This window comes from Roseateles noduli, assembly GCF_050626985.1.
GTDB lineage: Bacteria > Pseudomonadota > Gammaproteobacteria > Burkholderiales > Burkholderiaceae_C > Roseateles > Roseateles noduli_A.
Genome location: NZ_CP192463.1, coordinates 6,332,363 through 6,389,736, shown reverse-complemented (window position 1 = coordinate 6,389,736; position 57,374 = coordinate 6,332,363). Strand labels below are relative to the sequence as shown.

At 68.5% G+C, this 57,374-nt stretch carries 48 protein-coding genes and 1 other RNA gene (2 of these 49 running past the window's edge); 11 read left to right on the top strand and 38 right to left on the bottom strand.

All coding sequences use genetic code 11. The features are described 5' to 3' along the window. From ACQ4L4_RS27865 to ACQ4L4_RS27855, 3 genes are all read left to right on the top strand, one after another. Positions 1-636, top strand: partial view of an ABC transporter ATP-binding protein gene (locus tag ACQ4L4_RS27865; RefSeq protein ID WP_431102012.1) — the end only. Its footprint begins 1,122 nt before the window's first position; only the last 636 of its 1,758 coding nucleotides appear in the window; its start codon lies beyond the left edge, outside the window; the stop codon is at positions 634-636. Continuing rightward, positions 623-2,473, top strand: a complete 1,851-nt coding sequence (locus ACQ4L4_RS27860; RefSeq protein ID WP_431102011.1) for an ABC transporter ATP-binding protein — start codon at positions 623-625, stop codon at positions 2,471-2,473. Before ACQ4L4_RS27865 ends, ACQ4L4_RS27860 begins: the two co-directional genes overlap by 14 nt. Positions 2,474-2,765: 292 nt before the next feature. Then, positions 2,766-3,191, top strand: coding sequence for a hypothetical protein (locus ACQ4L4_RS27855; protein ID WP_431102010.1), 426 nt, complete (start codon positions 2,766-2,768; stop codon positions 3,189-3,191). 205 nt (positions 3,192-3,396) lie between these two features. On the opposite strand, the gene ACQ4L4_RS27850 is transcribed toward ACQ4L4_RS27855, so the two are convergent. The 19 genes from ACQ4L4_RS27850 to ACQ4L4_RS27760 all read right to left on the bottom strand — a co-directional run bounded on the left by ACQ4L4_RS27850 (position 3,397) and on the right by ACQ4L4_RS27760 (position 26,671). Then, positions 3,397-3,582 carry a hypothetical protein gene (locus ACQ4L4_RS27850; protein WP_431102009.1) on the bottom strand — a complete coding sequence of 62 codons (186 nt, stop codon included), beginning with the start codon at positions 3,580-3,582 and terminating at the stop codon, positions 3,397-3,399. A 19-nt stretch (positions 3,583-3,601) separates the two neighbouring features. Continuing rightward, positions 3,602-4,537, bottom strand: a complete 936-nt coding sequence (gene lpxC, locus ACQ4L4_RS27845; RefSeq protein WP_377157118.1) for a UDP-3-O-acyl-N-acetylglucosamine deacetylase — start codon at positions 4,535-4,537, stop codon at positions 3,602-3,604. Between the two features lie 23 nt (positions 4,538-4,560). Next, positions 4,561-6,726, bottom strand: a complete 2,166-nt coding sequence (locus ACQ4L4_RS27840; RefSeq protein WP_431102008.1) for a sensor histidine kinase — start codon at positions 6,724-6,726, stop codon at positions 4,561-4,563. A 307-nt stretch (positions 6,727-7,033) separates the two neighbouring features. Then, a complete protein-coding gene (gene ftsZ, locus ACQ4L4_RS27835; RefSeq protein ID WP_377157122.1) occupies positions 7,034-8,269 on the bottom strand; it encodes a cell division protein FtsZ in 1,236 nt (411 codons plus the stop codon). Between the two features lie 123 nt (positions 8,270-8,392). Continuing rightward, complete coding sequence (ftsA, locus tag ACQ4L4_RS27830) at positions 8,393-9,622, bottom strand: cell division protein FtsA (protein WP_067276931.1); 1,230 nt, start codon at positions 9,620-9,622, stop codon at positions 8,393-8,395. Between the two features lie 8 nt (positions 9,623-9,630). Then, positions 9,631-10,413, bottom strand: a complete 783-nt coding sequence (locus ACQ4L4_RS27825) for a cell division protein FtsQ/DivIB (protein WP_431102007.1) — start codon at positions 10,411-10,413, stop codon at positions 9,631-9,633. Positions 10,414-10,503: 90 nt separating this feature from the next. Then, positions 10,504-11,529, bottom strand: coding sequence for a D-alanine--D-alanine ligase (locus ACQ4L4_RS27820; protein ID WP_431102006.1), 1,026 nt, complete (start codon positions 11,527-11,529; stop codon positions 10,504-10,506). Next, a complete protein-coding gene (gene murC / locus ACQ4L4_RS27815; protein WP_431102005.1) occupies positions 11,526-13,013 on the bottom strand; it encodes a UDP-N-acetylmuramate--L-alanine ligase in 1,488 nt (495 codons plus the stop codon). Before murC ends, ACQ4L4_RS27820 begins: the two co-directional genes overlap by 4 nt. Further along, positions 13,010-14,119, bottom strand: a complete 1,110-nt coding sequence (gene murG / locus ACQ4L4_RS27810) for an undecaprenyldiphospho-muramoylpentapeptide beta-N-acetylglucosaminyltransferase (RefSeq protein ID WP_431102004.1) — start codon at positions 14,117-14,119, stop codon at positions 13,010-13,012. The genes murC and murG overlap by 4 nt, the downstream gene beginning before the upstream one ends. 94 nt (positions 14,120-14,213) lie before the next feature. Then, entirely contained in the window at positions 14,214-15,440 is a 1,227-nt protein-coding gene (gene ftsW / locus ACQ4L4_RS27805; RefSeq protein WP_431105032.1) for a putative lipid II flippase FtsW, read from the bottom strand. 62 nt (positions 15,441-15,502) lie between these two features. Beyond that, positions 15,503-17,350 carry a UDP-N-acetylmuramoyl-L-alanine--D-glutamate ligase gene (gene murD, locus ACQ4L4_RS27800; protein WP_431102003.1) on the bottom strand — a complete coding sequence of 616 codons (1,848 nt, stop codon included), beginning with the start codon at positions 17,348-17,350 and terminating at the stop codon, positions 15,503-15,505. 17 nt (positions 17,351-17,367) lie between these two features. Further along, entirely contained in the window at positions 17,368-18,546 is a 1,179-nt protein-coding gene (mraY, locus tag ACQ4L4_RS27795; protein ID WP_377157126.1) for a phospho-N-acetylmuramoyl-pentapeptide-transferase, read from the bottom strand. Beyond that, positions 18,536-19,972 (bottom strand): UDP-N-acetylmuramoyl-tripeptide--D-alanyl-D-alanine ligase, encoded by a 1,437-nt coding sequence (locus tag ACQ4L4_RS27790; RefSeq protein ID WP_431105031.1) that lies wholly within the window; start codon positions 19,970-19,972, stop codon positions 18,536-18,538. Before ACQ4L4_RS27790 ends, mraY begins: the two co-directional genes overlap by 11 nt. Positions 19,973-20,031: 59 nt before the next feature. After that, the gene (locus ACQ4L4_RS27785; RefSeq protein ID WP_431102002.1) at positions 20,032-21,543 is read right to left on the bottom strand and encodes a UDP-N-acetylmuramoyl-L-alanyl-D-glutamate--2,6-diaminopimelate ligase; all 1,512 of its coding nucleotides are present in this window, start codon (positions 21,541-21,543) and stop codon (positions 20,032-20,034) included. 13 nt (positions 21,544-21,556) lie between these two features. Next, positions 21,557-23,377 carry a peptidoglycan D,D-transpeptidase FtsI family protein gene (locus ACQ4L4_RS27780; protein ID WP_431102001.1) on the bottom strand — a complete coding sequence of 607 codons (1,821 nt, stop codon included), beginning with the start codon at positions 23,375-23,377 and terminating at the stop codon, positions 21,557-21,559. Then, positions 23,374-23,700, bottom strand: a complete 327-nt coding sequence (gene ftsL, locus ACQ4L4_RS27775) for a cell division protein FtsL (RefSeq protein WP_431102000.1) — start codon at positions 23,698-23,700, stop codon at positions 23,374-23,376. Before ftsL ends, ACQ4L4_RS27780 begins: the two co-directional genes overlap by 4 nt. Then, positions 23,697-24,713, bottom strand: a complete 1,017-nt coding sequence (rsmH, locus tag ACQ4L4_RS27770) for a 16S rRNA (cytosine(1402)-N(4))-methyltransferase RsmH (protein WP_431101999.1) — start codon at positions 24,711-24,713, stop codon at positions 23,697-23,699. Before rsmH ends, ftsL begins: the two co-directional genes overlap by 4 nt. A 5-nt stretch (positions 24,714-24,718) precedes the next feature. Then, entirely contained in the window at positions 24,719-25,147 is a 429-nt protein-coding gene (gene mraZ, locus ACQ4L4_RS27765) for a division/cell wall cluster transcriptional repressor MraZ (protein ID WP_331614200.1), read from the bottom strand. Positions 25,148-25,540: 393 nt separating this feature from the next. Further along, positions 25,541-26,671 (bottom strand): MBL fold metallo-hydrolase, encoded by a 1,131-nt coding sequence (locus ACQ4L4_RS27760; protein ID WP_431105029.1) that lies wholly within the window; start codon positions 26,669-26,671, stop codon positions 25,541-25,543. Positions 26,672-26,968: 297 nt separating this feature from the next. Here ACQ4L4_RS27760 and ACQ4L4_RS27755 point away from each other — a divergent pair, with 297 nt between their 5' ends. After that, positions 26,969-27,577, top strand: a complete 609-nt coding sequence (locus ACQ4L4_RS27755; protein WP_431105027.1) for a TetR/AcrR family transcriptional regulator — start codon at positions 26,969-26,971, stop codon at positions 27,575-27,577. A 92-nt stretch (positions 27,578-27,669) separates the two neighbouring features. Here the strand turns inward: ACQ4L4_RS27755 and ACQ4L4_RS27750 are convergent, their stop codons facing one another. The 3 genes from ACQ4L4_RS27750 to ACQ4L4_RS27740 form a co-directional block, all read right to left on the bottom strand. Next, on the bottom strand, positions 27,670-29,487 hold the full coding sequence (locus ACQ4L4_RS27750; RefSeq protein WP_431101998.1) for a methyl-accepting chemotaxis protein: 1,818 nt from the start codon (positions 29,485-29,487) through the stop codon (positions 27,670-27,672). A 169-nt stretch (positions 29,488-29,656) separates the two neighbouring features. Further along, on the bottom strand, positions 29,657-30,631 hold the full coding sequence (locus ACQ4L4_RS27745; protein ID WP_431101997.1) for a carbonic anhydrase: 975 nt from the start codon (positions 30,629-30,631) through the stop codon (positions 29,657-29,659). Between the two features lie 111 nt (positions 30,632-30,742). Further along, positions 30,743-31,966 (bottom strand): multidrug effflux MFS transporter, encoded by a 1,224-nt coding sequence (locus ACQ4L4_RS27740; RefSeq protein ID WP_431101996.1) that lies wholly within the window; start codon positions 31,964-31,966, stop codon positions 30,743-30,745. 222 nt (positions 31,967-32,188) lie between these two features. On the opposite strand from ACQ4L4_RS27740, the gene ACQ4L4_RS27735 reads away from it, so the two are divergent. The 4 genes from ACQ4L4_RS27735 to ACQ4L4_RS27720 all read left to right on the top strand — a co-directional run bounded on the left by ACQ4L4_RS27735 (position 32,189) and on the right by ACQ4L4_RS27720 (position 35,497). Continuing rightward, a complete protein-coding gene (locus ACQ4L4_RS27735) occupies positions 32,189-33,148 on the top strand; it encodes a Gfo/Idh/MocA family protein (protein ID WP_431101995.1) in 960 nt (319 codons plus the stop codon). A 33-nt stretch (positions 33,149-33,181) separates the two neighbouring features. After that, positions 33,182-33,627: RNase P RNA component class A (gene rnpB / locus ACQ4L4_RS27730), an RNA gene on the top strand. Positions 33,628-33,724: 97 nt separating this feature from the next. Next, complete coding sequence (locus ACQ4L4_RS27725; protein ID WP_377157141.1) at positions 33,725-34,192, top strand: GNAT family N-acetyltransferase; 468 nt, start codon at positions 33,725-33,727, stop codon at positions 34,190-34,192. Between the two features lie 117 nt (positions 34,193-34,309). After that, positions 34,310-35,497 (top strand): acyltransferase family protein, encoded by a 1,188-nt coding sequence (locus ACQ4L4_RS27720; RefSeq protein WP_431101994.1) that lies wholly within the window; start codon positions 34,310-34,312, stop codon positions 35,495-35,497. A gap of 243 nt (positions 35,498-35,740) precedes the next feature. Here ACQ4L4_RS27720 and ACQ4L4_RS27715 read toward each other — a convergent pair whose 3' ends face one another. The 3 genes from ACQ4L4_RS27715 to ACQ4L4_RS27705 all read right to left on the bottom strand — a co-directional run bounded on the left by ACQ4L4_RS27715 (position 35,741) and on the right by ACQ4L4_RS27705 (position 39,901). Next, positions 35,741-36,799, bottom strand: coding sequence for an FHA domain-containing protein (locus ACQ4L4_RS27715; protein WP_431101993.1), 1,059 nt, complete (start codon positions 36,797-36,799; stop codon positions 35,741-35,743). After that, positions 36,781-38,259, bottom strand: a complete 1,479-nt coding sequence (locus tag ACQ4L4_RS27710; RefSeq protein WP_431101992.1) for a trypsin-like peptidase domain-containing protein — start codon at positions 38,257-38,259, stop codon at positions 36,781-36,783. Before ACQ4L4_RS27710 ends, ACQ4L4_RS27715 begins: the two co-directional genes overlap by 19 nt. Before the next feature lie 163 nt (positions 38,260-38,422). Then, positions 38,423-39,901 (bottom strand): cyanophycinase, encoded by a 1,479-nt coding sequence (locus tag ACQ4L4_RS27705; protein ID WP_431101991.1) that lies wholly within the window; start codon positions 39,899-39,901, stop codon positions 38,423-38,425. Positions 39,902-40,091: 190 nt separating this feature from the next. Between ACQ4L4_RS27705 and ACQ4L4_RS27700 the strand changes: the two genes are divergently transcribed. Then, on the top strand, positions 40,092-42,902 hold the full coding sequence (locus tag ACQ4L4_RS27700; protein ID WP_431101990.1) for a TonB-dependent receptor: 2,811 nt from the start codon (positions 40,092-40,094) through the stop codon (positions 42,900-42,902). A gap of 210 nt (positions 42,903-43,112) precedes the next feature. On the opposite strand, the gene pyrC is transcribed toward ACQ4L4_RS27700, so the two are convergent. The 8 genes from pyrC to ACQ4L4_RS27660 all read right to left on the bottom strand — a co-directional run bounded on the left by pyrC (position 43,113) and on the right by ACQ4L4_RS27660 (position 50,921). Beyond that, a complete protein-coding gene (gene pyrC / locus ACQ4L4_RS27695) occupies positions 43,113-44,147 on the bottom strand; it encodes a dihydroorotase (protein WP_431101989.1) in 1,035 nt (344 codons plus the stop codon). 14 nt (positions 44,148-44,161) lie between these two features. Next, positions 44,162-44,377: a hypothetical protein gene (locus ACQ4L4_RS27690; protein WP_377157152.1), complete on the bottom strand. Its 216-nt coding sequence runs from the start codon at positions 44,375-44,377 to the stop codon at positions 44,162-44,164. A gap of 281 nt (positions 44,378-44,658) precedes the next feature. Beyond that, positions 44,659-45,393, bottom strand: coding sequence for an amino acid ABC transporter ATP-binding protein (locus ACQ4L4_RS27685; protein WP_067277009.1), 735 nt, complete (start codon positions 45,391-45,393; stop codon positions 44,659-44,661). Between the two features lie 10 nt (positions 45,394-45,403). After that, positions 45,404-46,084: an amino acid ABC transporter permease gene (locus tag ACQ4L4_RS27680; RefSeq protein ID WP_431101988.1), complete on the bottom strand. Its 681-nt coding sequence runs from the start codon at positions 46,082-46,084 to the stop codon at positions 45,404-45,406. 1 nt (position 46,085) lies between these two features. Continuing rightward, complete coding sequence (locus tag ACQ4L4_RS27675; RefSeq protein ID WP_431101987.1) at positions 46,086-46,820, bottom strand: amino acid ABC transporter permease; 735 nt, start codon at positions 46,818-46,820, stop codon at positions 46,086-46,088. A gap of 171 nt (positions 46,821-46,991) precedes the next feature. Beyond that, positions 46,992-47,885 carry an amino acid ABC transporter substrate-binding protein gene (locus ACQ4L4_RS27670; protein WP_431101986.1) on the bottom strand — a complete coding sequence of 298 codons (894 nt, stop codon included), beginning with the start codon at positions 47,883-47,885 and terminating at the stop codon, positions 46,992-46,994. Positions 47,886-48,063: 178 nt separating this feature from the next. After that, entirely contained in the window at positions 48,064-48,993 is a 930-nt protein-coding gene (locus ACQ4L4_RS27665; protein ID WP_431101985.1) for a LysR substrate-binding domain-containing protein, read from the bottom strand. 11 nt (positions 48,994-49,004) lie between these two features. Then, positions 49,005-50,921: an ABCB family ABC transporter ATP-binding protein/permease gene (locus ACQ4L4_RS27660; protein WP_431101984.1), complete on the bottom strand. Its 1,917-nt coding sequence runs from the start codon at positions 50,919-50,921 to the stop codon at positions 49,005-49,007. A 98-nt stretch (positions 50,922-51,019) separates the two neighbouring features. Here ACQ4L4_RS27660 and ACQ4L4_RS27655 point away from each other — a divergent pair, with 98 nt between their 5' ends. Continuing rightward, a complete protein-coding gene (locus tag ACQ4L4_RS27655; protein WP_431101983.1) occupies positions 51,020-51,487 on the top strand; it encodes an acyl-CoA thioesterase in 468 nt (155 codons plus the stop codon). A 251-nt stretch (positions 51,488-51,738) separates the two neighbouring features. Next, entirely contained in the window at positions 51,739-53,079 is a 1,341-nt protein-coding gene (locus tag ACQ4L4_RS27650; protein WP_431101982.1) for a dicarboxylate/amino acid:cation symporter, read from the top strand. A gap of 70 nt (positions 53,080-53,149) precedes the next feature. On the opposite strand, the gene ACQ4L4_RS27645 is transcribed toward ACQ4L4_RS27650, so the two are convergent. The 5 genes from ACQ4L4_RS27645 to ACQ4L4_RS27625 all read right to left on the bottom strand — a co-directional run. After that, a complete protein-coding gene (locus tag ACQ4L4_RS27645; protein WP_431101981.1) occupies positions 53,150-53,857 on the bottom strand; it encodes a hypothetical protein in 708 nt (235 codons plus the stop codon). After that, positions 53,854-54,102, bottom strand: coding sequence for a hypothetical protein (locus ACQ4L4_RS27640; RefSeq protein WP_431101980.1), 249 nt, complete (start codon positions 54,100-54,102; stop codon positions 53,854-53,856). The genes ACQ4L4_RS27645 and ACQ4L4_RS27640 overlap by 4 nt, the downstream gene beginning before the upstream one ends. 217 nt (positions 54,103-54,319) lie before the next feature. Then, complete coding sequence (locus ACQ4L4_RS27635) at positions 54,320-55,081, bottom strand: enoyl-CoA hydratase (RefSeq protein ID WP_431101979.1); 762 nt, start codon at positions 55,079-55,081, stop codon at positions 54,320-54,322. A gap of 84 nt (positions 55,082-55,165) precedes the next feature. Next, a complete protein-coding gene (locus tag ACQ4L4_RS27630; RefSeq protein WP_431101978.1) occupies positions 55,166-56,017 on the bottom strand; it encodes an alpha/beta hydrolase family protein in 852 nt (283 codons plus the stop codon). 172 nt (positions 56,018-56,189) lie between these two features. Beyond that, positions 56,190-57,374, bottom strand: the 3' portion of a protein-coding gene (locus tag ACQ4L4_RS27625; protein ID WP_431101977.1) for an acetyl-CoA C-acyltransferase. 30 nt of this gene lie beyond the right edge of the window; the window shows 1,185 of its 1,215 coding nt (coding positions 31-1,215); its start codon lies beyond the right edge, outside the window — the gene reads right to left on this strand; its stop codon occupies positions 56,190-56,192.

Here is a 57,374-nt window from a genome sequence, read left to right as displayed (position 1 = left end):
TCGGGCAAGTCCACCTTGCTGCGTCTGCTGCTCAGGCAGTACGAGCCCGACGCGGGCACCGTGCGCCTGGGCGGCATCCCCGCGCCGCAGATCCGCCTCGAGGCGCTGCGGCGCGCGCTCGCCTGGGTGCCGCAGGAGCCCTTCCTGTTCTCGGCCTCGGTCGCGGACAACATCGCCCTCGCCCGCCCGGACGCGACGCGCGAGCAGATCCTGGCCGTGGCCGAACTCGCCGCCGTGCACGACGACATCGCGCGCCTGCCGCTGGGCTACGACACGCTGGTCGGCGAACGTGGCGTCACCTTGTCCGGCGGCCAGCGCCAGCGCATCGCGATCGCGCGGGCGCTGCTGGCCGAGGCGCCGGTGCTGCTGCTAGACGATGCGCTGTCCGCCGTCGACAGCGGCACCGAGACCCAGATCCTCGACCACTGGCGCGAGTTGCGACAGCGGCATCCCGAGCGCAGCCTAGCCGTGGTCAGCCACCGCTTGTCGGCGGTGATGGAGGCCGACGAGATCGTCGTGCTGAAGCAGGGTCGCATCGTCGAGCGCGGCCGTCATGACGAGCTGCTCGCGCTGGGCGGCTGGTATGCCGGCCAGTGGCGCTATCAACAACTGGAGGCCAGCCTTGACGCCGCCTGAGACCGCGTCCGGCAAGGACGCCAAGCGCTCGCGCGACGCGATGCTCGCGAAGGACGCGAAGGACGCGCAGAGCGCTCAGAACGCCCGGAACGCTCAGAACGACCACTCGCCGCGCGAAGCGCTGGCGCTGCTGGCGCAGGCCGCCGCGCCGGAGCGCCGCGGCCTGGTGAAGGGACTGGGCTGGCTGGTGGTCGCGGCGTCGCTGGAGGCGATCGGCCCCATCCTTGGCAAGCACTTCATCGATGCGCACGTGCTGACGCGCAACTTCGAGCTCGGCCCGATGGCGCTGCTGCTCGGGTCCATGCTGCTCGCCGGCTGGACTGCCAGCCTGCTGCGTTACGCGCAACTGCGCCGCATGGCCTCGGTCGCGCGGCGCTCGGTGCTGCGCCTGCGCGAGCAGGTCTATGCGCACGTGCTGGCGCAGCCGATGGCCTTCTTCGACCGCAGCATCACCGGCCAGTTGCTGAGCCGGATCACCAACGACACCGACGCGGTCAACAACCTGTACCGGCAGGTGCTGTTCGTGATGCTGGACTCGACCATCGTGGTGGCGGGCGCGCTGGTCGCGATGGCGTGGCTGGACTGGCGGCTGATGCTGATCGTGCTGGCGCTGGTGCCGGCGAGCTCCGGGATCATCTGGCTCTACCAGCGCGCGAGCAGCGGCCCGGTGCAGCGGGCCCGCGCGTTGCGCGCCGAGCTCAACGCGCAGATGGCCGAGAGCATGGCGGGCATGGCGATGCTGCAGTCGGCCGGCGCCGCGCAGCGCTTCGCGGCGCGCTACGAGACCGCCAACCGCGCGCAGCTCGACGCGCGCGTGCAGGAGCTGCGCGCCAACGCCTGGCTGCTGCGCCCGGCGCTGGACCTGCTCAACGTGCTGCTGATCGTCACGGTGATCTACGGCTTCGGGCTGCGCGAGCTGTCGGGCCTGGAGGTGGGGCTGCTGTATGCGTTCCTCGCCTACATCGCGCGCGTCGTGGAACCGCTGATCCAGATAACGATGCAGTTCAGCCAGCTGCAGCAGGCGCTGGTGGCCGCGTCGCGCGTGCGCGCGCTGCTGCGCGAGCCCTGCGAGCCCCGGTCGTACCGGCCCGACCTGGTGGTCGGCCCGGGCGCGATCCGCTTCGAGCACCTGCAGTTCGCCTACAAGCCGGAACAGCCGGTGCTGCGCGACCTGGACCTCGACATCCCGGCCGGCAGCTTCGTCGGCATCGCGGGCCACACGGGCTCGGGCAAGTCGACGCTGCTGGCGCTGCTGCTGCGCTTCTACCAACCGCAGCAGGGCCGGATCCTGATCGACGGACAGCCGCTCGACCAGTTGCCCGACGAGACCTTCCATGCCGCGCTCGGCCTGGTGCCGCAGGAGCCGTACCTGATCGCCGGCAGCGTGCGCGAGAACATCCGCATGGGGCGCGCAATCTCCGACGAGAAGATCGAGGCGGCCGCCCGCGCGTCGCGCGCGCATGAGTTCCTCAGCGCGCTGCCGCAGGGCTACGACAGCCGGCTGGGTGACGGCGGGCTGGCGGTGTCGACGGGGCAGAAGCAGCTGATCGCGCTGGCCCGCGCGCTGGCCGGCGATCCGCGCATCCTGCTGCTGGACGAGGCGACGGCCAACATCGACAGCGCCACGGAAGCGCAGGTCGGCGAGGCGCTGCGCGCGCTGCGCGGCCAGGTCACGGTGATCGCGATCGCGCACCGGCTGTCGACCATCCGCGACGCCGACCAGATCGTGGTGCTGAACCACGGTCATCTCGACGAGCGCGGCACGCACGACGAGCTGATGGCGATCGACGGCGGGATCTACCAGCGGCTGGTGCAGTTGCAGGCGTTGGAGGAGTGAGGTCTGCAGGCGTCGAGTTCAGAACGACAGAAGCCCGGTCCTTCGACCGGGCTTCCAAAGGCCTCGAAGGGCGGGTTTCCAGAAGGTTCCCGGAAGGGCTGGAAGCAGGGAAGGCCTCAAGGGCAAAGTGAATTCTGGCGCATTCAGCGCCTTGATCGCAGCCCGCTGGATGCGTTGGCTGCGGAACTGGTGCGCCAGCCGGTGCTGCACGCCGACGAGACACCGGTGTCGAATTCTCCCAACTGACGCGGTACGCTCCAGCCCCTATCAAGCCAAAACATCAAGCGACACCGTGCGACTGATCCATCTCAGAAACCTCATCCGATCTGCTTCGGCCCTCTTCGCCGTCGCCCTGATCGCGGGCTGCGCCACCCAAGTCGACCGCAATGGCCGGCCCATCGACAGGTTCTCCAAGCTGACCGTCGACACCAGCCCCGATCCGGGCACTCCGCCGACTCGCGAGGAACTGCTGGCCGCCCTGCAACGCGATTTCGGGAAGAAGGACACGACCTTCGCGGTCCGATCCACCCGTGATGCCGCCTGGTCCCATGTGGGCACTGTCATGTCGGGCTGGCTGGTCTGCTATGAGGTCACCGGCCCCAACCTCTTCGGCCAGATCAAGACCTATCGCAGCGGCTCCACCTACATCCGCGAGAAGAACGGCGAGCTCAAGTGGTTCTTCCAGTTGCAGGATTCCTCCATCATCAAATGCCAGTGAGGCCCGCATGGGCGCCTGCCCCAGGCCCGCGGGAAATCCGCCCGCCTCTCCCTCGTTCGCCGCGTGCTATCGCACCAACCCGGCGCCAACTCGGACCCGCGCCAGATCGCCTTCATCCATTGACCCGTCCGCTTACCCTGCACCTGCAAAAGAACGAAGGGCCCGCGAGGGGCCCTTCAACTCGGTGCGACGGCCTTGAACGGCGCTACACCAGCAGCACCAGCCGCTCCAGGATCAGCACCGCGAAGAAGCCGATGCCGGCGATCACGGTCCACTTGATCAGCAGGATGCCGCGCCGGCGCCAGATCGGCTGCTTCGTGCCGATGTAGACGGCGAAGCAGAGCAGACCGGACGCCAGCAGCAGAGCGAAGACGAGACGGAAGACGAGCACCTTCAGCGATCCTTCGGGCTCACCACGCCGGCGCCAGCTCGGCGAACCCCGCCGGCGCGTCGCGCTCGTCCTCGAAGGTCACGATCTCGTACGCCTCGGCGTCCGACAGCAGCTCGCGCAGCAGCAGGTTGTTCAGCGCGTGCCCGCCCTTGAACGAGGTGTACGCCGCCAGCAGCGGATGCCCCACGACCTGCATGTCGCCGATCGCGTCCAGGATCTTGTGCTTCACGAACTCGTCGTCGTAGCGCAGCCCCTCGGCATTCAGCACGCGGTAGTCGTCGACCACGATCGCGTTGTCCATGCTGCCGCCCAAGGTCAGCCCGCGCGAACGCATCAGCTCGATGTCCTTGGTCATGCCGAAGGTGCGCGCCCGCGCGATCTCGCGCTTGTACTGGCCGCTGCCCATGTCGAAAACATACTGCTGGCCCGTCGCCGACACCGCCGGGTTGTCGAACTCGATCTGGAAGCTCAGCGTGTAGCCGTGGTGCGGCACCAGCTTCGCCCACATCAGGCTCTTGCCCTCGCCCTTGCGCACCTCCACCGGCTTCTTCACCCGAAGGAACTGCTTGGGCGCGTTCTGCAGCTCGATGCCCGCCGACTGCAGCAGGAAGACGTAGCTCGCCGCCGACCCGTCCAGCACCGGGACCTCGTCCGCGTTGATGTCGATCAGCAGGTTGTCCAGCCCCAGGCCCGCGCAGGCCGAGAGCAGATGCTCGATCGTCTGCACCTTGGGCAGCCCCGGATCGCCCTGCGGGCTGATCGTCGTGGCCATGCGCGTGTCGCAGACGCTGTGCGTGTTCACCGGGATGTCGACCGGCTGGGCCAGGTCGACGCGCCGGAACACGATGCCCGTGCCGGGCGCGGCCGGGCGCAGCGTGATCTCCACCTTCTGGCCGCTGTGGATGCCGACCCCGACCGCACGGGTCAGCGATTTGATGGTGCGTTGCTTGATCATGGACGTATTGTCCCAAAACGGGGTCAACCCTGCTGGGCGCCGGCCTGGATCACGGCCTCATGGTCGGCCCGCGCCACCGGCAGTCTCAGCGTCACCACGGTGCCGTGCCCGGGACTGCTGTCCACGCGCAGCAGTCCGCCCAGCACCTTCGCGCGGCGCTGCAGGCCGCGCAGCCCGCGGCCCTGCGCGATCGAGGCCACGTCGAAGCCCTCGCCGTCGTCCTCGACACGGATCTCCACGCGCTTGCCGAGGTCGCGCGTCACCACCCGCACCCGCGACGCCCTCGCATGCTTCAGCGCGTTGGTCAGCGCCTCCTGCATCAGGCGCAGCACATGCAGCGCGTCGGGCGGCTCCAGCCACTCCAGCGGCGGCAGGTCGTGCACGTCCCATTCCAGCTTGAGCCCGCCGAGCTGCAGCCGCTTGCCCAGGCGGTAGCGCATCGTCGCCAGCAGCGACACGATGTCGTGACCCACCGGCTCCAGCGAGTCGATCACCAGCCGCAGGTCGTCCACGCATTCGCGCAGCACGGTCACGACCTGATCCTGCGGCATGGAGCCCTGCTCCACCGCCACCATCGCCGACAACAGCGACGAGCCCAGCCCGTCGTGCATGTCCTGCATGATCCGCTGCCGCTCCAGCAGCAGCGCCTGCTGGCGCTCGACCTCGCGCAGCTTGTCGTGCTGCGCGCTCAGTTGCACGCTCTGCTCCTGCAGCCGCTGCGCGAGTTCCCCGTTGGCGCGCTCCACCCCGCGCAGCGCCTCGATGTAGCGGAACTGCACCGCGTACAGGAAGCTCGCCAGGATCACCAGGGTCGCGAACGGCATCAGGTAGATGTGCTCCGGCCACCACCAGCCCGCGAGCAGGCCCAGGTCGTGCACGCCCAGCACGACGCCGATCACCAGCGCCGCGGCCATGACGCGCAGCTCGCGCGTGCCCTGGCGCCAGGCCACGCTGGCCACGAAGCCGGTGCCCGCCAGGCCCACGACCGCATTGCAGATGTGCAGCAGCACCAGCGCATCGAAACCGTTGCCCCACAGCGGCATCGACGCGAGACTCGACACCAGCACGAAGAGCCCGATGCCGCGCTCGAAGCGCGTGAAGCGCTGCCGCGCGAAGCGCAGCGCGAAGAGGAAGGTCAGCAGCATCACCCACGACATCGAGGCGTGCGTGACCCACCAGAACCATTCGAGCGCGTCGCGCGTGCGCGGCAGGTCCAGGTGGTAGTGGAGGTTGCGCACCAGCCACGCCACCGTCGCCAGCGAGAACAGCAGGTAGGACGGGTCCTCGCGCCGCTTCACCCACAGCACGAGCGCGAAGAGCCCCAGCGTCACCAGCGTCAGCCCGGTCGCCTGCGGCACGCCGATCTGCAGCACCCAGCGCCGGTCGTGGCGCGGCTCGAGGTCCTCGCGCGCGCCCAGCCACACGCTGGACACGGAGTAGTAGCCGGCCTGCATCACGGGGACCGCGATGATCACCTCGATCTCGCGGGCCTGCTGGATCTCGGTCAGCGCCGACGGCAGCACCACCCACAGCGGCCGCACCCATTGCTCGCGCGCGCCGGACTGGTTGTCGAAGACCGGCCGCCAGCCGTCGTCGGTCTTCACCAGCACCGCCGCCGCCAGCGCCACCAGCCGCGGCATGTAGAGCGCGACGCTGGTCGGCCAGCGGCCGTTCGGCGCGGCGTAGCGGACGCGGTACCAGCGCATCTGGAAGCGCACGTCGCTCGTGTCCTGGGTCGCTTCGCGCTGCTGCACCTCGGGCAGCCGGATCCGCTGCCACGCCGACGGGTCCTCCGGCGGCAGCAGCCCCCGCGGCAGCGCGCCGTTCGCGCCGTCCATGACGCGCAACGAGCGCCACCAGGCCTTCAGCTGATCCTGCGTCCAGTCGCTGGTGGCGACCTCCGCCTCGACCGCGCGCTGCGCGCCGGCGAGCGGCGCCGCCTCGGGCACCGGCCGCGCCGGTCCGAGCGGCGACGCGCGCGAGACCTGCGCGGCGGGGGCCGCGCCGGTCGCCTGCGCGGGCTGTCCGCCCTGCGCTCGGCCCATTTCCGGCATGAACGCGAACAGCGCCAGCACCAGGCTGGCCAGCAGCGCGATCAACAGCGGTGTCGACGGGCGGGACGCCCACGCCCGCCGCGCACGCGCGGCCGGCGGTGCCGACGTCGTTTTCCCAACCTCACCGTGGACCATGCATTTGCTCTGTCTTGTGATCGCGCGCCAGTGTGCCGAAGTTCACCGAGTGGCACGAGCGTTCATTTGCAACAGACGCCCCGCATCCCTCAAATGCGCGGGCGCGGGCGCGGGCGCGTTCCCGTGGCCGCCAGGGCAGTGCTTTGGGATGCACCGCTAGGCGCGAACCGGAGTCATAGCGGTGCTATGACGAGGATTCGCAACGACGCGGGGCGCCCAAAGCACTGCCCTGGCGGCCACGGGAAGAAAAAAGGCCACGTCCTGGCGGACGTGGCCTTGAAGCTGATGGCGTCGAGAGCGGTCGGTCTCAGTCCGCCTGCTTGCGCAGGAAGGCCGGGATCTCGATCTCGTCCATGCCGTTGGACGACAGGGCCTCGACCTTCGCCGCGGCCGTGCGGCCATGGCGCCAGACGCTCGGCACGCTCATGCCGCCGAAGTCCGTCGCGGACATCGGCGCCGCCGCCGGCGTGCCCTGCGCGGCGGCCGAACCCGGCATCACCACCGGCTGCGTCAGCACCGGCATGTTGTCGGTGCCGGTGCGCAGCTGCGGCTGCTGCACGACGAGCTGCGGCTGCTGGCGCGCCGCGGCGCGCTGGCTCAGGCCGGTCGCGATCACGGTGACGCGCAGCTGGTCGCCCAGCGATTCGTCGTAGGCGGTGCCGTAGATGATGTGCGCGTCTTCAGCGGCGTAGCGCTTGATCGCGGTCATCGCGTTGCGACTCTCGGCCAGCTTGAAGTTGTTGCGGCTGGCCGCGATCAGCACCAGCACGCCGCGCGCGCCAGACAGATCGATGCCTTCCAGCAGCGGGCAGGCCACGGCGCCTTCCGCCGCCTTGGACGCGCGGTCCGGACCGGCCGCGACCGCCGTGCCCATCATCGCCTTGCCCGGCTCGCTCATCACGGTCTTGACGTCTTCGAAGTCGACGTTGACCAGGCCCGGCATGTGGATGATGTCGGAGATGCCGCCGACCGCGTTCTTCAGCACGTCGTTGGCGTGCGCGAAGGCCTGGTCCTGCGTGACGTCGTCGCCCAGCACTTCCAGCAGCTTGTCGTTGAGCACGACGATCAGCGAGTCCACGTTCGCCTCGAGTTCCTGCAGGCCCAGGTCCGCGGCCTTGCCGCGGCGGTTGCCTTCGAACTCGAACGGCTTGGTGACGACGCCCACCGTCAGGATGCCCATTTCCTTGGCCACGCGGGCGATCACGGGCGCCGCGCCGGTGCCGGTCCCGCCGCCCATGCCGGCGGTGATGAACAGCATGTGCGCGCCGGTGATGGATTCGCGGATGCGCGCCTCGGCTTCCTCGGCGGCGGTTTTGCCGACCTCGGGTTTCGCACCGGCGCCCAGGCCGGTATGGCCCAGTTGCAGGAGTTGATCGGCCTTGGAGCGATTCAGGGCTTGGGCATCCGTGTTGGCCACGATGAATTCCACGCCCTGGACACCTTGGCTGATCATGTGCTCGACCGCGTTGCCGCCGCCGCCGCCCACGCCGATCACCTTGATCTGGGTGCCTTGATCAAACTCTTCGATCATCTCGATCGCCATATCAAACCTCCTGTCCATATTGTGCAGTTGCCATCAGCAAAATAGAAGTGGGATCCACCCTTTTTTAGGGGGCAAAACCCTCAAACGTCGTAAAGAAAGCGTGAGCCGGTCAGTGCCAGCTTCTTAGAAATTCCCCAGGAACCAGTCCTTGGCGCGACCGAACAAGGTCTTCACGGACCCCGCCTGCTGCGCCGCCTTGAATCCCCGTGTGCGCGACAGCCGCGCTTCCTCCAACAATCCCATCACGGTGGCCGACCGGGGATTGGCCACCATGTCGAACAACGCGCCGTTGTAGGTCGGATTTCCCCGGCGCACCGGTTTCAGGAAAATATCCTCGGCCAGTTCCACCATCCCCGGCATCACCGACGAACCGCCCGACAGGACGATTCCGGAGGACAACAGTTCCTCGTAGCCGGATTCCCGGATGACCTGGTGGACGAGGGAGAAGATTTCCTCGACCCGAGGTTCGATCACCCCGGCCAAAGCCTGCTTGGAGAGCATCCGGGGTGCCCGGTCACCCAAACCCGGCACTTCGACCTGATCCGCCGGATCGGCCAGCAATTGCTTGGCCACGCCATGCTCGACCTTGATTTCCTCCGCATCCTTGGTCGGGGTGCGCAGCGCCATCGCGATATCGCTGGTAATCAGGTCGCCGGCGATCGGAATCACCGCGGTATGGCGGATCGAACCGCCGGTAAAAATGGCCACGTCGGTCGTGCCGGCGCCGATGTCGACCAGCGCCACGCCCAGGTCACGCTCGTCGGAAGTGAGTGCCGCCAAACTGGAAGCGCTAGGGTTGAGCACGAGTTGCTCGACTTCCAGCCCGCAGCGACGCACGCACTTGACGATGTTCTCCGCCGCGCTCTGGGCGCCGGTCACGATATGGACCTTGACCTCCAGCCGGCCACCGCTCATGCCGATCGGTTCTTTCACCTCATGGCCGTCGATCACGAATTCCTGGGGTTCGACCAGCAGCAGGCGCTGGTCGTTCGGAATATTGATGGCCTTGGCGGTTTCCACGACCCGGGCGACATCCACCGGCGTGACTTCCTTGTCCCGCACGATGACCATGCCGGTCGAGTTCTGGCCGCGGATATGGCTGCCGGTAATCCCGGTGTAAACCCGCGAGATCCGGCAGTCGGCCATCATTTCGGCCTCTTTCAGGGCCTGCTGGATGGACTGGACGGTGGCGTCGATATTGACCACGACCCCGCGCTTCAGTCCGTGACTGGGCGCGACGCCCAGACCGGCGATGCGCAATTGGCCATCCCCCATCACCTCGGCCACCACCGCCATGATCTTGGCGGTGCCGATGTCCAACCCGACGACCAAATCCTTGTATTCCTTGGCCATGCCTGTCCTCAATTCTTCTTGGCGCCCTTGGGCGCAGTGGTAACCGTCGTCACGCCCGCGAGCCGGACCGCATATCCGGATTCGTGGCGGAGGTCCGCCGATACCAGCGAGGTGCGGTAGCGGGCGGTGATCTGGGGAATGCTGGCGATGAATTGGCCATACCGGGCGACGACCTCGGCCTCGCTGCCACGGCCGAGTTCGACGATCGCGCCCTTTTCCAGCGTCGCCTTCCAGGAGCCGCGGCCAGACAAATCCAGCCGGGCGACACCCTCGTCCAGTTTTCCGTGGGTCAGCGGATCGAGTTGCCGCCACATCGCCAGCATCGCGGCCGAGGATTTCGCGGGGCCGGCCAGGGTGGGCAGATCCTCGTCCTCGACGTCGCCGAGATTCGCCTCGAAGACCTCGCCGAAACTGTTGACCAGCCGGGTATCGACGACCGCCTCGCTGTCGGCGTCGGCGTTTTCGGCCTTGGTTTCCCAATAGGCGGCGGGGCGGTGTTCCTCGAGCGCGACGACCAGGTGCAGCGGCCAGACCCGGCGCACCGTCGCATGGCGCACCCAGGGCACCGCCTCGAAGGCGGCGCGCGCCTGCTGCAGGTTCATCGTCAGGAAGTTGCCGCTCAGTCGCGGCAGCGCATTCGCCCGCAGCGACGCGCCGCTGTTGCGGCTGACGTCGCCCTCGACCGTGATCGACTTGATCGAGAACGCCGGCTGCCGCGCCAGCCAATGCAGCCCCACGGCCCCCGCGGCCAGCGCCACGATGGCCAGCAGCAGGCCGGCCACGCCGTTCATCACGCGGATGTCCGGCGGCAGCGGGCTGGCGGTGTGGGTGAAGGTGGCGCCCATGGGGGTGGCTGGTGGGGGGGTGACCCGGCGATCCGTTCAGGCCTGGCTGTCCAGCCGCGATCGCGACAGGAGGTACAGGCACAGCTTCGGGTAGGAGATGCCGACGGCGGCGGCCGCCTTGGGCACCAGCGAATGGGAAGTCATGCCCGGCGAGGTGTTGATTTCCAGCAGGAACAGCTGGCCGTCGGAGGTGCGCCGCATCACGTCGACGCGACCCCAGCCGCGCGCGCCCAGCGAGCGGTAGGCCGCCAGCACCAGGTCCTGCACGCGGGCCTGCTCGTCGGCCGGCAGCTGGCCGACCAGATACTGGGTCGTGTCGGTGAAGTACTTGTTCTGGTAGTCGTAGTTGCCGCCCTCGGCGCGGATCTCGATGACCGGCAGCGCGATCGCGTCGGCGCCCTCGCCGAGCACCGGGCAGGTGAGCTCGGCGCCGTCGACGAATTCCTCGCACAGCACTTCGGCGTCGTACTTCGCGGCGAGTTCGACGGCCGCCTGCATGTCCGAGTAGCCCATCACCTTGCTCGCCCCGATGGAGGATCCCTCGTGCGGCGGCTTGACGAAGATGGGCAGGCCCAGTTCGTCCGGCACGGTGCGGACGCGCTCGCGCTGCAACTCGCCGCGCTTGAGGCTGACCCAGCGCGGCGTCGACAGCTTGTCGGCCAGCCAGACGCGCTTGGTGGTGATCTTGTCCATCGCGATGGCCGAAGCCATCACGCCGGAGCCGGTGTACGGGATGCCCATCAACTCGAGCGCGCCCTGCACCGTGCCGTCTTCGCCGTGGCGACCGTGCAAGGCGATGAAGGCGCGCTGGAAGCCTTCCGTCTTGAGGTCGAGCAGATTGCGCTGGCCCGGGTCGAAGGCATGCGCGTCGACGCCTTCCGACTGCAGCGCGGCCAGCACGCCGCTGCCGGACATCAGCGAGACCTCGCGTTCTGCCGAGTCGCCGCCGAAGAGCACGGCGACCTTGCCGAGCGCCTTCGCATCGATGCCGGCGATGCCGAGCTGCTGATACAGCGCCGATGGCGCCGAGGGGGCGGAAGAATTGTCGAGGTCCGTGGTCATGCGCGGCCTCCCTTCGTCATGAGTTCAACGGTGCGCGCGGGGACGGCGGCGATCGAGCCGGCCCCCATCACGATCACCACATCGCCGGCGCGCGCCTGGTGGGCGATCGCCTGCGGCAGTCCCTGCCAGTCGCCGACGAAGCCCGCCGCGGTGCCGCGGTCCGTGACCGCCCGCGCCAGGCTTTCGCCGCTGATGCCGGGCAGCGGGGACTCGCTGGCGGCATAGATCTCGGTCAGCAGCACGCCGTCGGCCTGCGCGAGGACGTCGGCGAATTCCTCGAAGCAATCGCGGGTGCGCGTGTAGCGATGTGGCTGGAAGGCCAGCACCAGGCGACGGCCCGGATAGGCGCCGCGCGCGGCCTTCAGCACGGCCTGCATCTCGACGGGGTGATGGCCGTAGTCGTCGATCAGCAGCGCGGTGCCGACGCCGGCCGCGCCGCCGGCGGACGCGCCGTCCGGGCTGGCATCGGCGGCATCGCCCGCACCCTGGTTCATGGGCAACACCGGCAGTTCGCCATAGGACTGGAAGCGCCGGCCCACGCCGCCGAAGTGGGCCAGTCCCTGCAGCAGCGCCGCGTCGTCGACGCCCAGCTCCATCGCCATCGCGATCACCGACAGTGCGTTCAGCACGTTGTGCTGGCCGTTCAATCGCAGCAGCACCTGCAGCGGCGGCAGCTCGCGGCCCTGGCGGTCGCGGCGCAGCGCGTTGAAGCGCATGCCGCCACCAGCCTCGGCGCTGACGTCGGTCGCGCGCACGGCATTGCCCGCGTCCAGCCCGTACAGGATCACCGGCCGCGACAGCATCGGCACGATGCTACGCACGCCCGCGTCGTCGCCGCACAGCACGGCCGCGCCCCAGAACGGCATCCGATGCAGGAAGTCGACGAAGGCCTGACGCAGACGGGCCATGTCGTGCCCGTAGGTGTCCATGTGGTCGGCGTCGATGTTGGTGACGATCGCCAGTTGCGGCAGCAAGTGCAGGAAGGAGGCGTCGGACTCGTCCGCCTCGACGACCATGTGCAGCCCGCCGCCCAGCGCCGCATTGGCGCCCGCGGCCAGCAGCTGTCCGCCGATCGCGTAGCTCGGATCGAGGCCGGCCTGCTGCATCACCGTCGTCAGCAGCGAGGTGGTCGTCGTCTTGCCATGCGTGCCGGCGACGGCGATGCCCATGCGCGGGCGCATCAGCTCGGCCAGCATCTGCGCGCGCAGCAGCACCGGGATGCCGTGCTGGTGCGCGGCCATCAGCTCGGGGTTGTCGGCCTTGATCGCGCTGGACTTGACCAGCACCTGCGCCGCGCCGACGTGCTCGGCGGCATGGCCGATCTTCACGTCCACGCCGAGCGAGCGCAGGCGGCGCGTGGTGTCGCTCTCGCCCTGGTCGGAGCCGCTGACGCAATAGCCCTGCGCGGCCAGCAGCTCGGCGATGCCGCTCATGCCGGCGCCGCCGATGCCGGTGAAGTGGATGCGTTGGATGGCGTGCTTCATGTGCGCACGCCATTGCCGGACTTCGCGTCCCGCGCATTCACCAGCGCCTCGAGCTCGTCGGCCACGCGCGACGCCGCGCGCGGACGCGCCAGCGAGCGCGCCTTCGACGCCATCGCCAGCCAGTGCTCGCGCGGCTGCTGGAGCAGGTCGAACAGCGCCTGCGCGCTGAGCTCGCCCTGCGGCAGGTGCGTGCCCGCGCCGTGTTGCGCCATGTATTGCGCGTTGTCGCGCTGGTGCGAGGTCGTGCTGACGACCAGCGGCACCAGGATGCTGGCGACACCGGCGGCGCACAGCTCGGACACCGTCACCGCGCCGGCGCGGCAGATCACCACGTCGGCCTCGGACAGGCGCTGCGCCATGTCGTTGATGAAGGGCACGACCTCGGCTTGCACGCCGACCTTCGCGTAGGCGGCCTGCACGAGCGGGAAGTTGGCTTCGCCGGTCTGGTGCGTGACCTGCGGACGCTGGTGCTCGTCCCACAGCGCCAGCGTCTGCGGCAGCACGTCGTTGATCGCGCGCGCGCCGAGCGAGCCGCCGACCACCAGCACCTTCAGCGGACCGTTGCGATCGGCGAAGCGCAGTTCGGGCGCGGGCAGATCCTCGATCTCGGCGCGGACCGGGTTGCCGGTGACGACGCTCTTCTTCTGCTGCGCGGCGGCAAGGCCGTCGAAGCCGAAGGCGATCTTCTTCGCCACCGGCGCGAGCGCCTTGTTGGACAACAGCAGCGCCGCGTCGGCATTCACCAGCATCAGCGGACGGCGCATCACCCAGGCCATCAGGCCGCCGGGGAAGCAGACATAACCACCCATGCCGAGCACCGCATCGGCCTGGCGCGCGCTGAAGATGTGGGCGCTCTGCCCCAGCGCCTTGAACAGGCGCACGACGCCGAGCAGCGAATGCTTGAGGCCCTTGCCGCGCAGGCCGGCGAAGGACAGCCGGTCCATCGGCAGGCCCGACGGCGGCACGAGCTTGTTCTCCATGCCGGCTTCGGTGCCGAGCCAGGAGACGGTCCAGCCACGGCGCTGCATTTCGGCAGCCACGGCCAGTCCTGGAATGACGTGACCGCCCGTACCGGCGGCCATCACGACGAGGTGACGCGTGCTCATGCGCGGCCCCCTCGCATCAGTTGTCTGTTCTGGCTGCGCCGAACCCGCAAAGCCTCGCTTCGCGCGGCCGGCTGGCCACGATGTGTCCAGCCGCTCATGCTCGGCCTCCTCGCATGAGTTGGCGGTTTTCAATATCGATTCGCAAGCAGATCGCCAAGGCAATGCAATTCAAAACGGTGGCGGAACCGCCGTAGCTCATCAACGGCAGCGTCAGGCCCTTGGTCGGGAGCGCGCCGAGGTTCACGCCCATGTTGATGAAGGCCTGGCCGCCCATCCAGATGCCGATGCCCTGCGCGTAGAGACCGGCGAAGACGCGGTCCAGCGCCACCGCCTGACGGCCGATGTGGAACAGCCGGCGCGACAGCCAGAAGAACGCGAAGATCACGATGGCCACGCCGATGAAGCCGAGCTCCTCGCCGATGACGGCGAGCAGGAAGTCGGTGTGGGCCTCGGGCAGGTAATGCAGCTTCTCGAGGCTGGACCCCAGGCCCTGGCCGAAGAACTCGCCGCGCCCGAAGGCGATGAGCGAATGCGTCAGCTGGTAGGCCTTGCCCTGCGCGTACTTCTCGTCCCACGGGTTCAGGTAGGCGAAGATCCGTTCGCGACGGAAATCGCTGAAGGTGATCATCAGCACGAAAGCGCCGATCAGCACCGCGACGCTGAGGAAGAACATGCGGCCGTTGACGCCGCCCAGGAACAGGATGCCCATCGCGATGGCCGCGATGACCATGAAGGCGCCCATGTCCGGCTCGGCCAGCAGCAGCATGCCGGTGAAGGCCAGCGCGGCGGCCATCGGCCACACGGCGCGGACGAAGTTCTCCTTCACCTCCATCTTGCGGACCATGTAGTTGGCCGCGTACATCGCGATGGCCAGCTTGGCCAGCTCGGACGGCTGGAAGTTCATGACCCCCAGCGGCAGCCAGCGGCGCGCGCCGTTGACGCCCTTGCCGACGTGCGGGATCAGCACGATCATCAGCAGCGCCAGCGCGACGACGAAGATCTTGGGCGCGTGCCGCTCCCAGAAGCTCACCGGCACCATCACGGTGATCCAGCCGGCCAGCAGGCCGATCACGATGAACAGGCTCTGACGCACGAAGAAGTGCATCGGCTGGTACTTCGCGAACTTGGGGTTGTCCGGCAGCGCGATCGAGGCCGAATAGACCATCAGCAGGCCCAGCGCCAGCAGCGACAGCACGACCCAGATCAGCGTCAGGTCGAAGCCGAGCAGACGCGTGGGCTGGCCGGACGAGGTCGAGACCCAGTCGCGCACCGGCACGTCGACGCTGCCGGCGCCACCGGCGCCCGCGGCCCCCGCGCCCATGCCGCGGCGCGAGGCCAGCGCGCGCACGCGCTCGCTCAGGTTGTCGAAGATCGATGCGGCGCTCATCCGATGAGGCCCTCGTCTTCCGCCAGTTCGCGCACGGTGGCGATGAACACCTCGGCGCGATGGGCGTAGTTGCGGAACATGTCCAGGCTGGCGCAGGCCGGGCTCAGCAGCACGCTGTCGCCCGATTGCGCCTGCGCGAGCGCCCAGTGCGTCGCGGCCTCGAGCGAGTCGTGGCGATGCATCAGGACGCCGCTGTCCTGCAGCGCGGCTTCGATCTGCGGCGCGTCGCGGCCGATCAATGCCACCGCGCGGGCATGCAGCGCGATCGGCGTCGCGAGCGGCGAGAAGTCCTGCCCCTTGCCGTCGCCACCCAGGATCATCACCAGCTTGGCCGGCGCTCGGTCGGCGCCCAGGCCCATCACGGCGGCGACGGTGGCGCCGACGTTGGTGCCCTTGGAGTCGTCGTAGAAGTCGACGCCCTTGATCGCGGTGACGAACTCGACGCGGTGCGGCTCGCCGCGGTACTCGCGCAGGCCGTGCAGCATCGGCGCCAGCGGGCAGTCGATGGACGTGGCGAGCGCCAGCGCCGCCAGCGCATTCGCCGCGTTGTGGCGGCCACGCACGCGCAGCGCGTCGGCGGGCATCAGGCGCTGGATGATGAGGTCCTCGTCATCGTCCTTGCGGCGCTTCAGGCCCTTCAGCTCTTCTTCCTGCTCGCGGGCACGGACCAGCCAGGCCATGCCGTTCTCGACGAGCAGGCCGAAGTCGCCGGGGCGGCGCGGCGCGTCCAGACCGAAGCGGACGACGTTGCGCTCCACGACCTTCGCCGGACGACCGCGGCCTTGCTTGACGGTGATCGGCGCGGGCACCAGCGCTTCGACCTCCGGGTCGTCGCGGTTGATCACGAGCACGCCGTGCTCGCCGAAGATGCGGCCCTTGGCGCGCGCGTAGGCCGGCATGTCGCCATGCCAGTCCAGGTGGTCCTGCGTGATGTTGAGCACCGCGCCGGCGCTCGGCTCGAAGCCCTTCACACCGTCCAGCTGGAAGCTCGACAGCTCCAGCACCCAGACCTGCGGCAGCACCTCGAATTCGGCGGGCTTGGGCGGCGGCGGCTTGATCGGCAGCGGTTGCTCGTCGAGCAGGTCGGCGACCGTCTCGAGCGCGGTGCGGTCGTCGGTCGGCGCTTCCACCACCGGTTCGTCGACCGGCGCCAGCAGCACATCGGCCGGATCGTCGATGGCGACATCGGCAGCGTCATCGTCGGGAACCACCGCCTCGACAGCCAAGTCGACGATCGCCTCTTCGGCCGCATCGACGTCGGTCGCCGCATCGGCGACTGCTTCGTCCTTCGGCTGCGGCATCGGCTCCTTGTCGAGCGCGTCGCCCAGCGTCCCCAGCAGCGTCGGGCCGATGTTGCCGGCCATCGCGACGCGGCGGCCGGCGCGCTCGATGAGCAGCGCGGTCATGCTGGTCGTCGTCGTCTTGCCGTTCGTGCCGGTGATCGCGAGCACGCCGGGCTCATAGCGGTACAGCGTCTTGAGCTCCACCAGCGCCTGCGCGAACAGCTCCAGCTCACCGCGCACGCGCAGGCCGATCTCCTCCGCCCTGGCGAGCAGCAGCTTCAGGCGCGCATCCAGCGGCGACAGGCCGGGGCTCTTCAGCAGCACCCAGCTGTGATCGATTGCGCCCAGCAGCTCCGGCGAGAAGTCGCCGTGCTCGAAGGCGGCGTCGGGCAGTCGCTCGCGCAGCGCGGGCAGTTGCGGCGGCTGCTCGCGGCTGTCCCAGACCGTGACGCGCGCGCCCAGGCGCGCGGCCCAGGCCGCCATCGCGAGCCCGGAGTCGCCCAGGCCCAGCACGAGCGCGTGCCGGTCCTGGAAGAGCGCCGGGAAGTGGAGGGAGGACATCGTCGTTCCGTTCCCGCTCAGCGCAACTTCAGGCTGGCCAGGCCGACCAGGCACAGCAGCATCGTGATGATCCAGAACCGGATGACGACCTGCGTCTCCTTCCAGCCCGACTTCTCGAAGTGGTGGTGCAGCGGCGCCATCTTGAAGATGCGCCGGCCCTCGCCGTACTTCTTCTTCGTGTACTTGAACCAGGTCACCTGCAGCATCACCGACAGCACCTCGGCGACGAAGACGCCGCCCATGATGCCGAGCACGATCTCCTGGCGCGTGATGACGGCCAGCGTGCCCAGGCCGCCGCCGAGCGCCAGCGCGCCCACGTCGCCCATGAACACCTGCGCCGGATGCGCGTTGAACCACAGGAAGGCCAGCCCCGCGCCCGCGAGCGCGGCGCAGAAGATCAGCAGTTCACCCGCGCCGGGGATGTAGGGGAACAGCAGGTAGCGGCTGTACACCGACGATCCGGTCACATAGGCGAAGACGCCCAGCGCCGAGCCCACCATCACCACCGGCATGATCGCCAGGCCGTCCAGGCCGTCGGTGAAGTTCACCGCGTTGCTGGTGCCCACGATGACCAGGTAGGACAGGCCGATGAAGCCGAACACGCCCAGCGGGTAGCTGATCGACTTGAAGAAGGGCAGCATCAGGTCGGCCTTGGGCGGCAGCTCGGTCGAGAAGCCGCTCGTGACCCAGCGGAAGAACAGCTGCACGACGCCGAGGAAGCTGGTCTCCGACACGCTGAAGGCCAGGTAGATCGCCGCGATCAGGCCGATGATCGACTGCCACAGGAACTTCTCGCGGCTGCGCATGCCCTCGGGGTCCTTGTTGACCACCTTGCGGTAGTCGTCGACCCAGCCGATCAGGCCGAAGCCCATCGTCACCAGCATCACCACCCAGACGAAGCGGTTGGACCAGTCGAACCACAGCAGCGTCGAGATGCCGATGCCGATCAGCACCAGCACGCCGCCCATCGTCGGCGTGCCGCTCTTGGCCAGATGCTGCTGCACGCCGTACTCGCGGATCGGCTGGCCGATCTTGAGCTCGGTCAGGCGGCGGATCACCCACGGGCCGAAGGCCAGGCCGATCAGCAGCGCGGTCAGCGCCGCCATCACGGCGCGAAAGGTGATGTAGCTGAAGACGCGGAGGAACCCGAGTTCAGAGTAATTGGCCTGCAGCCACTGGGCCAGACTAAGCAGCATGGGGGTCTCCTGGGCCGCCGGACTGCAAGGCGGCCACGATCTGTTCCATCTTCATGAAGCGCGAACCCTTGACGAGGATGTTCTGCACTTGCGGCGCGTCCTTCAGCGCGCCGATCAGCTCGGCGACGGTGTCGAACGCGCGGGCGCCCGCGCCGTACGCGGTCGCTGCGTCACGCGCGGCGGCGCCGGCCGTCCACAGCGCGGCCAGGCCCTGGTCGGCCGCGTGCGCGCCGACTTCCTGGTGGAAGGCGGGGCCCTGCTCGCCGACCTCGCCCATGTCGCCGAGGATCAGCCAGGACGCGCCCGGCAGTTCCGCCAGCACGTCGATGGCGGCGCGGACGCTGTCGGGATTGGCGTTGTAGCTGTCGTCGATCAGCGTGATGCGACGGCCCTGCCACACCGCCGTCTGCAGCGCCGAGCGGCCCTTCACGGCCTTGAACGACTGCAGGCCGTCGCGGATCGCCGCGAGCGGCGCCCCCGCGGCCAGCGTGCAGGCCGCGGCGGCCAGCGCGTTGCGGACGTTGTGCTGGCCGGCCATCGCCAGCGCGACCGGGATCGCGCCGGCGGGCGTGAGGATCTCGATCGCCCAGTGACCCGCACCGCCGGCGATCACGCTCGCATCGGTCGGCGCGACCCACTGCGCGCGGCCCATCACGTCGGCCTGGCCCTGCAGCGCGAAGCTCAGCGTCGCGCGGCCCACGGCCTGCGACTGCCACACCGGCGCGCACGGATCCTCGGCGGGGAACACCGCGACACCGGCCGTGCCCAGCGCGCCGATCACGGCGCCGTTCTCGCGCGCGACCGCCTCGACGGTGTGCATGAACTCCTGGTGCTCGCGCTGCGCGTTGTTGACCAGCGCGACCGTCGGCTGCGTCATCGCGGCCAGCGGCGCGATCTCGCCCGGATGGTTCATGCCGAGTTCGACCACAGCGGCGCGATGCCACGCGGCCTCGTTCTGGCGCAGGCGCAGCAGCGTCAGCGGCACGCCGATCTCGTTGTTGAAGTTGCCTTCGGTCGCGAGCATCGCCGCGTCGCCCAGCCAGGCGCGCAGGATGGACGCGATCATCTGCGTCACCGTCGTCTTGCCGTTGCTGCCGGTGACGGCGATCACCGGCAGGTGATGCTGCTCGCGCCAGGCTTGGGAGAGCAGGCCCAGCGCGGCCTTCGCGTCGGGCACCAGCAGGCCCGGCAGGTCGGCCTCGGCCAGACCGCGCTCGGCGATGGCCGCGACCGCGCCGGAGGCCTTGGCCTGCGCGAGGAAGTCGTTGGCGTCGAAACGCTCGCCGCGCAGCGCGACGAACAGGTCGCCCGCGCGCAGCGAACGCGTGTCGGTGTGCACGCGCAGCAGCGGCGTGGACGGCTCGCCCACCAGCGTCGCCGCCGGCAGCAGCGGCGACAGCAGTTCGAATGCGCGGCCGAGCGTCATCATCGGCGCGCTCGATGCGCCCGGAGCGGCGGAGCCGGCGTCGATCGGGGTCGTGTCGCTCACAGCCCGGCCCTCTCGATCAGCGCGGCACGCGCCGCCTGCACGTCGGAGAACGCGCGGCGTTCGCCGTGGATCTCCTGATAGTCCTCATGCCCCTTGCCGGCCACCAGCACGACGTCCCGCGCGCCCGCCTGGTCGACGGCGCGCGTGATCGCCTCGGCACGGTCGGCGATGACTTCGCGCGCGACACCCGCCGGCAGGCCGGCCTCGATGTCGGCGAGGATCTTCAGCGGGTCCTCGGTGCGCGGGTTGTCGCTGGTCAGCACGACGTGCGCGGCCAGGCGCGCAGCGATAGCGCCCATCAGCGGGCGCTTCGTCGGATCGCGATCACCACCGCAGCCGAACACGACGCGCAGCTCGCCGCCGCGCGCGGCGGCCAGCGGCTGCAGCGCGCTCAGCGCCTTGTCCAGCGCATCCGGCGTGTGGGCGTAGTCGACCACCAGTTGCGGCAGCTCACGACCGCTGCCCACGCGCTGCATGCGGCCCGGCACCGGCGTCACCAGCGCGGCGACGCGCGCGATGTCCTCCAGGCCATGGCCCAGCGCCCGAAGACCGGCGATCACGCCGAGCAGGTTGGACACGTTGTAGTCGCCGATCAGGCCGGTCTGCACCGGCACCGTCGCGGCGCCCTCGCGCAGCGTGAATGCCAGACCGTGCGCGTCATGACGCAGGTCGATCGCGCTCAGGCGCGCATCGGCCCGGTTGAGCCCGTAGGTCCAGACATCGAGCTGGCCGGCGGCGCTCAGTTCGGCGGCCAGCTCGACGCCCTTCGGATCGTCGATGTTGAGCACCGCCGCCTTCAGGCCGTCCCAGTCGAACAGCTTGCGCTTGGCCACCCAGTAGGCGTCCATGCCGCCGTGGTAGTCGAGGTGGTCCTGCGTGAAGTTGGTGAACAGCGCCACCTGGATGGTGGTGCCGCTGAGCCGGTGTTCCTCGATGCCGATCGAGGAGGCCTCGATCGCGCAAGCGCCGAAGCCGTCATCGGCCATGCGCTTGAAGGCTTCCTGCAGGCGGACCGGATCGGGCGTCGTCAGGCCGGTGGCCTCGATCGAGGCATTCGTCGTGGCGCCGGGCACCGGCGGCTGGCCGACGCCCAGCGTGCCGATCACGCCGCAGCGCGATCCCAGCAGCGTGAGCGCCTGCGCGATCCACCAGGCGCTGGAGGTCTTGCCGTTCGTGCCGGTGACGGCGAGCACGTTCAGGCGCTTGCTCGGCTCGCCGTAGAACGCGGACGCGATGCGGCCGCAGTTCAGCTTCAGGTCGGGCAGCGACGCGATGCGGGCGTCGGTGAAGCCGTACTCGGCAGCGCCCGCATGCTCGACCAGCGCGGTCGCCGCGCCGGCCGACAGCGCGCCCGCGACGAACTGCCGCGCATCCTTCGCATAACCGGGCCACGCGATGAACGCGTCGCCGGCGCCCACGGCGCGGCTGTCCGTGCGCAGCTGGCCGCTCGGGGTCCATTCCTGCAGCCAGCGGGCGGCGGCTTCGGGGGATTTCAGGTGCATCAACATGGTTCGTGCCCGCTCAGAAACTCTCGTCGACGGCTTGCAGCCGTTGCTGCGCCACGATCTGCGGCTTCACGTCGAGGTCCGGCGGCTCGCCCAGCAATCTGAGCGTCTGCGCCACGACCTGGCTGAAGACCGGACCCGCCACGGCGCCGCCGAAGTACTGGCCGTTCTTCGGCTCGTCGACCATCACCGCGACGATGATGCGCGGCTTGGAAATCGGTGCGATGCCCACGAACCACGAACGGTATTTGTGGCTCGCATAGCCCTTGCCTTCCTGCTTGTGCGCCGTGCCGGACTTGCCGCCGACGCTGTAGCCGGGAACCATCGCCTGCGGCGCCGTGCCGCCCGGGCCGGCCGCCATCTGCAGCATCCCGCGGATGTCCGCGGCGACCTTCGGGCTGAAGACCTTGATGCCGTTCACCGGCTGGTCGGCCGGGCGCCGTGTCATCGTGATGGGGATGATGTCGCCCTCGCGCGCGAAGACCGTGTAGGCGCGCGCCAGCTGCAGCAGCGACGCGGACAGGCCGTAGCCGTAGCTCATCGTCGCCTGCTCGATCGGGCGCCAGCTCTTCCACGGGCGCAGCTTGCCGGTCACCGCGCCGGGGAAGTCGATCTGCGGCCGCTGGCCCAGGCCGATCGCGGTGAACATCTCGTGCATCTCGCGCGGCTGCATCATCAGCGCCATCCGCGCGGCGCCGATGTTGCTGGACTTCTGGATCACCTGCTGCACGGTCAGGTCGCCGTGCGGGTGCGCGTCGGTCGGCGACCAGCCGGAGATCACCACGCTGCGGGGACCGGTGCTCAGCAGCGTGTCGGGACGCACCCGGCCGGTCTCCAGCGCCAGCGCGGTCGTGAACGGCTTCATCGTCGAGCCCGGCTCGAAGACGTCGGTCAGCGCGCGATTGCGCAGCTGCTCGCCGGACAGGTTCTGGCGATGCCCCGGGTCGTAGCTCGGGAAGTTGGCCAGCGCCAGCACCTCGCCGGTGTGGGCGTCCAGCACGACCACCGAGCCCGCCTTGGCCTTGTTCTCCGCCACCGCGTCGCGCACGCGCTGGTAGGCGAAGAACTGCACCTTCGCGTCGATCGACAGCTCGATGTCCTTGCCGTTGGTCTCGGGCACGCGCTCGCCGATGTCCTCGACGACGCGGCCCAGCCGGTCGCGCACGACCGAGCGCGAACCGTCCCGGCCCTGCAGGTCCTTCTGGAACGCGAGCTCGATGCCTTCCTGGCCCTGCTCCTCGATATTGGTGAAGCCGACGATGTGCGCGGCAGCTTCGCCCTCGGGGTACTGGCGCTTGTATTCGCGGTCCTGGAACACGCCCTTCAGGCCGAGTTCCTTGATCTTGCGGGCGGTCTCGTCGTCGGCCTGGCGGCGCAGGAACACGAAACGGTTGGCCGGGTCGAGGCGCTTGTCGAGCTCCGCGCGCGACATGTCCAGCAGCTTCGCGAGCTGGCGGCGCTTGTCGGGGTCGGTGTCGACCTCCTTCGGGAAGGCCCAGATCGACGGCACGGCCACGCTCGCGGCCAGCACCTGGCCGCTGCGGTCGCTGATCTTGCCGCGGCTGGCGGGCAGCTCCATCTTGTGGGCGTAGCGGGCTTCGCCCTGGCGCTGGAAGAAGTCCTCGCCGATCAGCTGGATGTAGGCCGCGCGCGCCAGCAGGCCGGTGAACGCGAGGCCCACCAGCGCGACCAGGAACCGCGAACGCCACGGCGGCGTCTTCGACGCCAGCAGCGGGCTGCTCGAATAGCTGACGCCACGCGTCGAACCGTTGCGCGCCGCGTTGCGCGAGGCGTTCCGGGCGCTGTTGCCCAGCTTCTTGCGGAGCTTGCCGATCATCGGGCGGCTCCTTGCACGGAAGGCTGCGCACGACCGCGCACACCGCTGGCCTCGATCGCCGGCGCCTCCGGATTGAACGTGATCGCCGGCGAGATCGGACGCATCTTCAACCGCTCGCGCGCGACCTGCTCGACGCGCAGGTTGGTCGCCTGCGCCTGGCGGTCGGCCATCAGCTTCTGGTAGTCGGCGTCAAGCCGGCGGCCCTCGGTCTGCGCGCGGTCGAGCTCGGTGAACAGGCGGCGCGATTCATAGGCGCTGCGCACCATGTAGATGCCGGACACCATCACCGCGGCGATCAGCAGCAGGTTCAGGCGGCCGATCATCGACGCCCCCCCTTCTTGCGCTTGCCGGTGTCCTCGGCGACCGGCGGCGGCAGCGGCGCGTCGGTGCGCTCGGCCACCCGCAGGATCGCGGAGCGCGAGCGCGGGTTGCCGCGCACCTCGTCATCGCTGGGCTTGACGCGCGCGATGGCGCGCAGCGGTTGCGGCTTGGGTTCGGCGAACGGAGCGCGGCGGTCGAACACTTCCTTGCTGTGTTCGGCGATGAAGTTCTTGACGATGCGGTCTTCCAGCGAATGGAAGCTGATCACCGCCAGCCGGCCGCCCGGCTTGAGCTTGGCCAGCGCGGCCTTCAGCCCCTGCTGCAACTCTTCAAGCTCGGCGTTGACGAATATCCGTAGAGCCTGAAATGTGCGCGTCGAAGGGTCCTTGCCCGGTTCGCGGGTTTTGACTGCACCAGCCACGACTTGGGAAAGCTCGGCGGTTGTCCGGACAAGGCGCCCGCCTTCCCGGCGAGCCACAAGCGCCTTTGCAATCGGGAGAGCAAACCGTTCTTCGCCATAGTCGCGGATCACCTGTGCAAGTTGGTCCACCTCCGCGCGGGCGATGAACTCGGCGGCGCTTTCGCCCCGCGTCGTGTCCATGCGCATGTCGAGGGGGCCGTCGAAGCGGAAGCTGAAGCCGCGCTCCGGGTTGTCGATCTGCGGGCTGGAGACGCCCAGGTCCAGCAGGATGCCGTCGACCTGGTCGACGCCCAGCGCGTCGAGCTGCGCGCCCATGTCGGCGAACGCGCTGTGGCAGATGTGGAAACGCGGGTCGTCGACCCGCGTCTGTCCGGACGTTGCGGCCGCGACCGCCTCCGGGTCGCGGTCGATGGCAATCAACCGTCCCTTCTCCCCCAGCCGTGACAGCAGCAGACGGGAGTGGCCGCCGCGCCCGAAGGTGCCGTCCACATAGATGCCGTCGGGGGTCGTGAAGGCGCCGTCCACCGTCTCGTGCAGCAGCACGGTCGTGTGGGCGAAGGCGGGGGCGGCGGAGGAAGGGGACTGCTCGCTCATGACGGTCAGAAGCTGAAGTCCTGGAGCACGGCCGGCATCTCGGACTGCATCACGGCGGCCTCGTGCGCGGCGTAGGCCTGGGCGTCCCAGAGCTCGAAGTGGCTGCCCATGCCGAGCAGCATCGTGTCCTTCTGCAGGCCGGCGGCGGTGCGCAGCTCCGGCGCGATCAGCACGCGGGCGGCGGAGTCGATCTCGACGTCCTGGGCGTTGCCGAGGAAGACGCGCTTCCAGCCGGCGGCGGACATGGGCAGCGCGGCGACCTTGTCGCGGAACTGTTCCCAGGCGGGACGGGGAAAGACCATCAGGCAGCCTTCGGGGTGCTTGGTCAGCGTGAGCTGGCCACCGCAGAGCGCCTGCAGGACCTCGCGGTGCCGAGCAGGGACGGTCAAGCGCCCCTTGGCGTCCAACGCCAAGGCACTCGCCCCCTGAAACACGACATTCGCCACTTTGCCCCACCGAATTGCACTTTCTCCCACTTTAATGGCGGGCCGCGCCCCGGTCAAGGTAATTTGGCGTTTTTCCCAATCAAATCAATTACTTAGCTCCCATTTTCAAGCCAGTGCGTGAAATAAAAGTCGTTCAAAATGAAGGACTTAACAACTGCAGTGCAAGTGATGGATCAACTCAAATCGACTGTCGTACCCGCCTGAAACCGGGACAGCGCCCCCCAGGCGGAGGCTCCGAGGTGGGGGCCAGCCGCGCTCCCACCCTGCCTCAATGAGCTATCCACCGTCCGACAGTGGCGGAAAAGTGGGAGCCATGCAAAAAGCCCGGCCAAGCCGGGCTTTTTTTGGTGGGGGAGCGGTTCGAAACCTTGCGGCCGAGGCTCAGGGGGTCGCAGCGGAAGCGGCGCTCGATGCGGCCGCCGGTCGGCCAGCGCTCGTGGAAGCCGGCGAAGCGACGGCTGCGCCCTGCCACCACTGCGGCGTCGGCCCGGGCTGTTCGATCGCCAGCGGCGAACCGATCACCGGCGTCACCAGCTCCACGTTGCGCAGCCGCGCCAGCGCGCTGATGCGCTCGAACGGGTCCTGCCAGCGGTGCATCGCCAGGTCGAAGGTGCCGTTGTGGATCGGCAGCAGGCGCTTGCCCTTCAGGTCGACGTGCGCCTGCATCGTCTGCTCCGGCTGCATGTGCACGTAGGGCCAGCGCGGGTCGTAGGCGCCGGTTTCCATCAGCGTCAGGTCGAAGGGGCCGAAGCGCTCGCCGATCGCCTTGAAGCCGTCGAAGTAGCCGGTATCGCCGCTGAAGAACACGCGCAGGTCGTCGTCGATCAGCACCCACGAGGCCCACAACGTCGAGTTGCGGTCGCTCAGGCTGCGGCCCGAGAAATGCTGCGCCGGCGTCGCGGTCAGTTGCACGCCCGCGATCGACGTGCCCTGCCACCAGTCGAACTGCTGCACCTTGGCCGCGGGGACGCCCCAGTCGATCAGGCGCTGCCCCACGCCCAGCGGCGTCACGAAGTGGCGCACCTTGGGCGCCAGCGCGAGCACGGTGTCGTGGTCGAGGTGGTCGTAGTGGTCATGCGACAGGATCACCGCCTCGATCTCCGGCAGCTCGTCGAGGGCGATCGGCGGCGCGTGGAAGCGCTTCGGACCCATGAACGAGAACGGCGACGCGCGCTCCGAGAACACCGGATCCGTCAGCCAGAAGCGGCCGCGCAGCTTCAGCAGCACCGTCGAGTGACCGAGCCGGAACAGCGTCCGGTCCGGCGCGGCCAGCAACTGGGCCTTCGTCAGCGCCTGCACCTCGATGGGGGTATCCGGCGCGGTGCCCGCGGGCTTGTGGAACATGAAGTCCCACATGATGCCCATCGTCTTCCAGAAGCCCTGCTCGGGCTCCACGGCCGGGTTGCGGAACTGGCCCTTCGCCCATTGCGGCGACTGCTCGACGGCGGGCTGGGTGCCCTCCGGCGCGGGGGCGGAGACGCCATTCGAGGGGATGGCGGCGGGCGAGGACATCACGCGGGAAGCGGTCATGGCGAGGGCTCCAACAATCAGGACGGCGGCAACGCTGCTCAGCGCGCTCAAGGAGAGCGGCAGCAAGGCGCGGGCGCTGCGGACGACGGGGTGGCGGGGAGACTGAGGGCTCATTTGAAAACTTGCACTACACAGTGTAGTTTTGCAGCAGTCTAGACGCTCAAATCTGAAAAGTAAACTCCCCGGTGTAAGATTGATGCCATGACTTCCGACGCCGCCCACCCCCTGCCTGCGCCGCTTGCTCCCGAGGAGCTCGCCGCCTTCGGCGAGGCCGAGCGCATGCGGCTGACGGACCGCAAGCGCCAAGCCATCGTCGACGCAGCCATCGCGGAGTTCCGCGAGCATGGTTTCGAGGTCGCGAACATGGACCGCATCGCGGGCCGCGCGCAGGTGTCCAAGCGCACCGTCTACAACCACTTCAGCGGCAAGGACGCGCTGTTCGACGCCATCCTGGAGCGGCTCTGGGTCGCGACCGAGGCGAAGCTGAAGCTGGCCTATCGGGCCGACCGTCCGTTGCGGGAGCAGTTGCTGTCGCTGGTCGAGCAGAAGCTCGCGATGAGCGACGACCCGCAGTTCCTGGACCTGGCGCGGGTGCTGATCGCCGAGGCGATCCACGCGCCGCAACGCGCGCGGGAGATGCTGTGCCGGCTCGGCGGCCGAGAGGAAGCACTGACCGTGTGGATCCGCGCGGCGATGGCGGACGGCCGCCTCAAGGACGGGGATCCGGCCTTCGCCGCGGCGCAGCTGCAGGCGCTGGTCAAGGGCTTCGCCTTCTGGCCGCAGATCACGATGGGACAGCCGCCGCTGGACAAGGCGCAGCAGCGGCAGGTGGCCGATTCGGCGACCGACATGTTCCTGCGCTACCACGCGGTCGATCCGGCGCGCTGAGCGGCGCGCCCGGCATCGCCCTCCTGCGCAGGCCGCTGGCCCTCACCCCTCCCCTCTCCCGCAAGCGGGAGAGGGGGTAAGAACGGCGGGGATCAGAACGTCGTCGACGCCGAGCCGCTCAGGCGGAAGGTGCCGACGACGTCGGCCAGCTTCTGCGCCTGGTCCTTGAGACTTTCCGCGGCGGCCGCCGATTCCTCGACCAGCGACGCGTTCTGCTGCGTCACCTGGTCCAGCTGCGCGACGGCCACGTTCACCTGGCCGATGCCATGGCTCTGCTCCTGCGCGGTGTGGCTGATCTCGCCGATCATCTGCGCCACTCGCTGCACGCTGCCGACGACCTCGTTCATCGTCTCGCCGGCGGAGGACACCTGGCGCGCGCCGGTGTCGACGCGCTCGACGCTGGCCGTGATCAGCGTCTTGATCTCCTTGGCCGCGCCGGCCGAACGCTGCGCCAGCGCCCGCACCTCGCTCGCCACGACCGCGAAACCGCGGCCCTGCTCGCCCGCACGCGCGGCCTCGACGGCGGCGTTCAGCGCCAGGATGTTGGTCTGGAAGGCGATGCCATCGATCGTGCCGATGATGTCGCCGATCTGCCGCGAGCTGGTGCTGATGTCCTGCATCGTCGCGACCACCTGGCCCATCGCCTCGCCGCCCTGGCGCGCGACACGGCTGGCGGTATCGGCCAGTTGCCGCGCCTGGTCGGCGTTGGCGGCACTGTTGGCCACGGTGCTGTTGAGCTCCTCCATCGAGCTCGCCGTCTCCTGCAGGTTGCTGGCCGTTTCCTCGGTACGCTGGCTCAGGTCATGGTTGCCGGCGGCGATCTGGCGCGACGCCACCGCGATCGACTGGCTGGTCTCGCGCACCTGCAGCATCACCTGCTCGATCTTGTGCACGAACTGGTTGAAGCCGCGCGAGATGTCGGCCAGCTCGTCCTCGCCACGCACCTGCAGGCGCTGGCTGAGATCGCCCTCGCCGGCGCCGATGTCGTTCATCGCGCGCTTGATGCCGGCCAGGCCTTTCAGCAACGCGCCGACCGCCGCGGCAGCGACCAGTGCCGCGACGATCGTCACGACCAGCATCGTCAGGCCCGCGTTGCGCAGCACGTCGGACAGCGCGGCCAGAGCCTCGTTGCGCTCGGCCGCGGCCACCAGCACCCAGTCCGTGCCGGGCACGTCCACGGCCTTCAGGAAAAAGCGGGCGGCGCCGACCTCGGCCAGCGTCGGCTCCTCGCCATGAGCGGTCGACAGCAGCGCGCCGTCGATCGCGGCGGACAGGTCCTTCACCGGCTTCAAGGTCAGTGCCGCGTCCGGGTGCGCGATGACGGTGCCCTGCTTGTCCAGCAGCATCGCAAAACCGCTCGCGGTCGGCTTGATCGACTTCATCGTCGCGACGATGTCGTCCAGCGCCACGTCGGTGCCCACCACGGCCTTGAGTTCGCCGCCCGCGCGCACCGCGCTGGCGAAGGTCACGACCAGCTTCTTGCTCGACGCCGCCACGTAGGGCGCGGTGATCACCGGCTGGTCCGTGCCGGACGCCAGCTTGTACCAGCCGCGGCCGGTCGGGTCGTACTCCGCCGGGCGCTGGCGGTCGGGGATGGAGATCATCCGCTTGTCCGCGCCGCCGACGTAGGCCAGATCCAGCCGGCCCGACTGCAAGGCCTGCGTCAGCACCGGGCGCGGGTCCTCGAGCTGCGCGGCCGGTGCCATCGCGGTGACCACGTCCTTCTGCGTCTTCACCCAGGCGGCGACGCCGGCGGCATTCGCGGTGGCCAGATCGGTCAGCTGGGCTTGCACCTGGCGACGCGCGTGATCACGCACGGCCCAGTAGCTGGCGAAGGTGGCGAGCGCGACGGCCGCCACGACGATCAGGATGCTGATGGCGATCAGGCGCGATTTGATGGTCTTCAACACGGTGGGAGTCCGGCGGGGAGGAGGCCGGCATTGTGCGGGTAGCGTTACCTCGAACCAAGGGTTTCCACCAAGAAGAAGGCCGAGGCGTGACGGTGGTCACGGCCTCGGCCCAAAGCGGAAACAGTGCTTTCCGCGGCTCAGAAATTGAAGGGACGGGCCCTTCGCTGATTCAGTTCGATTCCTTGATCAGACGGCCCGACTGCGCCTGCAGCGGCCGGGCGTTCATCGGGTACAGGTGCGAGAACACCGAGATCTGCTGCGACGACACCTGCACCGGTTGGCGCAGCACCAGCCACAGCACGCCTTCGCTGCAGGGCGGCGTGGTCATCGAGCCCATGTACGAGAAGTAGGCCTGGTCGCGCGGCAGCAGTTGCGTGAGGTCGATGGGAACCGGCGCCGTATAGGTATCGCCGCGTTCGAGCGGCAGGTAGTTCCAGACCGTCTGGATCAGCGCCTGGTCCTGGCCGCGTTCCAGCAGCACCGCGACCGTGGCCTGGCGCCCCTCGGCATCCTTGTGGACCAGGTGGGCCACCATGTCGTACTGGCGGCCGTTGATGCGCTCCTCGCTCGGGCGATGGAAGTGGAACTGCTGCAGTTCGTAGCGCCGACCCATGATCGTCAGGGCATTGCCCGCCGCCACGTTCACCTGGATCGTGTGGCCGTTGTCGACCACGGAGAAGCTGCTGGGCTTGTAGTCGAACTGGATGCGCTCCTGGTCGACCTTGATCGTGTCGCGCAGGTCGATCGGGCTCTGGCGGGTACCGATCGCGCACTGGCGGAACTCAGGCTGCAACTGACCCCATTTGTCGGGCGCGCCTTCGCCGGTGTAGGACCAGGGGATCGACGATTTCGCCGCGGAGGCCGCCGCGGCAGGCTTGGTGGCGCGGCGGGCGCGCAGGTCGACCGGGTTGGCGGTTTTCACGTCCACCGCCGCGCCGGCCGGTTTGGTGCTCAGCTTGAGCGCGGCGGCGTCCTCCTTCAGGCGGTCCGCCAGGCGGTCGCGCAACTGTTCCCCGGATGGTTCCCCTTTCGGAGCGGGCGCAGGCGCGGGCTCGGCCGCGCGGAGCGCGCCCGGCAGCAGCAGGGACAGGCAGAGGCAGAGGGCCGCCGGCAGCAGGACACCGGATCCGGGACGGTCAGACATGAAAGGGAGCTCCGGGAACGACAGAAGGATCGCCCTGTCTATTTCGGAGCCTGGCCGGGCATCTTGAGGGTGGCCCGATGTCCCGATGTCCCGATGTCCGATGTTCCGATGTCACGCGGGCGGCGTCGCCGCGGATACTTCGCGCTTGACCCAGGTCCAGGCGACCAGGCCGATGCACATCATCGCGGCGGAGGTCACCGCCAGCGCCAGCATCGAGTGCATCACCAACGGCACCAGCACGCCCGCCACCAGGCCGTTGGCCGCGCTGCCGATGCAGGCCTGCAGCGAGGAGGCCATGCCGCGGCGCTCGGGCGCCTGGTCCAGCACCAGCAGCGTCACCACCGGCACCATCAGCGCCCAGCCGAAGGCGAAGCTGCTGATCAGCGGGAAGGCCCACAGCGGGCTGTGCGGCAGCGTCAGGTTGCAGACGATGTTGGCGACCGACGTGAAGCCCATGATCAGGAAGCCGCGCCGGATCTGCTTGCGCGGCGCGATCTTGCCGGCGAGCCGGCCGCTGAGCCAGGCGCCGCCCATGATCCCGCCGATGCTGAACAGGAAGAAGATGAAGTACTGCGTCGGCGCCAGGCCCAGGTGTTCGCCGAGGAAGACCGGCGCCGCCAGCACGTACAGGAACATGCCGTTGAACGGGATGCCGCTGGCCAGGGCCAGCAGCAGGAAGCGGCGGCTGCCGACGAGCGAGCGGTAGCCCCGCAGCAGCGAGCCGACATGGAAGGGCTGGCGGTGGTCGCGATGCAGGGTCTCCGGCATCAGGCGCCAGGTGATCGCGAACAGCAACGCGCCGACGAAGACCAGGAACCAGAAGATCGCGTGCCAGTCGGCGTGCACGTAGAGGAAGCCGCCGATCATCGGCGCGATCGCCGGCGCCAGGCCGAAGAAGATCGTCACCTGCGACATCACCCGTTGCGCCTCCGACGGCGGGAACATGTCGCGGATGATGGCGCGCGAGACGACGACGCCCGCCCCCGCCGACAGCCCCTGCACCGTGCGCCAGAACACCAGCTGGCCGATGCTGCCGGCCAGCGCGCAGCCCATCGAGGACAGCGCGAAGACGGCCATGCCCCACAGCACGACCGGGCGGCGGCCGAAGCTGTCCGACAGCGCGCCGTGGAACAGGTTCATCACCGCGAAGCCGAGCAGGTAGCCCGACAGCGTCTGCTGCATCTCGATCGGCGTCGCGTCCAGCGCCTGGGCGATGCCGGCGAAGGCCGGGATGTAGGTGTCGATCGAGAACGGCCCCACCGTGGCCAGCGCGGCCAGCAGGATGGCGAGGGCCCAGCGCGGGGCGCGCCACAGTTGGCTGGCTTCGGGGTTCATGCGTGGATGCGGTGCGAGCGTGCGAGGAAGCCGCCGACGATAACGCCGGCAAGCCGCGGAGCTGGCCGTCATGCAGGCCGGGAACGCCGCTTGCGGGTGAAGCGTGCGCGGGTCGCCCGGGCGTCCCGGGCGATGACCGGCAGTGTAGCGGGACCCCTACACTGCGGGACTTTTGCGGAACTTCGGGCGGGGAACGTGGTGCCAGGCGTATTGAGCATTGGGGTGGTCGGACTGGGGGTGATGGGTCAGCGGATGCTGGCGCGTCTGGCCGGTCACGCCCGGCTGCGGGTGACCCGCGTCTGGGACGAGAACCCCGAGGTGCTGGCGCAGGCGCTGGCCCACGACCCGCTGCTGCGCGCGGCCACCAGCGCCGAGGCGCTGATCTGCGAGCCGGGCCTGCACGGCCTCTACATCGCGACGCCGCCGGGGCCGCACATCGCCTTGACGGAACAGGCGTTCGACGCGGGCCTCGTGGTGCTGTGCGAGAAGCCGCTGACCACCGATTTCGAAGCCGCGCGCGCCTGCATCGAGCGCATCGAGCGCGAGCGGCAGCGGGCGGCGGTCAACTACTCGCTCGCGTCGTCGACCGGACTGGCGCAGCTGCAGCTGGCCTTCGGCGCCGGATCGCGACGGCCGATGGGGGCGCTGCACGGCGTGGCCATCGACTTGCGCTTCGCCGCCTGGCCGCGCCCCTGGCAGGCCGGCGCCGGCGCCTGGCTGTCGCAACGCGCCGAGGGCGGGTTCTCGCGCGAGGTGCTGTCGCATTTCATCTTCGTGCTGCAGCGGGTGCTGGGACCTGCCAAGGTCGTGCGCAGCCATGTCGAGTATCCGGACGACGGTGTCGGGTCCGAGCGCGCGGTGGAGGCGGAACTGGTCGCCGCCGGCGTGCCGGTGACGATCAGCGCCAGCCTTGGCGGCGATCGCGCCGATGACAACCGCATGCTGTGGCGCGCCAGCGAAGGCGAGATCGAGCTGCGCGACTGGTTCGGCGTGACGCAGCAGCGCCAGGGCGAACGCGTCCAGAGCATGGGCGACGCCGAGACGCTGCGCATGAACGGCATGACGGACCAGCTCAGCCACTGGTCGGCGATGCTGGACGGACACTCGCACAGCCTGCCGGGCTTCGCCGAGGCGCTGGCGGTGCAGAGGACCATCGAGGCCGTGCTCGCCGGCCAGCCCTGAGCCCCCCCTGCCCCGGGGTAAACTCGCTCCCGTGAAGCAAGCCAGACCGCCGCTGGTGCGATCGTGGAAACACGGCACTGGAGGAAGGTCCGGACTGCATAGAGCGGCGTAGCAGCTAACGGCTGCCCGGCGAAAGCCGAGGATCAGAGCAACAGAGACGAGTCGAAGCGGGTTCCGCCAATCGGGTGTTCTGTGAGGGAGAGGGCGCAAGCCCTCTCGTCCGTGAGGCGCAAGCATCGCGGACTTGCGCGCAAGCGCAGACCGAGCAGCCACCCGAAGCGGGCAAGGCCCGCTTCGGGTGAAACGGGCAATCTCTACGCGCAGCAACACCAAGTAGGCCAGCGTTGATGCGGCTCGCAGAGCTGGCGGGTAGGTGGCACCGAGCCGGGCAGTGATGCCCGGCCCAGATGAATGGCGGTCACGCGGAAAATCGCAAGAGGATCCGCGCACAGAATCCGGCCTATCGGCTTGCTTCACGCTTATGACAAACCTGCAAGCGAACATTGGCTTGCAGAACTTTTCAGGGTCTTTCGCGGATCCGGCCCGGTTGGGCACATCGGTTGCTACCTTCGGGTCATGCAGATCGAACCTCTCGACCCCCACAGCCCCGCCGCGATGTCCCTGCTGGCGCAGTCGGACGCGTACATGGCGGCCCTCTACCCGAGCGAGAGCAACCACCTCGAGGATCCGCACGCGCTGGCCCAGCCGCGGGTGCGTTTCATTGGCGTGTGGCTGGCGGAATGGCTGGCCGGATGCGCGGCGGTGAAGGTGGTCGACGACGCCGAAGTCCCCTACGGCGAGATCAAGCGCGTGTTCGTCCAGCCGCACTTCCGGGGGCGCGGAATCTCCAAGGTGTTGATGGAAGAGCTGGAGTCCCACCTCAGGGCGCAAGGCATCGAACTGGCGCGCCTGGAGACCGGCGTGCACCAGCCGGAGGCGCTCAAGCTCTACGAGACGCTGGGCTACGACCGCCGCGCGCCGTTCGGCAACTATGCCGAGGACCCGCTGTCGGTCTTCATGGAAAAGCGGCTGACGGCCAACTGAAGTAGACCGGAGGTCGACCGGGCGTTGACCGAGCGTCGACCGGGCGTCGACGCGCGCGACGCTGTCCCCTGGAGGGGTTCCCCCGTCCCGGGGGACGTCCGATGAAACGACGCCGCGGTGCCGCCGTACCGTGCGAGCCTGTCCTGGCTCTCGCCGACGCGCCGCCGCCTCATGGCCCCGACCGCCCCTTCCCACGCACCCACCGCGGCACACGCGTCTCCCCACGCCGCGCCGAAGCTGGCTTCGATCGAGGCCGCCCGCGCGCTCGCCGCGCTGGCGGTGGTGCTCATGCACACGACGCACCTGATGCGCGTGCCGCAGTTCACCGGCCATGTCGCGCTGGGCGGCGCGTTCGACTTCGGTTACGTCGGCGTCGACTTCTTCTTCGTGCTGAGCGGCTTCATCATCACCTTCGTCCACCACGCGGAGCTGGGCCGCGGCGCGGCCCGCTGGCCGGGTTACCTGTGGAAGCGCTTCGTGCGCGTGTTCCCGATCTACTGGATGGTGCTGGCCATGACCGCCGGACCCTCGATCCTGTCGAGGCTGCTGGCCGGCCGCACGCCGGTCTCGGAACTCGACAGCGACGACATCCCCGGCACGCTGCTGCTGTGGATCGGGGCGAAGGAGCCGGAGTACGTCGGCGTGGCCTGGTCGCTGCAGTACGAGGTGATGTTCTACCTGAGCTTCTGCGTGTTGCTGCTGCACCTGCGCGGCGGCCTCGCGCTGTATGGGCTGTGGGCCGCGCTCGTCGTGGCGCAGACCTTCGGCGCGCTGCCGGGCACCCTGCCCTGGAAGCTCGGCGACCCGCATTGCCTGCAGTTCCTGATGGGCGTCGCGACCGGGCTGCTCGCACGCCGCGCGACGCTGCCGCTGGTCCGCTGGCAGGGGTGGATGGTGGGCGCGGTCTTCGTCGCCGCCGTGCTCTATGAACGCCTCGGGCCGCAAGGGGCCCATGCCTTCGGGGGACGCGTCGCGCTGGGACTCGCCTCGGCATTGGTGCTGGCCACGCTCGTGGCCATGGAACGGCGTCATGCAGTCCGCGTGCCGGCCGCGCTCGCACAGCTCGGCGCGGTGTCGTACTCGCTCTACCTCGCCCACTGCCTGCTCATCAACATCGTGCTGGCGCTGCTGGCAAAGGCCGGCGTGTATCGCGCACTGCCAGAAGTAGTGACCTTCGCGATCGCCGTCGTGGCGGCCGTCAGCGGCGGGTGGCTCATCGGGCGATGGCTCGAACTGCCAGTGGTCGCCTGGCTGCGACGGATCACGGCGCCTCGGGCCTCGGCAGTTCCAGCAGTGACGGGATAGGGAGACCGCCCACCTGCGCAACGCCTGGCGCGGGCTCTCCACGACGCAGGGGGCATCGCCTCCGCGAACCCCCAGCATCGCTCCGGCCCCAGCCACCGTCGTTGACTGCACATCTGCGCGAGAGCGCTGCGTCTTCGCGGGAGAGCGCTGCGTCTTTGCGGGAGCACGCTGCATCTGTGCACGAGAGCGCCGCTCATCTGCGGGAACGCTGCCCATCAGCGGGTCACCGCTGATGGGCGAGGATCACTCCTCGTTGTCGCCGCTGCCGCCGGCCTGCTCGTTGCGCTTCTCGGCCTGCCTCAGCAGCGGGGCCTCGAGCTTGTCCATGCCGTCGATGAAGCTGTCCACCGGCTTCGGCGTGGCCAGGCGCAAGGACGGCGGCGCCAGCGTGGCCATGTAGTTGGGGCCGAGCCAGTACTGCTGCTCGGTGCGCCGTCCCACCGTGAGCACCAGGCCGACGAGGCACATCGCGCCGATGCCCACCGCCACGCGCCGCGAGGCGCGCGGCCAGACCACGGTCGCGTGCCACCACAGCAGCAACGCGGCCCCCACCGACATGACCACCGTTTCCAGCGCCAGCAGCCGCGGCGCGTTGAACATGTAGGCCACAAGCGGCAGCAGCAGGTCCAGCAGCTGCATGGCGACCGTCGCGACCAGCGCCCGCCACAGGTGGGCGCCGAACGCGAACCAGTGCCGGAACAGCTGCGTGATGAGCGCCCAGAGCGCCGACCAGATCAGCGCCACGCCGATCGGCGCGAGCAGCGCGCTCACGGTGTCGACCCAGCTCGCGGAGCCGTCGTTGCCCGCCCAGTTGGCGCCCCACAGCATCAGCGCCCAGAGCGCCAGCATGGCGGGCAGCGCCCATGAGGGCCGCGCGTCGCGCTTGACGGGCTCGTCGGCGCGGTTCATCGGCTTCTCGGCCGGCAGCGGATCCAGGACCGTGCGCAGCCGCAGCCGCGTGGTGCCGATCTGCAGCAGGGCCGACGACGACCACGCCGCGCGGCTGCCCGCGGCGAGCCGGCGTCCGTCGAGCCATCCGCCGTTCTGGCTGGGCAGCAGTTCCAGCACCGGGCCGCCCGCGGCAGGCGCGGCCTGTTCATCCAGGGTCTCGTCGCTGCGTTCGGCGGCCGGTTCGCCGCGGTCCCAGTGCAGCAGCGCGTGGGCGCCGGCCAGGTGCGGGTCGGACAGCACGAGGTCGCAATCCGGCGACCGCCCGATGCGCAGCGGCCATGCGCGCACGCGGTGCACTTCCCGGCAATGACCGTCCCGGTCGACGATCTCGATTACCGCGGCGTGGTCCATGCGAATCCTTGCAGGTAGTGACGCGTCAGCTTGGTGGCATTCGCGAAGCTGACGCCGCGGGCGTCGAAGCGGCCGAGGGCGCCTTCGGTCGCGGCGTCCACGTTGGTGACCAGCACGGTCAGGTCGAAGAGCCCCTCCAGCTTGCGGTAGGCGCGCAGGCAGGCGACCGCCCGCAAGGGCGGACCGTCCTTCTGCTGGACGAAGTCCTCGCGGCAGTAGGGCGCGGTGCGGTCGCGGTCCGGACCGCCCAGGCGTTCGTTGCGGAAGCTGGCCGAATAGATCGCGGAGAAGCGGATCGCGCCGAGCTTGCTGCCGTCGTAGACCTCTTCGGTGACGCCGAAGTAGCCGGTCTGCAGAGACTCGCTGATGAACAGCGCATGCTCCATCCGGCATTGCGTGCGCTGCATCTGCAGGCCCTGCTCGTCGGCGGAGGAACCGCTGCCCCAGCAGCGCATGTACTCCTCCTGCGGGATCGGGAAGCGGTAGCGCGGATGCGTCAGCGTGCGCCACGGCTGCGCGAGGAAGTTGCGCGAGAGCTCGTCCTGGTAGGCCATCAGCTGCTGGCGCAGCTTGGGCCACGCGGCGCCCTTCATCGGCGCGGCGTTGCGGCTGCGCGCGAGCAGCGCGGCCGCGTGCTCCGCCGGGACGAGGAAGCTCATCTGCTGCGCGAAGATCATCGTCGACACGTTGATGCCGACGATCTCGCCGTCCTCGTCGATCACCGGACCGCCGCTCATGCCGGGGTTGATCGAGCCGGAGTAGTAGATCAACGGATCGAAGCTGCGCTCGACCAGGCCGTTGTACGTGCCCTCGACGACGGCGAACGCGACGTCGTGCGGGTTGCCCATCGAGTAGATGCGCTCGCCCTTGGCCAGCGGCTGGTCGGCCTTGCGGAACACCAGCGGCGTGGCCGTCATGCGGGCGATCACGTTCTTCGGATCGCCCTGGGGATCCGTCGCGGCGCCCTTGCGCACGATGCGCAGCAGCGCAAGGTCGCGGCGGGCGTCGAAGTCCAGCAGCTCGATGTCGCCGCCGTCGCCTTCGGGCGTCTGGTACTGCAGGCGGTAGCGTTCCGGCTCCAGCGCGTGCTGGCTGATGACGTGGTAGTTGGTGATGACGTGGCCTTCGGCGCTGACGACAAAACCCGACCCCACCGAGGCCTGGCTGCCGTTGTACAGCGTGCGGACCTGCAGCAGCTGCGAACGGCTGCGGTCATAGAGCCGGCGCGCGCTGGCCGAGACCGGCGCCGACGGCATCGCCTGGCTGGCGGCGATCGCGGGGGCGCTGGGCGGCACGGCCGGGGTGGTCGGCAGGGCCGGTGAATGCGGCACGACGGGCGAGGCCGGCGCCACCGGCGCGGGGCGTGTCTGCGCCGCGGCGGGCAGCCCCAGTGCCGCGCTCAGCAGCAGCAGGACCGCCCCGGCGGCGGCACGCCCAGGGGTGAGAGGTTTTCGCGACAACGCAGGAGACTCCAGGAGAAGAGCAAGGAAGAGCGGACGCCGCATGCTAGCGGCTTTGCCCTGGCCGCAAGCAATCGGGATGCCGGACGGCCTTGCCTGCCGCCCGGGCGGCCAGCGGGGAACGGGCAAGGGGCGAGGGGCGCGGTCTCCAGGCCCCCGTGACTCACTGCTGCGGGCGCTCTCCGGCCGGAGGTTCCTCAGCCGCGGCCGGCTTCTTCGGGCGAGGCTCGCCGGGCCACGGGCCGAACAGCGGCAGCGGCATGCGCACCGGCGTCACGTCCAGGTAGAGGTTGACCACCGTGTAGTCCTCGGGCCCGAGTTCATCGGTGCTCCAGCCGATGCTGCCCGGTCCCTTGTAGAGCCGGAACAGGAAACCCAGGTCGGCCAGCGTGTCCCCGGCCTTGGGCGCGGCCTCGAAGCTCAGCCCCCGGAACTCGGGTTGCACGCTGTCGATCAGGATGGACATGGCCGTGGAGATCGTCGAGTCGCCCAGCATGTCCGTGTAGAACTGCGGCAGCGTGTAGTAGGGCTTGTAGTCGGGCGCGCCGGGCTCGAGCTTCTGTCCGCGCAGCTTCACCGCCGACGGCGTGACGCCGCGCGTGCGCAGGTTCATCCGGTCACCGTGATCGAGGTAGGTCAGCCGGGCGTTCTTCAGGTTGAAGACGCCGAGCTTGCGGTCCGAGGACGCCTCGCTCAGGTCGACCAGCAGCGCGCCCTTGTGGCCGATGATCTCGACCTCGTCGCCGCGGATCACGGCGGCGGAGTTCTCGTCCACGCCGAGTCCGAGCTGGTAGTTCTTGGCCAGCATCAGCGGCACCATGCGGCCGAAACGCCCGCGCTTGAGGAAGTGCTGGTCGACGAAGAGCCCGGGCCCGACGAAGCCCAGGCCGCGGTCGATCTGCTTGCCCTCCTCCCACTGGCCCTTGAGGATGCTGATGACGCTGGGCGCGTCCCGGAACATCACCGTGCTCATCACCGCGGCGCCGGCCGAGGTGCCGGCCACGACGCCGCCCTTGCGGTAGACGTCCCAGATGGCGTCGAGCATCGGCGTCGAATGCCCGCCGGGGAAGAGCACGTCGACGATGCGCTCCTGCGAGCCGCCGGTGAAGAAGATGCCCTTGGCGTTGCGCACCTTGGCGATCAGCGCGGCGTCGCGCACGACCTTGTTGAGGTCGACCCAGGAGAACTTCGGCGCGACGGGCAGCGCCTCGGCGATCGCGCCGCGGCGCTGCAGCTGCTCGACGACCTGCTTGGCGCTGGCCTCGGGATCCTCGGCCGCGGTACCGAACACGACGAAGCGCGCGCCGCGTCCGCCGGCCAGCGCGATCAGGCGGTTCCAGACTTCGTCGTTGTCGGCCTTGAGCGCGCCGCCGATGGCCACCGCGTGGCCTTTAATGGGGACATCCGCCGAGGGGCCAGTCGTTGCCTGGGTCGGTGGCGCGGACGACGGGGCCGTGGCAGCGGGAGTGGCCGTGGTAGTGGGAGAGGCTGCGGGAGAGGCGGAGGACGGCGCGGCAGTCTTCCCGGTCGCCGCCGACCGGGGCGGGGCGGGAGTGGCGGGCGGCGCGGCGAGCGCCGGCAGCACGGTCCACGACAACAGGAGCGCGCCGACGGCGCGGCGCAGCAGACAGCGATCGAACATCGTCAGAGCCTCCCGCCGCGCGGGGGCGGCTTCTCACACCACCATAGCCTCCCCCACCCTCCAACGGGTGACCATTGGTCACAGGTCAGTTGCTTCGTCGCGACTGTCGCGGGTCACCACCCTTGTCCGTGACGGTCCGCTCCCTAGACTGGTCCGACAGAGCCACCCCCATCGGCCCAGGGAGCCCACCATGACCCTCCGCACTTCGCGCGTCAGTCGCGCCACGCATCGCCCGCCGTTCGCGCCACGCATCTGCGCGGCCGCGGCCCTGATCGCGCTGTGCGGCGCGGCGCACGCGCAGGTCGCGCCGCCCGACTCGGCCGCCTCTGCGCCGGCGGCGCAGAAACTGCAGCGCGTGGAGATCACCGGCTCCGCGATCAAGCGCATCGCCGATGAGGGCGCCCTGCCCGTGCAGGTCATCAACCGCAGCGACATCGTCAAGGCCGGCGTCACGACGGCGGCCGAGATCATGGCGACCGTCTCGTCCATGAGCAACGCGCTGACCGACGGTGTCAGCATCGGCACCGGCGGCTTCCGCGACCAGATGGGCTTCAACTCGGCCAACCTGCGCGGGCTGGGGACCTCCTCGACCCTGGTGCTGCTGAACGGCCGGCGCATGGCCAACTTCGCGTCGCCCGGCGACGACAACGGCGTCGACCTGAACAACATCCCCGCCGCGGCGATCGAGCGCGTCGAGGTGCTGCTCGACGGCGCCTCCGCGATCTACGGCACCGACGCGATTGGCGGCGTCGTCAACTTCATCACCCGCAAGGACTATCAGGGCGTGCAGGTCGACGTCTACGGCGGCAAGACCGGCGAAGGCGGCGCCAGCAAGCGCACCGCGTCGATCGCCGCCGGCCACGGCGACCTGGCGCGCGACCGCTTCAACGTGATGGGCGTGCTGGACTTCCAGAAGACCGGCGCTCTGCGGACCTCGCAGCGCGACTTCATCTCCGATCTGCGCATCCCCGAACGTCTGCCGCATCTGCTGTCGTCGGCGGGCTTCCCCGGCAACATCCGGCTGGGCGGCGATCAATTCGACTACCTCGAGTCGCAGGGCTTCGCGATCAACGGCAAGCCGATCACCTCGCGCAACATCAACCTCAGCGCGCCCAACTGCCAGCCGCCGCACACGCTCTACCTGCCCGCGGGCATCGGCGGCGTGGACGGCTGCACCTACGACTACATGCGGGACCTGGAGCTCTATCCGAAGACCGACAAGGGCAGCTTCCTTGGCCGCGGCGTGTTCAAGGTCGCCGAAAACCATGAGGCCTTCGTCGAGGCGTCCTACACGCGCAGCAAGAGCTGGTACGTGGGCACCAGCAACCGCATCGACGCCGACCTGGACGTGTCGATGATCCCGGCGCTGGCCGCGACGGGCCTGGGCGACGCGCTGCCGGACGACCGCCTCATCACCGTGCGCACCCGCATGCTGGAGGCCGGGCCGCGCGCCAGCGAGCTGATCAGTACCGGCAGTCGCGTGGTGGTCGGCATGACGGGCACGGTCGGCGCGTGGGACTACGACTGGGGCTACAACCACAGCGTCAATCGCGTGTCCGATCGCGACGTGCGCGGCTATCTGCCCTACACCGAGACCCTGCAGGCCTACGCCGACGGACTGCTCAATCCCTTCGGTCCGTCGAGCGAGGCCGGCCTCGCCTTCCTGCGGAACAACAACATCAACCAGGAAGTGCGCAGCGCCCGCGGATCGATGGACAGCCTCGATGTCAAGGCCACGCGCAGCCTGATGAAACTCGGCGGTGGCGATCTGGCGCTCGCGCTCGGCGCGGAACTGCGACGCGAGAAGTCCAGCTCGGCGGCCAGCGACCTGCTGATCTCCGACGAGATCCTCGGCGATCCGACGCCGGGCGACGCGCAGTTCACGAACAACTCGCGCAAGGTCTGGGCCGCCTACGGCGAACTGCTGGCGCCCATTACCAAGGAGTGGGAACTCCAGTTCGCGCTGCGGCACGACCATTACCAGAAGGTGGGGGCGACGACCAACCCGAAGGTGGGAGTGCGCTACGCGCCGATGAACAACCTGACCTTCCGGGCGTCGGCCGGCACGGGCTTCCGAGCGCCGTCGATGAACGACCTGTATCGCTCGGTCAAGACCAGCGAGACCGCCACGCTGCCCGATCCGGTGTGCATGCTCGAGAACGACAACGACCTCGGGTTCTGCGCCAACAACTGGGAAACGCGGACCTACTCGAACCCGAACCTGAAGCCGGAGAAGTCGCGTCAGTTCTCGATCGGCCTGCTGACCGATCCGACGCCCGAATGGAGCCTCGGGCTCGACTACTGGCACATCGAGAAGCGCAACCTGATCAGCACCATCGGCGACGACGTGATCCTTGCCAACCTCGACAAGTACGAGCCGCTCGTGCATCGCTACAACGAGGACGAGGGGCTCGCCGGTTGCGACTATGACCCGGATGATTCCGACATCTGCTACATCGAGCTGCACAAGGAAAACCGCGGCAAGCAGAAGGCCTCGGGATTGGACATCACGATGCAGTACCGCTCACCGGCCTCGTCGCTGGGACGCTTCGGGGTGAAGCTGGTCGGGACCTGGACGCTGAGCTCCAAGAAGCAGACGGGCAACGGGGATCCGTACATCAGCAACCTGGGCCGCTTCGTCACCGACGGCGTCGTCCAGCGCTGGCGGCACCGCGTCAATTTCGACTGGTCCCGCGGAGCGTGGAGCGTCAATCTGGCCAACTCGTTCTCCAGCGGCTACGACGACCAGAATTCGGCCATCGATACCAATACCGGGCTGATCGTCGGGAAGAACAAGGTCAAGGCATATTCGCTGTGGGACCTGTCGGGGGGGTGGGACGCCACCTCCGCCCTCACCCTCCGTGCCGGGGTGAAGAACCTGTTCGACAAGGCACCGCCGTTCTCGAACCAGGCTTACTTCTTCATCTCGGGATACGACCCGAGCTACACGGATCCGCGGGGACGGTTCTTCTATCTGTCGGCGTCGTATCAGTTCAAGTGAGGGCGCCTGCCTGCCTGCCTGCCTGCCTGCTGACATCTGTGCGTTGGCCGCCAGTGCATGGGGCCCCGGAGTCAAGCTCCGGAACCCCACGCACTGCCGTCCCCAACCACCGACTCACTTCAACGGTTTTGCGACCGAGGACTCCGTCGAGTTCTCGATCAAGCGCTCGATCGAGTGTTCAATCGAGTGCCCGGTGTTGCTGCTGAGGACTCAGTCGAGCTTCCAGCTCATGACTTCGCCGCCGCGCAGCGGCTTGAGCTGCGCAGCCTCGCCGAAAGCAACGGACTCGGGGAGCGTCCAGTCGGTCTTGCGCAGCGTGACCTGCGTGGTGTTGCGCGGCAGGCCGTAGAAGTCGGCGCCGTGGAAGCTGGCGAAGGCCTCGAGCTTGTCGAGCGCGCCCGCCGCCTCGAAGGCCTCGGCATAGAGCTCGATCGCGGACAGCGCGGTGAAGCAGCCGGCGCCGCAGACCGAGTTCTCCTTCATCACCGACGCGTGCGGTGCACTGTCAGTGCCGAGGAAGAACTTGGCGCTGCCGGAGGTCGCGGCCTTGATCAGCGCCAGGCGATGCTCCTCGCGCTTGAGCACCGGCAGGCAGTAGTAGTGCGGACGCAGCCCACCCATGAAGATCGCATTGCGGTTGTAGAGCAGATGCTGCGGCGTGACGGTCGCGCCGGTGAAGCGGTCGGCACCGGTCACGTACTGCGCGGCTTCCTTCGTCGTGATGTGCTCGAAGACGACCTTCAGCTCCGGGAAGTCCTTGCGCAGCGGCTGCATCACGCGGTCGATGAAGAAGGCCTCGCGGTCGAAGACATCGACGTCGCCGTCGGTCACCTCGCCGTGCACCAGCAGCAGCAGGCCGGCCTTCTGCATGGCCTCCAGCGTCGCGTAGGTCTTGCGGATGTCGGTGACGCCGGCATCGCTGTTGGTCGTGGCACCGGCCGGATAGAGCTTGAGCGCAACGACACCGGCGGCCTTGGCGGCGGCGATGTCCTCGGGCGTGGTGCGGTCGGTCAGATAGAGCGTCATCAGCGGCTCGAAGTCCACGCCGGCGGGCACCGCGGCGAGGATGCGCTGGCGGTACGCGAGGGCCTGCTCGGCCGTCGTGATCGGCGGCTTCAGGTTCGGCATCGCGATCGCGCGCGCGAACTGGCGCGCGGTATACGGGACGACGCTCTGCAAGGCGGCACCGTCGCGCAGGTGCACGTGCCAGTCGTCGGGACGGGTCAGGACAAGGGTTTCGCTCATGGGGCGGGATTGTCTCACCGCCCCAAATGCACGCCCGCCAGCACCATCAGCATGACGATGCCCATACCGCTCAGTCCGCCCACGAACAGGTTCCAGAGACTGCCACGGAGGTGGCGCCATCGACGCGCCGACGCCAGCTCCATATCGATCTCATCCATCTTGGTCTGGAACTCCTGCCGGGTCACCGGCTGTTGAGACCTCGGAAGGGTGTGATGGTCTTGCATGTTCATTCAGATCTCCTTGGTTGGTGCCAGGTGTTGCCGGGCGGATTCCCGCACGATGTCATCGCGCCTCGTGCGACTCGCCGCACAGTCCGGTCGAATCGCGAAGACGTCGATTGTTGGGATCCGGCCCTCGTGCGTCACTGACCTCAACCAGGAGTCTTTCGCCCATCCATGCCGTGGACGAGTGACAACCCCGCCGCCTTCCGGTGAAGGCCGGAAAGCAGAAGGCCCGCACCTTGCGGAGCGGGCCTTCGAAGCGATACGCGGGACGCCAGCGGCGTCCGGCATCAGTGCTGCAGGATCTTCGCCAGGAAGTCCTTGGCGCGCGGCGAGCGCGCATCCGGATCACCGAAGAACTCGTCGCGGGTGCAGTCCTCGATGATCTTGCCGGCGTCCATGAAGATGACGCGGTGGCTGACCTTGCGCGCGAAGCCCATCTCGTGGGTCACGCACATCATCGTCATGCCTTCGTTGGCCAGCTGGACCATCACGTCCAGCACCTCGCCGACCATCTCGGGGTCCAGCGCCGAGGTGGGCTCGTCGAACAGCATCACGATCGGATCCATCGACAGCGCCCGCGCGATCGCCACGCGCTGCTGCTGACCGCCCGACAGCTGGCCCGGGAACTTGTCCTTGTGCGCCATCAGGCCTACGCGCTCCAGCATCTTCAGGCCGCGCGTCTTGGCATCCGTCATGTTGCGACCCAGCACCTTCACCTGCGCCAGCGTCAGGTTCTCCGTCACCGACAGGTGGGGGAACAGCTCGAAATGCTGGAACACCATGCCCACGCGCGAACGCAGCTTGGGCAGGTTGGTCTTGGGATTGGTCAGGCTGGTCCCGTCGACGACGATGTCGCCCGCCTGGATCGGCTCCAGCGCGTTGACGGTCTTGATCAGCGTGGACTTGCCCGACCCCGACGGACCGCACACCACCACCACCTCGCCCTTCTGGATGTTGGTGGAGCAATCGGTCAGCACCTGGAACGGGCCGTACCACTTGGAGACGTTCTTGATTTCGATCATGGAGCGGACCTCAGCGGATGATGGCGATCTTCTTCTGCAGCCGGCGGACCAGCATGGACAGGCTGAAGCAGATCACGAAATAGACGACGGCGACGAAGAGGTAGGTCTCCATCGGCCGACCGAAGTTCTTGCCGGCGACCTCGAAGCCCTTCAGCAGGTCGTAGGCGCCGATCGCATACACGAGCGACGTGTCCTGGAACAGCACGATGGTCTGCGTCAGCAGCACCGGCAGCATGTTGCGGAAGGCCTGCGGCAGCACCACCAGGCTCATGGTCTGGCGGTAGGTCATGCCCATCGCATACCCGGCGAAGACCTGACCCTTGGACACCGACTGGATGCCCGCGCGCATGATCTCGGAGTAGTAGGTGGCCTCGAACAGCATGAAGGTGATCAGCGCGGTCGTTTCCGGCTTGAAGCTGCTCCATCCCAGCGCGGCCGTGGCGTACGGCAGCAGCAGGTAGCACCACAGGATCACCATCACCAGCGGGATCGAGCGCAGCGTGTCGACGTAGATCGCCGCCGGCTTCTCCAGCCACCACCGGCCCGACAGCCGCATCAGCGCCAGCACCGTGCCCAGCACGATGCCGCCGATCATGGCCGAGATGGTCAGCTGGATCGAGAACCACAGGCCCTTGGCCACGAAGGACGTCAGGACGTCCCAGGTCAGGAACGAGAAATCGAGTTGGGTCATGTCACTTCGCCCCCAGGATGCCGGGCACGCGGACGTACCACTCGATGAGCTTGGCCACGCGGTTGATCGAGTAGGCCGAGACGAAATACAGGATCGTCACCGGCAGGAAGATCTGCACGAAGCTGGACTGCTCCGAGGCCTGCAGGGAGAACTGCGCCAGTTCCGGAATGCTCACCGCGAAAGCCACCGCCGAGTTCTTGACGATGTTCATGCTCTCGCTGGTCAGCGGCGGGATGACGATGCGGAAGGCCATCGGCAGCAGCACGTGACGATAGGTCTGCGGCAGCGTCAGCCCCAGCGCCTGGCCCGCGTAGCGCTGGCCCTTGGGCAGCGTCAGGATGCCGGCCTTGACCTGCTCGGCGATCCGCGACGACGTGAACAGCCCGATCGCGATCACCACCAGCACGGCGGGCGGCAGGTCCAGGACCGGGAACAGGCGCGGCACCACGTGGTACCAGATGAACAGCTGGACGATCAGCGGAATGTTCCGGAACAGCTCCGTCCACGCCTCGCCGAACATCGCCAGCTTCCTGTTCGGCACCGTGCGCAGCACGCCGATCAGCGATCCCGCCACCAGCGCCACCAGCAGGCCCAGGACCGAGACGTACATCGTCCAGCCCCAGCCGTGGATCATCGCGTCCAGGTAGGTCTCATAACCGGGGGCGCCGAAACACTTCGGCGCGACCTCCTCGGTCACCATGTCTGTGCAGTACAACTGCCAATCCCAGCTCGCCATGGCGTGCTCCATCCATCAATGCGAAGGGCCGCCCCACCTGCTGCGGCCCTCTTCATGCTCCGGTCGCCGCCGGCCGCCCCTCGCGGAGGCGGCGACGGCGGCGTCGCGACGGCTTTCTCCCCTCTTGCGAAAAGGCGCCCCGCGGGGCGCCTGGCGCTCAGGGAGCCGCGCTCACTTCTTGAGGTATTCCTCGACCGGCTTGTCGTTCGGGTTCGCCCACGCGTCCTTGGTCGCCGCCGTCGCCGGCAGGCCGACCTTGGTGTTGGTCGGGGGGATCGGCTGGGTGAACCACTTGTCGTACAGCTTGGCGATGTCGCCGGACTTCATCAGGCCCTTGATGCTGTCGTCCACGGCCTTCTTGAAGGCCGGGTCGTCCTTGCGGATCATGATGGCGATCGGCTCGACCGACAGCACTTCACCGACGATCTTGAAGCCCGCCGGATTGCGCGACTTGGCGATGTTGCCGGCCAGGATCTGGCCGTCCATCACGAAGGCGTCGGCACGGCCCGACTCCAGCAGCAGGAAGCTGTCGGCGTGGTCCTTGCCCAGCACTTCCTTGAAGTCCACGCCGGTGGCGCGCTCATGCTTGCGCAGCAGCTGGACCGAGGTCGTGCCGGTGGTCGTCGCGACGGTCTTGCCGTTGAGCTGGGCGATCGAGGTGATGCCCGAATCGGCCTTCACGGCGATGCGCACTTCCTCGACGTAGGTCGTGACGGCGAAAGCCACGTCCTTCTGGCGCGTCAGGTTGTTGGTGGTGGAACCGCACTCGATGTCCACGGTGCCGTTCTGCACCAGCGGCACGCGGTTCTGCGAGGTCACCGGCAGGTACTTGATGTCCAGCTTGGCCAGGCCCAGCTGCTTCTGCACGTCGGCCAGCACGCGCTGGCAGATCTCGACGTGGTAGCCCACGTACTTGCCGTCGCCGAGCGTGTACGACAGCGCGCCCGAGGACTCGCGCACGCCCATGGTCACGCTGCCGGTGTCCTTGATCTTCTTGAGCGTGTCGGCCTGCGCCACGCCAACCAACGCAGCGCCAAGGGCCAGTACCAGCAATGCCTTCTTCATAGATGCTCCTGCTTTGTTCGGATTCAAAAAGCGGATTCGAGGGAGGTTCGAACGGTGGTCCCCCCAACCGGCAGAGCAGACCATGACCGGTCGCTTTGCTGGGTAGGGAGTATCACGCATCTCGACTTGTTGCGTGGCTTACGTATGCAGGTTCCGTGCCCGGTTTGAGGTATCGACTTCAGGTACCGATTTTCTCGGCGTGGGTCAGGAAGTTCCACAGCGCCTGCGCGACCGGCTTGACCCGCCGCGTCGACCCCTGCCGCTCGCGGTACATGCGCAGCTCCATGTTGAGTTCGTACTGGCCGGGCTCGGCGGCCCGCACCAGGCGGCGCGCCTTCACTTCCTTCTTCACCGAGCTCGCCGGGAGGAAGGCCAGTCCGTGGCCCTCGATGGCCATGGCCTTGAGGCTCTCGGCCATGTCGGTCTCGAAGACCGACTCGAAGTTGAGCGGCTGCGCCGCGCCCTTGACGATCAGTTCCACCAATCGCCCGAGGTAGGCGCCCGACGCGTAACTGAGGAAAGGGATCTTCTGACCCGGGTGTCCGGAAATCCGGAACATCGGCGCGCCGCTTGTGTCAGCTTTCGCATACGCGGCCAGCGTCTCGTGGCCGAGCGAGACCGACTCGTAACGCTCCGGGTCCAGCTGCAGCGGCTGGCTCGGGTGGTGGTAGACGACCAGCAGGTCGCAGTTGCCTTCGCTGAGCTGCAGCGTCGCGTCGTGGACGTTGAGCGCGTTGAGCCGGCACTTGACCTCGCCGAAGCGCTGGCGCAGTTCCATCAGCCAATGGGGGAAGAAGCTGAAGGACAGCGAGTGCGGGACGGCGAACTCGATCATGTCCTGCCCCGCCGACTGGTGGCTGCGCAGCATGTTGCGCGTCGCCTGCAGGTTGCCGAGCAGGTCGACGGCCTGGCCGAGCAGCGTCTCGCCGGCGGCGGTGAGCCGCGTCGGATAGGACGAGCGATCGACCAGATCGACGCCCGCCCAGGCCTCGAGCGCCTGGATGCGGCGCGAGAACGCGGGCTGCGTGACATGCCGCAGTTGGGCCGAGCGGGAGAAGCTGCGCGTCTCCGCCAGGCTCACGAAGTCTTCAAGCCATTTGGTTTCCACGGCGCGGGAGTTTATCCGTGTGGGGTCGCGGCCTGCCCAAGCCCCTCTTCGGGACCGTCCCGCGAGGGCTGGGGCTCCGCGCGGTCCTGGCCGTCCTGCTGGAGCGCCCACATCTGGGCGTAGCGGCCGCGTCGCGCCAGCAGCGCCGCGTGCGTGCCGCGCTCGACGATGAGGCCCTGCTCCATCACCAGGATCTCATGCGCGTCGACCACGGTGGACAGCCGGTGCGCGATGACCAGCACGGTCTTGTCCTGCGCGGCGGCCTCGAGCTCGGCCTGGATGGCGCGCTCGTTGCGCGAGTCCAGCGCCGACGTCGCCTCGTCGAAGATCAGGATGGGCGGGTTCTTCAACAGCGTGCGCGCGATGGCCACGCGCTGCTTCTCGCCGCCGGAGAGCTTCAGGCCGCGCTCGCCGACCATGGTCTGGTAGCCCAGGGGCAGATGGCGGATGAAGTCGTGGATGTGCGCGGACTTCGCGGCGGCCTCGATCTCCTCGGTCGTCGCCTCCGGCCGGCCGTACGCGATGTTGTAGGCGATCGTGTCGTTGAACAGCACCGTGTCCTGCGGCACGATGCCGATGGCGCGGCGCACGCTGTGCTGCGTGACCTCGGCCAGGGACTGATCGTCGATGGCGATGCGGCCGGACTGCGCGTCGTAGAAGCGGTACAGCAGCCGCGCCAGCGTGCTCTTGCCCGAACCGCTGGGGCCGACGACCGCGACCTTCTTCCCCGCCGGGATCTCCAGGCTCACGCCCTTGAGGATGGGGCGCTGCGGCTCGTAGGCGAAGTGCACGTCATCGAAACGCACCGCCGCGCCGCTCACGCGCAGCGCCTGCGCGCCGGGCGCGTCGGCGATCTCGCGCTCGCGGGCCAGCAGGCCGAACATCTTGTCCAGGTCGGTCAGGCTCTGCTTGATCTCGCGGTAGATCACGCCGAGGAAGTTCAGCGGGATGTAGAGCTGGATCATGAACGCGTTGATCATCACGAGATCGCCCAGGCTCATGCGGCCGTCGACGACGCCCTGCGTCGCGCGCCACAGCATCGCCACCAGCGCGACCGCGATGATCACCTGCTGCCCGCTGTTGAGCAGCGACAGCGTCCGCTGCGACTTCAGCTGCGCGCGGCGCAGGCGCTCCAGGCTCTGGTCGTAGCGCGCGGCCTCGAAGTCCTCGTTGTTGAAGTACTTCACCGTCTCGTAGTTCAGCAGCGAGTCGATCGCCTTGCTGTGCGCGTGCGAATCGAGCTCGTTGAGCAGCTTGCGGTACTTGGTGCGCCACTCGGTGACGACGATCGTGAAGCCGATGTAGAACACCAGCGCCGCGCCGGTGATCCAGGCGAAGAGCACGTCGAACTTGACCGCGAGCAGGCTGAGCACGAGCACGACCTCGACCAGCGTCGGGAAGATGCTGTAGAGCGAGTACGAGATCAGCGCATGCACGGCGCGCGTGCCGCGCTCGATGTCGCGGGTCATGCCGCCGGTCTGGCGCTCGAGGTGGAAGCGCAGGCTGAGGTCGTGCAGGTGACGGAACACCTGCAGCGAGATGCTGCGCGAGGCGCCCTCGGTGGCCTTGGCGAAGATCAGCTCGCGGGCCTCGGTGAACAGCGAGGTGCACAGCCGCAGCAGGCCGTAGGCCAGCAGCAGCCCGACCGGCACGACCATCAGCGCCTGCGCGCTGCCCGCGGGGATGTCGAGGCTGTCGACGAGCTGCTTGAGCAGCAGCGGCACGCCGACGTTGGCCAGCTTGGCGGCGACCATGAAGGCCAGCGCGATGCCGACGCGCCAGCGGTAGCGCCAGAAGTAAGGGAGCAGGCGGCCGATGGTGTGCCAGTCGCCGCGCGCCTCGGGCGCGGCGGCGCCTTCGGGCACCGGCGCGGATGGGGACGGAGCAGAGGGAGTCGGCGCGGTGCCGGCGAGTGTGGAACGGCGCATGGAGAGGGAGCGTGGGCCTGCCGTGGAGTCGGGCATCCGCCCTGGCGAGGGCGGACATGCTGGACGACAATGCCGCTCATTGTCACCGTTTGGCCATCATGAGCGACTCCACCGATCCGAATGCCCCCGCCAGCACCGCCGGCCCCGTCGCGCACCCGTCGGGCGCGCCCCTGCTGTCGCCCGAGACCATCGGCCCGCGCGAGCTCGTGATGCGCGTGATGCCGATGCCGGCGGATGCCAACGGCAATGGCGACATCTTCGGCGGCTGGATCATGGCGCAGGTCGACCTGGCCGGATCGGTGCTGCCGGCGCGCATCTCGCGCGGCCGGATCGCGACGGTGGCGGTGAACCAGTTCATCTTCAAGCAGCCGGTGTCGGTGGGCGACCTGCTGAGCTTCTACGCGCAGGTCACGCGGATCGGGCGCACGTCGATCACGGTACACGTCGAGGTCTTCGCCGAGCGCAACCCGGCCAATCCGCATGTGGTGAAGGTGACCGAGGCCAACCTCACCTACGTCGCGATCGATCGCGACGGCAAGTCGCGCGTCTTCGGCGAGGCGGTCTGATCGCCGCCCGGGCACGACACGCTGCGCCTGGCCCCGTGGCCGTCCTCGTTGCCCGTTGGTGAACGGCGCGGCCCCGCAATGGGGCCGTCCGGCTGGTCTGCGCCCCGTGGTGCGAATGGGCATTCGCGCACCAGGGTTAGTACGTAGATCCCGCAGCATCGAAAAAACCTCGGGTGGGATACTGCCCGGCCAGGGTGCGCAGACACGCCGGTGACGGCGCCTGCGGCCACCCGCAACCGGAGCCGTATCCCATGCTGACCCCCTCCGCTTCCGCCGCGCCGGCCGAGTCCGTGCCGTGGTATCGCCACCTCTACCTGCAAGTCATCATCGCGATCGCGATCGGCATCACGCTCGGCTATTTCGAGCCCGCCTTCGCCGTCAAGCTGCAGCCGCTGGGAGACGCCTTCATCAAGCTGGTGAAGATGATCATCGCGCCGGTGATCTTCCTGACCATCGTGACCGGCATCGCCAGCATGACGCAGCTGAGCGCGGTTGGCCGCGTGTTCGGCAAGGCGATGGTCTATTTCCTGTTCTTCTCCACGCTGGCGTTGGTCGTCGGCCTGGTGGTGGCCAACGTCGTGCAGCCGGGCGCCGGCATGAACGTCAACGTGGCCGACCTGGACCAGAAGGAAGTGCACCGCTACGTCGAGAAGACGCATGACCTGACCCTGGTCAGCTTCCTGATGGACGTGATCCCGAAGTCGCTGATCGGCGCGCTGGCGGACGGCAACATCCTGCAGACGCTGTTCGTCGCGGTGCTGTTCGGCATCGCGCTGGCGCTGACGGGCGACCGCGGCAAGCCGGTGCTGACCTTCTTCGAGTCGCTGACCGCGCCGGTGTTCCGGATGGTCCACATCCTGATGAAGGCCGCACCGATCGGCGCGCTGGGCGCGATGGCGTTCACCATCGGCAAGTACGGGCTGGCCTCGCTGCTCAACCTGGGCATGCTGGTGGGCAGCTTCTACCTGACCTCGCTGTTCTTCGTGCTGGTGATCCTGGGCATCGTGGCGCGGCTGTGCGGCTTCTCGATCCTGAAGCTGATCCGCTACCTGAAGGCCGAGCTGCTGCTGGTGCTGGGCACCTCGTCGTCGGAGTCGGCGCTGCCGTCGCTGATGGAGAAGATGGAGAAGGCGGGCTGCAAGAAGACCGTGGTGGGGCTGGTCGTGCCGACGGGCTACTCGTTCAACCTGGACGGGACCAACATCTACATGACGCTGGCGGCGCTGTTCATCGCGCAGGCGACCAACACCGAGCTGACGCTGACCCACCAGATCACGCTGCTGCTGGTGGCGATGCTGAGTTCCAAGGGCGCGGCGGGCGTGACGGGCGCGGGCTTCATCACGCTGGCGGCGACGCTGTCGGTGGTGCCGGAGGTGCCGGTGGCCGGCATGGCGCTGATCCTGGGGGTGGACCGCTTCATGTCGGAATGCCGCTCGCTGACCAACTTCGTCGGCAACGCGGTGGCGACGATCGTCGTGTCGAAGTGGGAGAACGCGCTGGACCACGACGCGCTGGACCTGGCGCTGTCGGGCAAGACCGTCGATCCGGACGATCTGCCGGTGCGCGTGGCCGGACCGGCCGAGACCGCATGAGCGGTCACGCGGCATGAACGACAACGGGCCTCGAGGGGCCCGTTGTTCTTTCTTCTGCGTGCGGTCGGCGTCATGGCGAGGCCCTCACGCGAGGTTTGCTGGCGGTGCGCGCTTGGACGGCGCGGGCCATTGCCGCATCGGCCTCCGCCAGTTCCTCATCGCTGAGCAATGCAGCGCCTACGCCCTCCGGAAGAAACCAACCCAGCACACACTGCTGATCTCGCACAGCCAATTGGACGTGCGTACCCGAGCGGAATTCGGTGCCGTCCAAAATCGGCCGTCCCTGATAGAAGGCGGCACGAACGAGTTGCCAAGACGGATGTCCATCCCGTTCACGCATTTCGTGCCCGATGTTGAACACCGCGCAGTCCAGCCCGCGCAGCAACATGGATTCATCCTCGGCGTCAGCAGGTCGATTGACCGGCATGGGGCGTCCGGACAGGTTCTGCGCGACCCTGAGTTCGGCCATGGCGGACTGGTACTCCCGCCGACCGGACAGCGTCGTCATGTCCCAGCATTGAGAGACACAAAGCACCGCGCCAACGACGGCAGGAGAAACAATGGGGCGCGCCGAGTAGAGCTTGGAAGCCTGCTGGCGTGAAGCCTCCGCAAAACCCAACGCACGCTCTGCATCCCCTTCAAAGAAATACACACCGTCCCCAAGCCAGTCATAGCGATTGGCGGATGGCGTGAGTCGCGCGAGTCGCCCCTTCACCAGCCTGTCGCGAACCGTGATATCGCAGCCGTGGAATGCGAGGATCAACTGCCCCTGGTTCATTGATACCTCGGCATCAGGTTCCCCTCGTCGTCGATGATGCCGGCCTTCTTGGCCAGTTCGAACGCCACCTCCGGCGAATGCACCTTCAAACTGTCTTCGCGCGGCAGCCCAAAGGTGCCGACCTTGTGCGCCCAGCTCGGCGGCTCGGTCACTTTCACCGACGCCTTCGCAACCTGCCCGCAGCGCTCGCACAGACTCTTGCGCTTGGCCGGCTTCGCGCTCTTTCCATTCGACTTCTTGCTCATCAGGACTCGCTCCAATCAACAGAGGAGTGCTCATGATTTCAAGGCGGCGTGATCGCGCCAATCGCACGTTGTCGTGCAGTTGGCGCTCTCGGTGACTCGGTCAAGTGGTGCCGATTGCGCGAATGAGGGTTGTCCGTCGACGGCATCCCGCAGAAAGCAGAAAGCAGAAAGGGCGCCCACGGCGCCCTCTCGTTCAGTGCGGCATCGCCGCGGTCGATCAGAACTTCGAGAAGTCCGGCTGGCGCTTCTGGAAGAAGGCCTGGAAGGCCTCCATCGCCTCGGGGCTGCGCAGGCGCGCGCCGAAGATCTCGGCCTCGGCCTGGATGGTCGCCAGCAACTCGTCCTTCGAGGTGCGGCGCATCAGCTGCTTGCTCTCGCGCACGGCGCTCGGCGGCAGCTTGTTGAAGCGCTCGGCGATGCGGCGCGCATGCGCCACGACTTCGCCCGCCGGCAGCACCGCGTTGGCGACGCCGCATTCCACCGCCTGCTCGCCGGTGAAGGGATCGCCCAGCAGGATCTTCTCGGCCGCGCGGCGCGGGCCCATCAGGCGCGGCACCAGCAGGCTGGAGCCGAACTCCGGCACCAGGCCCAGGCTCACGAAGGGCATCGCCAGGCGCGCGTCGTCGGCCACGTAGACGAAGTCGCAGTGCAGCAGCAGCGTCGTGCCGATGCCGATCGCCGCGCCGTTCACCGCCGCCACGATCGGCTTGTCGCAGCCCACCATCGCCCGCATGAACTGGAACACCGGCGCGTCCTCGTCCCGCGGCGGGCTGCCCATGAAGTCCTCGATGTCGTTGCCCGAGGTGAAGATCTGCGGCTGGCCCTGGATCAGCACCGCGCGCACGGCGTTGTCGGCGTTGGCCGTGATCAGCGCGTCAGCCATCTCCTGGTACATCGCGCGGGTCAGCGCGTTCTTCTTTTCCGGTCGTGCGATCTCGATGGTCTGCACGCCGTTCACGATGGCGGTCTTGATGCTCATGAAGCACTCTCCTCGTTAGGTCTGCCGTCCGCCTGCTGCCTCATGCAGTCCGGCAACGGCTTGTGTTCGGATGAATGGACGCGATCATGCCAGCCACGTGCTCACCTGCGGCCACAGGCTGCGCTCGAATCGATCGCGGAAGAAGCCGAAATGGCCGATGCGACGCTCGCCGATGTCCTTGGGGGCGATGCGGCGCATCTCCGGACGCGCGCCGGCATAGAAGCCGTGCAAGGACTCCGTGTTGCGGCGGGACATGAACTCGTCGTCGGTGAAGGCCAGCGAGAGCATCGGCACCGACAGCGACGCGTACTGCGCGCGCAGCGCGTCGCCGCCCTCGCCCATCATGTACTCGCGGTCCAGGCACCAGCGTCGCCATTGCGCCATCACGCCGCGCGGCAGGTCGCCGACCTTGCGCAGCTTGCGGCCAGGGAAGTAGCCGAACGTCGGCAGCGCCAGCGGAACGACCACGTACCAGAGCCACCACACGTAGCGGCGCAGGCCGATCGAGTTCTCGCGCCAGTAGCCGCTGCCGCAGCCCACCGTCACGGCGCGAGACACGCGGGAACGGTTGGGGAGCATGCCGAGGATCTGGCCGCCGAGGCTGTGACCCAGCCAGTGGATCTCGCGGCGGTCGCCGAGCAGGCGGTCAAGGTGCGACAAGGCCGCGGCGGCGTCGCGCTCGGCCCAGGTGTGGATGTCGGCTTCAAGCCCTCGCAAGGAGCGCTTCATCGCGTCCGGACGCGAGGCGCCCATGCCGCGATAGTCGAAGCTCAGCACCAGCCAGCCCTGCTCCGCCATCCAGCGGGCGAAGGCTGCGTAGTAACGCTGCTCCACACCCATCGCCGGAGCGATCAGCAATCCCGCCTTCGCGGTCGCCACATCGCCGTAGAGATGGCCTCGAAGCTCGAAGCCATCCTCCGCTCGGAAACTGATCATCGCGATCTCCCCCGATGCCGTTTGGCGTCCTGCTCAGGGCGCCTACCTGCGCTTGGCCAAGCGCGGGCTCTCCACGCAGCAGGGGGCATCCCTCCGGGAACCCCCAGCAGCATTCCGGCCCCAGCGAATCTCTTGGACTCGCGAAGACCGTACTTGAAGAACCGAGCGCTTCTTACAGGCGCTCGATGATGCCCGCCGCGCCTTGGCCCGCGCCGACGCACATCGTCACCATGCCGTACTTGCCACCGGTGCGACGCAGACCGTGAATCACGGAAGCCGCACGGATCGCGCCCGTCGCGCCCAGCGGGTGGCCCAGGGCGATCGCGCCGCCGTTGGGGTTCACCTTGGAACGGTCCAGCACGATGCCCTTGCTGTCCAGGTCGTTCAGCACCGCCAGCGATTGCGCGGCGAAGGCTTCGTTCAGCTCGATCCAGCCCAGGTCCTCGGCCTTGATGCCGGCCAGCTTCAGCGCCGCCGGAATCGCCTCGATCGGGCCGATGCCCATGATCTCGGGCGGCACGCCGCGCACTGCGAACGAGACGAATCGCGCCAGCGGCGTCAGGCCGAAACGCTTCACGGCCGCTTCAGACGCCACGATCAGCGCGCCCGCGCCGTCCGAGGTCTGCGAGCTGTTGCCGGCCGTGACACTGCCCTTGGCGGCGAACACCGGCTTGAGCTTGGCCAGACCTTCCATCGACGTGTCCTTGCGCGGACCTTCGTCGGTGTCGACGATGCGGCTCTTGACGATGACGCCGTCACCGTTCAGATCAGGCTGGCGGTCCTTCAGCTCGAACGGGGTGATCTCGTCCTTGAAGAAGCCGCCTTCGATCGCGGCCAGCGCGCGGCGGTGCGACTCCAGCGAGAACTCGTCCTGCGCCTGGCGCGAGACCTTCCACTTGTCGGCGACCTTCTCGGCCGTCAGACCCATGCCGTAGGCCAGGCCGATGTTCTCGTCGCGCTCGAAGATCGCGGGCGGGAACGAGGGCTTGTTGCCGCCCATCGGGACCATGGACATCGACTCGACGCCGCCGGCGATCATCACTTCGGATTCGCCGATGCGGATGCGGTCCGCCGCCATCGCCAGGGCGGTGATGCCCGAGGCGCAGTAGCGGTTCACCGTCACGCCGCCGACCGTGTTCGGCAAGCCCGACAGCACGGCCGCGACACGGGCGATGTTCATGCCCTGCTCACCTTCGGGGAAGGAGCAGCCGATGATGGCGTCCTCGATCACCGACGGGTCCAGGCCCGGCACCTGGGCCATGGCGGCCTGGATGACGCGCGACAGCATCTCGTCCGGACGGGTGTTCTTGAAGTAGCCCCGGCCCGACTTGCCGATGGGCAGGCGGGTGGCGGCGCA

Excerpts from the sequence above, each read along its gene's own strand:
- lpxC (WP_377157118.1), bottom strand. The coding sequence starts at position 4,537 with ATGATCAAGCAACGCACCATCAAATCGCTGACCCGTGCGGTCGGGGTC.
- ACQ4L4_RS27755 (WP_431105027.1), top strand. The coding sequence starts at position 26,969 with ATGCGGCTGACGGACCGCAAGCGCCAAGCCATCGTCGACGCAGCCATC.
- ftsW (WP_431105032.1), bottom strand. The coding sequence starts at position 15,440 with ATGGGCGCGGGGGCCGCGGGCGCCGGTGGCGCCGGCAGCGTCGACGTG.
- mraY (WP_377157126.1), bottom strand. The coding sequence starts at position 18,546 with ATGCTGCTTAGTCTGGCCCAGTGGCTGCAGGCCAATTACTCTGAACTC.
- murD (WP_431102003.1), bottom strand. The coding sequence starts at position 17,350 with ATGTCCTCCCTCCACTTCCCGGCGCTCTTCCAGGACCGGCACGCGCTC.
- ACQ4L4_RS27840 (WP_431102008.1), bottom strand. The coding sequence starts at position 6,726 with ATGGTCCACGGTGAGGTTGGGAAAACGACGTCGGCACCGCCGGCCGCG.
- ACQ4L4_RS27790 (WP_431105031.1), bottom strand. The coding sequence starts at position 19,972 with ATGACGCTCGGCCGCGCATTCGAACTGCTGTCGCCGCTGCTGCCGGCG.
- ACQ4L4_RS27670 (WP_431101986.1), bottom strand. The coding sequence starts at position 47,885 with ATGAAGAAGGCATTGCTGGTACTGGCCCTTGGCGCTGCGTTGGTTGGC.
- ACQ4L4_RS27700 (WP_431101990.1), top strand. The coding sequence starts at position 40,092 with ATGACCCTCCGCACTTCGCGCGTCAGTCGCGCCACGCATCGCCCGCCG.
- ACQ4L4_RS27630 (WP_431101978.1), bottom strand. The coding sequence starts at position 56,017 with ATGATCAGTTTCCGAGCGGAGGATGGCTTCGAGCTTCGAGGCCATCTC.
- ACQ4L4_RS27660 (WP_431101984.1), bottom strand. The coding sequence starts at position 50,921 with ATGCGCCGTTCCACACTCGCCGGCACCGCGCCGACTCCCTCTGCTCCG.
- ACQ4L4_RS27715 (WP_431101993.1), bottom strand. The coding sequence starts at position 36,799 with ATGGACCACGCCGCGGTAATCGAGATCGTCGACCGGGACGGTCATTGC.
- ACQ4L4_RS27760 (WP_431105029.1), bottom strand. The coding sequence starts at position 26,671 with ATGTCCTCGCCCGCCGCCATCCCCTCGAATGGCGTCTCCGCCCCCGCG.
- pyrC (WP_431101989.1), bottom strand. The coding sequence starts at position 44,147 with ATGAGCGAAACCCTTGTCCTGACCCGTCCCGACGACTGGCACGTGCAC.
- ACQ4L4_RS27650 (WP_431101982.1), top strand. The coding sequence starts at position 51,739 with ATGCTGACCCCCTCCGCTTCCGCCGCGCCGGCCGAGTCCGTGCCGTGG.
- ACQ4L4_RS27640 (WP_431101980.1), bottom strand. The coding sequence starts at position 54,102 with ATGAGCAAGAAGTCGAATGGAAAGAGCGCGAAGCCGGCCAAGCGCAAG.
- ACQ4L4_RS27690 (WP_377157152.1), bottom strand. The coding sequence starts at position 44,377 with ATGAACATGCAAGACCATCACACCCTTCCGAGGTCTCAACAGCCGGTG.
- ftsZ (WP_377157122.1), bottom strand. The coding sequence starts at position 8,269 with ATGGCGATCGAGATGATCGAAGAGTTTGATCAAGGCACCCAGATCAAG.
- ACQ4L4_RS27655 (WP_431101983.1), top strand. The coding sequence starts at position 51,020 with ATGAGCGACTCCACCGATCCGAATGCCCCCGCCAGCACCGCCGGCCCC.
- ACQ4L4_RS27745 (WP_431101997.1), bottom strand. The coding sequence starts at position 30,631 with ATGTCTGACCGTCCCGGATCCGGTGTCCTGCTGCCGGCGGCCCTCTGC.
- ftsA (WP_067276931.1), bottom strand. The coding sequence starts at position 9,622 with ATGGCCAAGGAATACAAGGATTTGGTCGTCGGGTTGGACATCGGCACC.
- ACQ4L4_RS27825 (WP_431102007.1), bottom strand. The coding sequence starts at position 10,413 with ATGAACGGCGTGGCCGGCCTGCTGCTGGCCATCGTGGCGCTGGCCGCG.
- rsmH (WP_431101999.1), bottom strand. The coding sequence starts at position 24,713 with ATGAGCGAGCAGTCCCCTTCCTCCGCCGCCCCCGCCTTCGCCCACACG.
- ACQ4L4_RS27685 (WP_067277009.1), bottom strand. The coding sequence starts at position 45,393 with ATGATCGAAATCAAGAACGTCTCCAAGTGGTACGGCCCGTTCCAGGTG.
- ACQ4L4_RS27705 (WP_431101991.1), bottom strand. The coding sequence starts at position 39,901 with ATGTTCGATCGCTGTCTGCTGCGCCGCGCCGTCGGCGCGCTCCTGTTG.
- ACQ4L4_RS27645 (WP_431101981.1), bottom strand. The coding sequence starts at position 53,857 with ATGAACCAGGGGCAGTTGATCCTCGCATTCCACGGCTGCGATATCACG.
- ACQ4L4_RS27740 (WP_431101996.1), bottom strand. The coding sequence starts at position 31,966 with ATGAACCCCGAAGCCAGCCAACTGTGGCGCGCCCCGCGCTGGGCCCTC.
- murG (WP_431102004.1), bottom strand. The coding sequence starts at position 14,119 with ATGAGCACGCGTCACCTCGTCGTGATGGCCGCCGGTACGGGCGGTCAC.
- ACQ4L4_RS27780 (WP_431102001.1), bottom strand. The coding sequence starts at position 23,377 with ATGATCGGCAAGCTCCGCAAGAAGCTGGGCAACAGCGCCCGGAACGCC.
- ACQ4L4_RS27675 (WP_431101987.1), bottom strand. The coding sequence starts at position 46,820 with ATGGCGAGCTGGGATTGGCAGTTGTACTGCACAGACATGGTGACCGAG.
- ftsL (WP_431102000.1), bottom strand. The coding sequence starts at position 23,700 with ATGATCGGCCGCCTGAACCTGCTGCTGATCGCCGCGGTGATGGTGTCC.
- ACQ4L4_RS27725 (WP_377157141.1), top strand. The coding sequence starts at position 33,725 with ATGCAGATCGAACCTCTCGACCCCCACAGCCCCGCCGCGATGTCCCTG.
- murC (WP_431102005.1), bottom strand. The coding sequence starts at position 13,013 with ATGAAGCACGCCATCCAACGCATCCACTTCACCGGCATCGGCGGCGCC.
- ACQ4L4_RS27820 (WP_431102006.1), bottom strand. The coding sequence starts at position 11,529 with ATGACCACGGACCTCGACAATTCTTCCGCCCCCTCGGCGCCATCGGCG.
- ACQ4L4_RS27635 (WP_431101979.1), bottom strand. The coding sequence starts at position 55,081 with ATGAGCATCAAGACCGCCATCGTGAACGGCGTGCAGACCATCGAGATC.
- ACQ4L4_RS27785 (WP_431102002.1), bottom strand. The coding sequence starts at position 21,543 with ATGTTGATGCACCTGAAATCCCCCGAAGCCGCCGCCCGCTGGCTGCAG.
- ACQ4L4_RS27680 (WP_431101988.1), bottom strand. The coding sequence starts at position 46,084 with ATGACCCAACTCGATTTCTCGTTCCTGACCTGGGACGTCCTGACGTCC.